This window comes from Xanthomonas prunicola (genome assembly GCF_002846205.1).
GTDB classification, from domain to species: domain Bacteria; phylum Pseudomonadota; class Gammaproteobacteria; order Xanthomonadales; family Xanthomonadaceae; genus Xanthomonas; species Xanthomonas prunicola.
Genome location: NZ_PHKV01000005.1, coordinates 57,672 through 115,342, shown reverse-complemented (window position 1 = coordinate 115,342; position 57,671 = coordinate 57,672). Strand labels below are relative to the sequence as shown.

General features: G+C 64.2%; 27 protein-coding genes and 1 pseudogene (2 of these 28 cut by a window edge). 12 read left to right on the top strand and 16 right to left on the bottom strand.

Annotated elements, in window-relative coordinates:
- Nucleotides 1-3,218: the 3' portion of an autotransporter-associated beta strand repeat-containing protein gene (locus XpruCFBP8353_RS15705; RefSeq protein ID WP_101364061.1), read on the top strand. It extends 6,976 nt beyond the left edge of the window; 3,218 of the gene's 10,194 nt are visible here — the last part of the coding sequence; its start codon lies beyond the left edge, outside the window; it ends in the stop codon at nt 3,216-3,218.
- A 296-nt stretch (nt 3,219-3,514) separates the two neighbouring features.
- On the opposite strand, the gene XpruCFBP8353_RS15700 is transcribed toward XpruCFBP8353_RS15705, so the two are convergent.
- The 7 genes from XpruCFBP8353_RS15700 to XpruCFBP8353_RS15665 form a co-directional block, all read right to left on the bottom strand.
- On the bottom strand, nt 3,515-4,126 hold the full coding sequence (locus XpruCFBP8353_RS15700; RefSeq protein ID WP_101364060.1) for a response regulator transcription factor: 612 nt from the start codon (nt 4,124-4,126) through the stop codon (nt 3,515-3,517).
- Entirely contained in the window at nt 4,123-5,145 is a 1,023-nt protein-coding gene (locus XpruCFBP8353_RS15695) for a sensor histidine kinase (protein ID WP_101364229.1), read from the bottom strand. Before XpruCFBP8353_RS15695 ends, XpruCFBP8353_RS15700 begins: the two co-directional genes overlap by 4 nt.
- A 118-nt stretch (nt 5,146-5,263) precedes the next feature.
- Nucleotides 5,264-6,748 carry an efflux transporter outer membrane subunit gene (locus XpruCFBP8353_RS15690; protein WP_101364059.1) on the bottom strand — a complete coding sequence of 495 codons (1,485 nt, stop codon included), beginning with the start codon at nt 6,746-6,748 and terminating at the stop codon, nt 5,264-5,266.
- A complete protein-coding gene (locus tag XpruCFBP8353_RS15685) occupies nt 6,745-9,837 on the bottom strand; it encodes an efflux RND transporter permease subunit (protein ID WP_101364058.1) in 3,093 nt (1,030 codons plus the stop codon). Before XpruCFBP8353_RS15685 ends, XpruCFBP8353_RS15690 begins: the two co-directional genes overlap by 4 nt.
- Nucleotides 9,830-10,945 (bottom strand): efflux RND transporter periplasmic adaptor subunit, encoded by a 1,116-nt coding sequence (locus tag XpruCFBP8353_RS15680; RefSeq protein WP_101364057.1) that lies wholly within the window; start codon nt 10,943-10,945, stop codon nt 9,830-9,832. Before XpruCFBP8353_RS15680 ends, XpruCFBP8353_RS15685 begins: the two co-directional genes overlap by 8 nt.
- 479 nt (nt 10,946-11,424) lie before the next feature.
- A complete protein-coding gene (locus XpruCFBP8353_RS15670) occupies nt 11,425-14,166 on the bottom strand; it encodes a S8 family serine peptidase (protein ID WP_101364056.1) in 2,742 nt (913 codons plus the stop codon).
- A 1,230-nt stretch (nt 14,167-15,396) separates the two neighbouring features.
- A complete protein-coding gene (locus tag XpruCFBP8353_RS15665; protein ID WP_101364055.1) occupies nt 15,397-16,029 on the bottom strand; it encodes a carboxymuconolactone decarboxylase family protein in 633 nt (210 codons plus the stop codon).
- A gap of 620 nt (nt 16,030-16,649) precedes the next feature.
- Here XpruCFBP8353_RS15665 and XpruCFBP8353_RS15660 point away from each other — a divergent pair.
- Both XpruCFBP8353_RS15660 and XpruCFBP8353_RS15655 read left to right on the top strand, forming a co-directional pair.
- The gene (locus XpruCFBP8353_RS15660) at nt 16,650-17,690 is read left to right on the top strand and encodes a sensor histidine kinase (RefSeq protein ID WP_243391136.1); all 1,041 of its coding nucleotides are present in this window, start codon (nt 16,650-16,652) and stop codon (nt 17,688-17,690) included.
- Entirely contained in the window at nt 17,687-18,391 is a 705-nt protein-coding gene (locus tag XpruCFBP8353_RS15655) for a LytR/AlgR family response regulator transcription factor (protein ID WP_101364053.1), read from the top strand. Before XpruCFBP8353_RS15660 ends, XpruCFBP8353_RS15655 begins: the two co-directional genes overlap by 4 nt.
- Here the strand turns inward: XpruCFBP8353_RS15655 and XpruCFBP8353_RS15650 are convergent.
- On the bottom strand, nt 18,388-19,767 hold the full coding sequence (locus tag XpruCFBP8353_RS15650) for a serine hydrolase domain-containing protein (RefSeq protein ID WP_101364052.1): 1,380 nt from the start codon (nt 19,765-19,767) through the stop codon (nt 18,388-18,390). The genes XpruCFBP8353_RS15655 and XpruCFBP8353_RS15650 overlap by 4 nt on opposite strands.
- Nucleotides 19,768-20,104: 337 nt before the next feature.
- On the opposite strand from XpruCFBP8353_RS15650, the gene XpruCFBP8353_RS15645 reads away from it, so the two are divergent.
- From XpruCFBP8353_RS15645 to XpruCFBP8353_RS15635, 3 genes are all read left to right on the top strand, one after another.
- On the top strand, nt 20,105-20,521 hold the full coding sequence (locus XpruCFBP8353_RS15645; RefSeq protein ID WP_101364051.1) for a hypothetical protein: 417 nt from the start codon (nt 20,105-20,107) through the stop codon (nt 20,519-20,521).
- On the top strand, nt 20,518-21,828 hold the full coding sequence (locus XpruCFBP8353_RS15640; RefSeq protein ID WP_101364050.1) for a PQQ-dependent sugar dehydrogenase: 1,311 nt from the start codon (nt 20,518-20,520) through the stop codon (nt 21,826-21,828). The genes XpruCFBP8353_RS15645 and XpruCFBP8353_RS15640 overlap by 4 nt, the downstream gene beginning before the upstream one ends.
- Nucleotides 21,829-22,070: 242 nt before the next feature.
- The gene (locus XpruCFBP8353_RS15635; protein ID WP_101364049.1) at nt 22,071-23,105 is read left to right on the top strand and encodes a Gfo/Idh/MocA family protein; all 1,035 of its coding nucleotides are present in this window, start codon (nt 22,071-22,073) and stop codon (nt 23,103-23,105) included.
- A gap of 259 nt (nt 23,106-23,364) precedes the next feature.
- Here the strand turns inward: XpruCFBP8353_RS15635 and XpruCFBP8353_RS15630 are convergent, their stop codons facing one another.
- The 3 genes from XpruCFBP8353_RS15630 to XpruCFBP8353_RS15620 form a co-directional block, all read right to left on the bottom strand.
- Nucleotides 23,365-23,640 carry a hypothetical protein gene (locus tag XpruCFBP8353_RS15630; RefSeq protein WP_101364048.1) on the bottom strand — a complete coding sequence of 92 codons (276 nt, stop codon included), beginning with the start codon at nt 23,638-23,640 and terminating at the stop codon, nt 23,365-23,367.
- 134 nt (nt 23,641-23,774) lie between these two features.
- Nucleotides 23,775-24,200: a YqaA family protein gene (locus tag XpruCFBP8353_RS15625; RefSeq protein ID WP_101364047.1), complete on the bottom strand. Its 426-nt coding sequence runs from the start codon at nt 24,198-24,200 to the stop codon at nt 23,775-23,777.
- A 264-nt stretch (nt 24,201-24,464) separates the two neighbouring features.
- On the bottom strand, nt 24,465-25,655 hold the full coding sequence (locus tag XpruCFBP8353_RS15620) for an FAD-dependent monooxygenase (protein WP_101364046.1): 1,191 nt from the start codon (nt 25,653-25,655) through the stop codon (nt 24,465-24,467).
- 895 nt (nt 25,656-26,550) lie between these two features.
- On the opposite strand from XpruCFBP8353_RS15620, the gene XpruCFBP8353_RS15615 reads away from it, so the two are divergent.
- From XpruCFBP8353_RS15615 to XpruCFBP8353_RS15600, 4 genes are read left to right on the top strand one after another with little or no spacing between them, the layout of a single operon-like run.
- Nucleotides 26,551-27,069, top strand: coding sequence for a dehydrogenase (locus XpruCFBP8353_RS15615; protein ID WP_101364228.1), 519 nt, complete (start codon nt 26,551-26,553; stop codon nt 27,067-27,069).
- Nucleotides 27,057-27,815, top strand: coding sequence for a PIG-L deacetylase family protein (locus tag XpruCFBP8353_RS15610; protein WP_101364045.1), 759 nt, complete (start codon nt 27,057-27,059; stop codon nt 27,813-27,815). Before XpruCFBP8353_RS15615 ends, XpruCFBP8353_RS15610 begins: the two co-directional genes overlap by 13 nt.
- Nucleotides 27,812-28,414 carry a class I SAM-dependent DNA methyltransferase gene (locus tag XpruCFBP8353_RS15605; RefSeq protein WP_101364044.1) on the top strand — a complete coding sequence of 201 codons (603 nt, stop codon included), beginning with the start codon at nt 27,812-27,814 and terminating at the stop codon, nt 28,412-28,414. Before XpruCFBP8353_RS15610 ends, XpruCFBP8353_RS15605 begins: the two co-directional genes overlap by 4 nt.
- Nucleotides 28,411-29,079, top strand: coding sequence for a glycosyltransferase (locus XpruCFBP8353_RS15600; protein WP_101364043.1), 669 nt, complete (start codon nt 28,411-28,413; stop codon nt 29,077-29,079). Before XpruCFBP8353_RS15605 ends, XpruCFBP8353_RS15600 begins: the two co-directional genes overlap by 4 nt.
- Nucleotides 29,080-29,100: 21 nt before the next feature.
- Here XpruCFBP8353_RS15600 and XpruCFBP8353_RS15595 read toward each other — a convergent pair.
- Both XpruCFBP8353_RS15595 and XpruCFBP8353_RS15590 read right to left on the bottom strand, forming a co-directional pair.
- Nucleotides 29,101-29,688 (bottom strand): annotated as a pseudogene (locus tag XpruCFBP8353_RS15595) (RDD family protein); the annotation flags it as partial.
- A 168-nt stretch (nt 29,689-29,856) separates the two neighbouring features.
- On the bottom strand, nt 29,857-31,107 hold the full coding sequence (locus tag XpruCFBP8353_RS15590) for a diaminobutyrate--2-oxoglutarate transaminase (RefSeq protein ID WP_101364042.1): 1,251 nt from the start codon (nt 31,105-31,107) through the stop codon (nt 29,857-29,859).
- A 332-nt stretch (nt 31,108-31,439) separates the two neighbouring features.
- Here XpruCFBP8353_RS15590 and XpruCFBP8353_RS15585 point away from each other — a divergent pair, with 332 nt between their 5' ends.
- A complete protein-coding gene (locus tag XpruCFBP8353_RS15585; RefSeq protein WP_101364041.1) occupies nt 31,440-32,576 on the top strand; it encodes an alpha-hydroxy acid oxidase in 1,137 nt (378 codons plus the stop codon).
- A gap of 145 nt (nt 32,577-32,721) precedes the next feature.
- Here the strand turns inward: XpruCFBP8353_RS15585 and XpruCFBP8353_RS15580 are convergent, their stop codons facing one another.
- The gene (locus tag XpruCFBP8353_RS15580; protein ID WP_101364040.1) at nt 32,722-34,041 is read right to left on the bottom strand and encodes an aminotransferase-like domain-containing protein; all 1,320 of its coding nucleotides are present in this window, start codon (nt 34,039-34,041) and stop codon (nt 32,722-32,724) included.
- Between the two features lie 30 nt (nt 34,042-34,071).
- On the bottom strand, nt 34,072-34,578 hold the full coding sequence (locus XpruCFBP8353_RS15575) for a VOC family protein (RefSeq protein WP_101364039.1): 507 nt from the start codon (nt 34,576-34,578) through the stop codon (nt 34,072-34,074).
- Between the two features lie 372 nt (nt 34,579-34,950).
- Between XpruCFBP8353_RS15575 and XpruCFBP8353_RS15570 the strand changes: the two genes are divergently transcribed.
- The gene (locus XpruCFBP8353_RS15570; RefSeq protein ID WP_243391137.1) at nt 34,951-36,087 is read left to right on the top strand and encodes a helix-turn-helix domain-containing protein; all 1,137 of its coding nucleotides are present in this window, start codon (nt 34,951-34,953) and stop codon (nt 36,085-36,087) included.
- Nucleotides 36,088-36,356: 269 nt separating this feature from the next.
- Here the strand turns inward: XpruCFBP8353_RS15570 and XpruCFBP8353_RS15565 are convergent, their stop codons facing one another.
- Nucleotides 36,357-57,671 carry the 3' portion of a non-ribosomal peptide synthetase gene (locus tag XpruCFBP8353_RS15565; protein WP_101364037.1) on the bottom strand. The gene runs 1,365 nt beyond the window's last position, so only the last 21,315 of its 22,680 coding nucleotides appear in the window; its start codon lies off the right edge, out of view; its stop codon occupies nt 36,357-36,359.

Sequence of the window (57,671 nt, the reverse complement as noted above, 5' to 3'; positions counted from 1 at the left end):
TCGTCGGCATGCAATTCATCACCGATGGCTATGTGCTCAGTGATGCAGGTGGTGGCGCATTGAGCGCCAACGCAGCGAACACCATCATCCGCGTCGACCCCGGTGCAACCGCCACCATCGATGTCGCCATCGGCGGCACCGGCACAGTGCAGAAGCTCGATACCGGCACGCTGGTGTTGAGTGGTCCCAACACTTATACCGGCGGGACTGCGCTCGGCGGCGGCAGCCTGGTGCTGGGTAATGCGCAAGCATTGGGCACGGGCACGCTGACCGCCGCAGCGGGCACCGCACTCGACACCAGTCAAGCACTGACTGTCGGCAATGCGGTGGTACTCAATGGTGCGTTGACGCTGCCCGGCAGCAACGATCTGGCATTGACCGGCGCGATCAGCGGTGCCGGCGGCTTGATCAAGAACGGCACGTCCACGCTCACGCTGAGCGGCAACAACAGCTATGTCGGCGGGACGGTACTCAGCGATGGCAATCTGGCAGTGGGCAGCAACACCGCCCTGGGTAGCGGCGTCTTGTCGGTGACCGGCGATTCGGTGCTGAGCAATCCGGTTGCCGCCGCACTGGGTAACGCGGTCACGCTGGGTGCGGCGCTCACTGTCGATAACCCGGCCGACCTCACGCTTGCCGGCAACATCGACGGTAACGGTGCGTTGATCAAGATCAACACCGGCACGCTGACCCTGGACGGCAGCAACACCTATAGCGGTGGCACCACGCTGACTGCGGGCACGTTGGTGGGCGATAGCGCAAGTCTGCAAGGCGCCATCGTGGATAACGCGACGTTGGCGTTCAACCAAGTGGCTGATGGCGTGTTCAATGGCTCGATCACCGGCACCGGCACCGTGGTCAAGGATGGCGCCGGCGCACTGCTGCTCAACGGTGCCAATGGCTACACCGGGGGCACCAGCATTGTGGCCGGCACCCTGATCGGCGACAGTGCCAGCTTGCAGGGCGATATCACCAACAACGCGGCGTTGGTGTTCAACCAGACCACCGGCGGCGTGTATGCCGGTGCAGTCAGCGGGAGTGGCTCGCTGGAAAAGACTGGCAGCGGCGTGCTGCAATTACTTGGCGCCAATACGTATACCGGTGGCACCGTCATCAGCGCCGGCAGCCTGGTCGGCAACACCACCAGCCTGCAGGGCGACGTGGTCGACAATGCGACGTTGATCTTCGATCAGGCCAGCGATGGTGCGTTTGCCGGCGTGGTCAGCGGTACCGGTAGCGTGATCAAGCAGGGTGCCGGCGCGTTGACCTTGGTGGCGCCCAACACCTACAGCGGCGGCACCACCATTGCCAGTGGCAGCCTGATCGGCACCACCGACAGCCTGCAGGGCAACATTGTCGACAACGCAGTGCTGGTGTTCGACCAGGCGACCGACGGGACCTATGCCGGCAACGTGACCGGTAGCGGTGCCTTGATCAAGGAGGGCGCTGGTGCGCTGACGCTGCAAGGTGGCAACAGCTATCTGGGCGGTACCACCATCAATGCGGGTACGTTGATCGGCAATACCGCTAGCCTGCAGGGCGACATCACCAACAACAGCACGCTGACGTTCCTGCAAAACAATGCCGGTCGCTATGCAGGCCGGTTGTTCGGGGTCGGTCGCTTCATCAAGCTGGGGACCGGCACGCTATTGCTCACCGCCAACAGCAGCACCTTCACCGGCCCGACGGAGGTCAATGCCGGCACCTTGAGTGTCGGCAACCTGGCCAACCCCGGCGCTGCGCTGGGCGGGCCGGTCACGGTGGGCCCGGGCGGCACGCTCACAGGCAGCGGCAGTATCGGCAGCCTGGTGTCGTCGGGTACGGTCGCCATCGGTGGTACCGGTGGCACCCTCAGCGTCGGCGGCAATGCCACGTTTGCATCAGGCTCGACGTTGCAGGTCACGCCCGGCGACGGCGGTGTGGTGACGCCGGTGACGGTAGGCGGCGCAGCTACCGTGGCGACCGGCACCACCCTGGAGTTGGTGCGTGCGACCGATATTCCGCTGTTTACGGAGATTCCGGTGATCAGCGCCAGCGGTGGTCTCACCGGACAGTTCACCAACGTCGTCTCCGATTACGCGTTTATCGAGCCGAATGTGAGCACCACCGCCACTGCGTTGTCGATAACGTTCGGGCGCAATACGGTGGGCATGGTGGACGCGGTAACCACCCCGAACCAGCAATCCACTGCAGCGGCCGTGGATGGCTTGCCGAACACCAGCCCGATCTATCAAGCCGTGGTGCGTTTGCCCGACGACCCGGAAGCGGTTCGCACCGCGTTTGCCTCGCTGTCGGGCGAAAGCCATGCCAGCACTGCTACCGCGCTGCTGGATAGCCGCTTCCTCAACAGCGGCATCGGCAACCATCTGCGCGGCGACAGCCAGAACTCGATGGTTGGCGACACCCTGGTGTGGATCACCGGGCGCAGCCTGCCTAACCGTGTCGATGGCGATGCCAATGCGGTGTCGGTGCGCCGCGAGGACAACGGCGTGATGGCCGGTGCGGAACGTCGCTTCGGCGAAGGCAGCGTGGTGGGCATCGCAGTGGGCAACCAGGACATCGAGAGCTGGTCGCGCGAGTGGGGCGACCGTGCCGATGTGGATGGCACCCATGCTGGCGTGTATGGACGTACCGACTGGTCTGCGTTCTCGTTGCAGGGCGCGGTGGATTACGCCAGCTACAGCGTCGACAGCACGCGCCGGGTGATGTTGCCCGACGTGTTCGAAGAACGCCTGAGCAGCAGCTACGATGCCACCGCAGTGACAGTCTCGCTGGAAGCGGCCTGGAATCTACGCACCAAGGATGCGATCTACAGCCCGTTCATTGCGGCCGATTACACCCGTCTGAAGACCGACGGTTTCACCGAGCGCGGCGGTATTGCCGCGCTGTCGGTGGACAGTGCCAGCGATACCTTCAGCACCGCCACGCTGGGTGTGCGTGGGCACTGGGGCCTCGGCCAAAAGGCGGCGTTGTATGCGTCAGCAGGCTGGCGGCATGCCTTCGGCGACCGTTCCGTGCAACGCTCGGCCGGCTTCGTCGGCACCGCCTCGGAGTTCTCGGTGCAAAGCGTCACCCTGGCCAAGAACGCTGCCATTGGCGAGTTCGGCGTGAGCCTCGTCACCTCGCCGAGCAGCCGGTTGGCACTGTCGCTGCAGGGACTCAACGGTGACGGGCAGACGGCATACGGTGGCCAGGTGACCTGGGGGGTGAGTTTCTGAGTCTTGGCTTGCCGCATGCCTGAAACTGAGAAACGCCCCGGCATGCCGGGGCGTTTCCTTTGCGTGTTCTTCTATGTGCGTCGCGCGAGTCGTAAGGCGTTCACCTGAGCATTCGTGTGCATTGCTGCGATCAGATCAGCCCATGGCATGCCTGCATTCATTGGCGCGCTGCCTGCGTGTCGCGTCATTGGAGCTTTGCAGTTACAAACTGCTCAAACCATAGCTGCGAGCGCCATCAACCCATGGCGCATGCGCGCAACCCAGCACGCATACCAATACCGGTAGCGCAACGCGCATCACAGCCCGATGCGTTCCGCCAGACGCACCAGCTCGGCCAGCGAGCCGGCCTGCATCTTGCGCATGGCCTGCCCACGCCGCACTTTTACGGTGATCTCGCTGAGGTGCAAGCGCGCGGCCACCTGTTTGTTCAACAGGCCTTGCACCACCAGTCGCGTCACATCCTGCTCGCCGCTGCTCAGCGACTCCCAACGCGCACGCAGCTCCGCCGCGACCGCATCGCTCTGGCGGCGCACGCAGTCGCGGCGGATACCGTCCTGAATTGCATCCAGCAGGGCTTGATCACGGAACGGTTTGGTCAGGAATTCGATCGCGCCATTCTTCATCGCTTCCACGCTCATCGCGATATCGCCATGGCCAGTGATGAAGATCGTTGGCAGTGCGAAGCCGGATTCGACCATGCGTCGATGAAACTCCATTCCGCTCTGGCCCGGCATACGGATGTCCAGTACCAGACAGGCGGGCGCGTCCTGCAGCCGATGCGCAAGGAATTCATCGGTGGAACCAAACGTGCAGACCTGCAGCCCGACCGAGGCGAACAGATCTTCCAGTGCGGCGCGCATCGAGGCGTCGTCGTCGATGAGATACACCACAGGAGCCATCTCGCTCATTGCCTGCGCTCCGCTGCGACCAAGGGCAAACGCAGGCCGAAGCGCGCACCGCGCATGCCGGCCGGCTCCGCCCAGATCTGCCCGCCGTTGGCTTCCATGATGGTGCGGCTGATGCTCAAGCCAATGCCCATGCCATCGTCCTTGGTGCTCCAGAATGCTTCGAAGACATGCGCCAGTGCATCCTCGGACAGACCCGGGCCGGTATCATCGATGCACAGGCATGCCCACGCACCATCGATATGCGAGCGCACGTGGATGCTGCGCGCCTCATCCGGCAGTGTGGCCAGTGCCTCCACCGCGTTGAGCAACAGATTGCCGATGACCTGCTGAATCTGCACGCCATCGGCCAGCACCGCAGGCAGGGCAGGGTCCAGTTCCAGCGACAACGCGATGCCATGGCGCTCGGTTTCGCCCCGGGTGAGCGCAATCATGTCGAGCACCGTGCGGTTCAAATCCAGCGGCTGGCGTTGACTCGCTTCGCCACGCGCCAGCGCACGCATGCGCGCAATGATTGCGCTGGCGCGGCCAGCGTCGGCGAGCATGCGCTCCAGTGCGGCATCGGCCTTGGCCAGGTTCGGCGGCTGCTGCGCCAACCAGCGTTGGCAGGCGTTGCCGCTGGTCACAATGGCGGCCAACGGTTGATTGACTTCGTGCGCGATCGACGCGGCCAACCCGCCCATGCTGCCGCTGCGGGTCAGCCGCAACAGCCGTGCCTGCGCGGCATGTGCACTGGCTTTGGCCGCTTCCATCTGCACCGCCAGGTAAGTGGTGACCGCAACCACCACCGCGCTGATGCAGGAGTTGATCACCCCCACGCGGTAACTGCCGGCCGGCGTGAGATGGAAGCTGAGCACGATCAGTGCCAGGCAGGTAGCCGCCAGGGCCACGACGCCCGCGCGCGTGAGCAGGCGCACCGACAGCAGCACCACCAGCGTGTAGAACAAGGCCGCAGCCACCGCGTAATCGGTGAAGGTGTCGGCGACGAAGATCGCCGCCATGCCGGCCACCAGGCCGACCATGCCGAGCAGATCGGTACGGGTGGGCGGCGAGCGGAATAGAGAGGTCATGCGCATGGCGGCGATTGTCTCAGCTGGCGGCGCCGCCGTTACACAACCGGCGCTGGATACAGTGCTTGATTCATGGAGCCGCAGGCCCGGGCGTCTGCGCCGGTGGCGACCACCACGGACCGCCACCCAGGGCCTGATACAGCGCCACGGTGTCGGTGTAGCGCGCGGCTTGTGCCTGCACCGTGGCCGCCTGCGCGCTTTGGTAGGCCTGCTGTGCCTGCAACAGATCGGCCATCCCCACCGCGCCCACCGCCCGCTGACGCTGCACGACCGACAGCGTGCGCTCCGCCAGCACCTGCGCATCGGCAGAGGCACGCAGACTCTGTGCGTCGCTCTGCAGCGCAGTGAGCGCATTAGAAACCTCGCCAAACGCGTTCAACACCACGCTGCGGTATTGCGCCATGGCCTGCGCGTAGCCGGCTTCGGCCGCCCGTTGCTGATGCGCAAGCGCACCGCCATGGAACAGCGGCTGCAGCAGGCTGCCTGCCACGGACCATTGCGTATTACCGGCCGCGAACATGTGCCCGAAACTGGCCGCAGAACCGCCGCTGGCCGCACTTAAGGTAATGGATGGCAAGCGCGCTGCGGCCGCCACGCCGATCAGCGCGCTGGCAGCATGTGCTTGCGCTTGGGCGGCGCGGATATCCGGACGGCGGTCGACCAACCGCGAGGGCAGCGATAACGGCAGTTGCGCCGGAAGCTGCAGCGTCTCCAGCGTAAATGCCTCACCTACCGCGTCGCTAGGCAATTGCCCGCCTAGAATCGCGAGCAGGGTGCGTTGTTGTTCCAGCTGTTTTTGCAGCGCCGGGACTGCGGCCTGCGCCTGCGCCAGCGCAGTGCGTTGGGCCAGCACCTGCGCGGTCCCGATGGCGCCAAGGGTCTGCTGGCGTTCGGTGAGCGTGCACAGCTGTGCGGCGACGGCGACCTGCGCGCGCGCAGCATCGAGTTGCGCGCGCACGGCCGCTTCGCCAATGGCCGCGTTGACCACATTGGCGGTGAGGCTCAGATACGCCGCATCGCGCTGATCGCGCTGCGCCTGTGCCTGCGCGCCGGCCGCTTCCACTTGCCGCCGCGTGCCGCCAAACACGTCCAGCGTATAACTCACGGTGAGCTGTGCGGTGCGTAGCGCGTACGGCGTGTCGATGCCGGCATCTGGCGCGGGCACTACCGAGTCGCGTTGCCGGCTGGCATCCACATGCAGATCCGCTTGCGGCAGCCAGGCACCGCGTTGCGCGGCAAGCGTTTGTTGCGCCTGCCGCAGCGCCGCGTCGGCGGCCTGCAGATCCGGGTTGGCACGCAATGCACGCTCCACCACAGTATTCAGTTGCGAAGAGCCGAAGGCGCGCCACCAGGCGGCCGGCACATCCTGTCCCGGCTCGAACTGTTGCGCACCGCCATGCGCCGCGTCGGCGGCTGCGGTCGTTGCCGGTAACGCGTCGGCGGTGTAGCGGTGGGTCGCAGGGGGAGCGGGGCGCTGAAAGTCCGGTCCCACTGCGCAGGCGGCGAGCGACACCGCCACTGCACTCGCGAGCAATGCGTTGCGAAGGTGTGTCATGCGGTTGTCTCCTTGCGGCCCTGACGCGTTGTGACGAAGGCTTCCATCAGGTAGTACAGCGATGGCAACAACACCAGCGTAAGTACCGTAGCGGTGACCAACCCACCAACCACCACCGTGGCCAACGGGCGTTGCACATCGCTGCCCAGGCCGGTGGCGAGCATCGCCGGTGTCAGGCCCAGCGCTGCCACCGTGGCGGTCATCAGTACCGGACGCATGCGGCTAACGGCGCCAGCCACCACCGCCTCGCGCAAAGACATGCCGGCGTCCTGCCGCAATCGGTTGATCTGCGCCAGCATCAGCACCGCGTTCAATACCGCCACGCCGAACAAGGCGATGAAGCCCACCGCGCTGGAGACATTGAGCGTCATCCCGCGCAGGTGCAGTGCGGCCAGCCCGCCGATCATCGCAAGCGGCACGGCGGCCAGCACCAATGTCGGCTGGCGCAGGTTGCCGAACGCGCCGAACAGCAGCACGAACATGATGCACAAGGTGGTCGGCAGCACCACCAGCAAGCGTGCCTGAGCACGCTGCAGGTTTTCGAACTGGCCACCCCACACCAACTGCATATGCTGCGGATCGACCCGCACTTGCCGCGCGAGTGTGGCCTGCGCATCGCTGAGAAAACTGGAAAGATCGCGGCCGCGCACGTTGAGCCGCACGATGATGTTGCGCCGTCCCATCTCGCGCACGATCACGCTCTGGCCGCTGGTGGTCGTGATGCTTGCCACCGCCGATAGCGGTATCTCAGCACCGGTAGCGGTGCGCAAACGCAACGCGCCGATGGCCCGAGGATCGTTGCGATACCGTTGCGGAAAGCGCACGGTGAGGTCGTAACTCTTCTCGCCGATATACATCTGGCCGATCGGGCTGCCGCCGATGCCGGTGGAAATCAGATCCGACACATCGGCCGCATTGATACCGTAGCGCGCCGCCGCCTCGCGGTCGAAGCGCACCTGCAGGTTGGGCAGGGGCGGCTCTACATCCACGGCGATATCCGCAGCGCCAGGCACCTTGTGCAAGACGGCGGCCACCTGTTCGGCAACGCCACGCACCTGCTGCAGATCGTCGCCGAACACCTTGACGGTCAGATCGCTGTGCGCGCCGGAGAGCTTGTCCTGCACGCCGTCGATCATCGGCTGCATCATGCTGACCGTATAGCCGGGCATCTGCGCATAACGCGCGCCAAGCGCAGCGATCAGTCTCTGCTTGTCCATGCCCGATGGCCATTGTTTGTACGCACGCAAGCCGACGCTCGCTTCGATATGCGACGGGGTCCAGTAGTCGGTGCCATCGTCATTGCGCCCGGTCTGGGTCACCACGTACGACACCTCGGGAAATTCCAGCGTGGCCTTGCGCAAGGCGTTGGCCATGGTGGCTGCCTTGTCCAGGGTGATGCCCGGCGGCATCTGCACCTGCAGCCATAGCGAGCCTTCATCGATGTAGGGCAAGAAGTCCCGGCCGATGCTGCCACCCAACACAGCCAGCACGCACAAGGCCAGCGCCGCACAGGCCAGCAACCAACCGCGTCGGCCAACGCTACGCTCCAGCAACGCGCGGTAGCGCTGTCCCAGTGCCTCCAGTACGCGGTTGTGCATCATCTTGCGCGGCTTGCGGAACGCCAGCCACGCCAGGGCGGGAATCAACATCAATGCCACCAGCAGCGCACCGATCAAGGCTGCGCCCACTGCGTAGGCCATCGGCGAAAACAGCTTGTATTCGATGCGTTCGAACGCGAGCAGCGGCAGATACGCACAGCCGATGACTGCCATGCCGAAGAAGATCGGCCGCGCCACATGCAAGGTGGCGTCGATCGCATCGCGCGCAGTCAACGCACGCTCGCTGTTTTCCTCGCGCAGGCGCAGGACATTTTCTACCAGCACCACCGCGCCATCGACCAGGATGCCGAAATCGATCGCGCCCAAGGACAGCAGATTGGCAGGAATCTTGAGGTGGTGCATGAAGATGAAGGCGATCAACAACGACAGCGGGATGGTCAGCGACACGATCGCCGCCGCGCGCGGGCTGCCCAGGAAGATCAATAGCACCACGCACACCAGCAGCATGCCTTCGGTGAGCGTGGCGCTCACCGTGTGCAGCGTGGCGTCGATCAACGCAGTGCGATCCAGGTAGGGCACCACCTTGACGTCCTTGGGCAACACGCTGTTGTTGAGCTCCTCCACGGCGCTGTGGATGCCTTGCAACGCCACCGACGGATTGCTGTCCTTGAGCAGCAACGCGATGCCTTCGATCGTGTCCGGATTGCTGTCCTTGCCCAGAATGCCGCGCCGCTCCACATTGTCGTAGCGCACCTCGCCCAGATCCTTGACCAGGACAGGCACGCCATTGGTGCTGCTCACCACCACATTGCCGATGTCCTGCAACGAGTGCAGCAGGCCGATGCCGCGGATCACGTAACTCTGTTCGCCGCGATCCATCACGCTGCCGCCGCCATCGGCGTTGTTGCTGGTGATGGCGCTCTTGACCTGCTGCAACGACACCCCGTAGCGGGTCAAGCGATCCGGCTCCAGCGCCAACGAGAACTGCGTGGTGAGGCCGCCGAAGTTGGTGACATCGGCCACGCCTTGGACCTTCTGCAGGTGCGGAATCACTGTCCAGAATTGCAGGTCCGATAGCTCGCGCAGGCTGCGTGTCTTCGATTCAAGCGTATAGCGATAAATCTCGCCGGTGGGTGAGGTATACGGGTCCAGCCCGGGAATAGCGCCATAGGGCAGGGTGACCGCCTGTATGCGTTCCAGCACGCGCTGACGCGCGAAATACCCTTCCGTGCCGTCATCGAAGACCAATGTAATCAACGAGAGAGCGAATAGACTGCGCGAGCGCAAGACATGCAGGCCTGGCGTGCCCATCAATGCACGTTCCAGCGGCACAGTGATCTGCTGTTCTACTTCCTCCGCACCCAGGCCCGGTATCTGCGTGACCACCTGCGAGGTGACATCGGCGATATCTGGATAGGCTTCCACCGGCAACTGCGTCCAGCTCCATGAGCCGTATAACGCAATGAGTAAAAAGACCAGCCAGACGATGCCGCGACGCTGAAAGCAGGTGGTGATGATCGACTCAATCATTGAGCAAGGCTCCGTCCTGGATCACCACACGTTCGCCTGCCTTTAAGCCTGACAGGACTTCGGTGTACCCATCCAAAGCGCGGCCTGTCGCCACGATGCGCGAGCGATAGACGAACGGTGCGGTTTCGATAAACACCCGCGTATACAGTCCCATCTGCAGCAGCGCGCTGTCGGGAACCATCAACGCCTGCTGTGGGCGTGCTTGAAACTGGGCGCGCGCAAACATGCCTGGCTTGAGCAGGCCATCGCGGTTATTCAAGGCCACCCTGACTTTCAACGTGCGGGTGGCGGGATCGAGCAAATCGTCCAGGTGTTGCACCTGGCCAGTAAAGCGTTGGCCTGGGTAGGCATCCAAGCTGGCAGTGACCGGCTGCCCTTCGAAGACCTGGCCAATCTCGCGTTCCGGCACGCTGGCGGTCAGCCAGACCTGCGAGATATCGGCCACCGTCATCAGTGGCGCTGACGTGTCATTCCAAAAGCCGCCCAACGCGGCGCTCAGGTCCACCACGCGGCCGGCAATGGGCGCACGCAATACAAAGCGCCGATGCGAGGTTGCTTGTGCGGCCACACCCAGCTGGGCCAGACGATCGCTGGCCGCACGCGCATCGTTCTGCGCGCTGTCAAAGACCTGCTGTGCCGCTTGCAGATCGCGTGCTGCTGCAATGCTGTCTACCGCCAGCGCCTGCTGGCGAGCAAGTTCCAGACGTGCTTGTTGCAGCGTTGCGCGCGCCTTGCCGGCATCGCTATAGGCACTGGCAAGTTCGGCCGAATCGAGCACGCACAGCACATCGCCTGCACGCACGGTGTCGCCCAGGGTCTTGGGCAATGCGACCACGCGCCCGGCCAATGGCGGCACGACACGCACCAGCCGCTCGGGCAACACGTCGATCACCGCTGGCATCTCCACCATCGGGGCGATGCGCTGACTGCGCACTGCCTGCATGCGCAGGCTGGAACGCAACGGTGAGTGCGCCGGCACGCTCACCTGCGTGTTGGTGTGGATGAGCAACGGCGAGGGAGCCGCCGGTGGCGGGGTGGCACCGCAGCCAGCAAGCAGGCTGCCGACGCAGGCAGCTGCCAGCGTAGAACGCAGGAAGAGGGACGACATGCTGTGACTCGAGCGGGGTAGGGGGAAGGCGTTGCACACGCGGGCAGCAACCCGCGAAAGCGGGCAGCGCTTGCATTGGCGATGCAGACACGCTCGCTGCCGGCAGCGGCGTACGACGGCATCGCCTGGTGCCCATGGCGCATCGCCACAGGGATGTAGTTGCGCGCCTGCCATCGGGGTCGGCGCAGTGACGACGCGTGCTGCAGCCACGTCGATGGCGTGCATGGTGCCAGCCGTTAGCGCCTGAAACCAGAGGTTTTCAGGCGTTTTCGGTAGTCCATGGACATCGCATCGATATACCTTCGTATCGTATGCGCGCAGCCGGTACGCAAGACGCCGTGTCAGCCAAGGCGTTCCACAGTTGTGCAGTCGCATGAGGCCATCAACGAGAAGGCCCCGGACATGCCGGGGCCTTTCTTTTATCTGTCACACAACAGCGTGCATGACAGCATCATCCGCGTAGGCTGCAGCGGCTGCGATCAGAACTGCCAGCGCAGACCGACGTTCGCATTGATGCTGTTGGCGTCCGAACGACCGCGTTCGGCGCCCACGTTACCGTAGATGGAGAACGCATCGTTGAGCTGGTAACGCACGCCAGCCGAAGCGCGCAGCGACTGCTTGGACACCGGCTCGCCGGCAACATTGAAACGCGCTTCCGGCAAGCCGGTGAACCAGGCGGAGAAGTCGGAATTCGGATTGCCCAGCAGCGAGCGATATGCCACCAGACCATCGAAGCCCCACTTGCCGTGTTCCAGATGACCGCGTACGCCCACCTCGCCATAACCTGCGCGCATCGTGTCGCTATGCGCGCTCAACCCCAGGCCGGTCACCGACGCTTCGCTGAAGGCATCCTGGGTCTGGCTCACCACGCCGGCGGCCACGAACGGCGACAACCCGGCATGCGGCATCAGGCCGACTTCCGCACGCGCCGACCAGTTGGTGTCGTGGCGACGGTCCTGCAAGCGCTCGCCGATGCTGCCGGCCTGCACATTGCGTTCGGTCTCGACGTTGCTCATGCCGTACGATCCGATCGCCGACAGATACGCCTGGCCAATCGGCTGGTACAGGTAGGCGGTCATCGCATACCGATCCGAGCGCAGACGGCTCGACGAGGCTGCGATGTGCGCACGGTCCTGACCGGAGGTCAGGGCCGCACCGACGATGGTACCGACGTTGCCCATCGGCAGATCCACGCCGAAGGTGGTCGCCTGCTGGGTGTAATCGGCCGAATCAAAACCGCTGCGGCTCAGATCGCCGTCCAGATAGCTGCCCTGCATCCAGGTGGTCAGCGTGGTGGTATCAGCCAGATAGGGCAGGCGGTCGGCAGCCACACGTGCATCGTTGAGCGCGGACTGGAAGCCCAGCGTGCGCTCGATGCCGTGCACCTGGCCGGCCAGGGTCGGCAGCGATGCGGCAACCTGCGCATCGGACGCTGCAATCAGCGAACCGGTGGCGCTGATCAGGCCACCCAGATTGTCGGTGTCGCCCGAAGCAACCCGCGTGTCCAGCACCTTGACCAAGGAGTCGACCTGATTTGCACCATTGACCACCGATTGCGGCGCACCGGCCGCCTGTGCGCTAGCGGCGGAAGCGTTGCGGGTCAGAGTCGCGGTGACGGTGGTCGGATCGTAGGACAGCGTCGCGTTCCAGAAGAAATTATTGGCGTACTGCACGCGGTCGAACGTGCCTTGCCGGACGCCGGCCTTGACGATCTTTTCGGTGCTGCCCACGGTGTAGCCGGCCGCTTCCGGCAGCAACAGCAGAGTGCCCTTCAAGCTGGCCTGGCCAGTGACGGTGAGACCCTTGCCCAGTTCGATGGCGGTGGTGCCGGTCGAATTGACCAGGCTGTAGTTGCCGTTGATGACACCGCCGCGCGCTTCGAAGGTGGCCGAGTTAGCCACTAAAAGATCCGAACGCAGGCTGCCGGTGAGCGACAACACGCCATCGAGAATGGTGGTGCCGCCGGTGTAGGTGTTGGTGCCACTCAGGGTGAGCTTGCCGGGGCCGTTCTTGGTCAGGCTGCCCACACCGGAGATGTCGTTGCTGAAAGTGCTGTCGTAACCAGAGGTGACGTAGGCCGCCCAGTTGCTTGCGAACTGGCCCGGACCCTTGATCGCCTTGGCGGCGTTGACCAGGCCCCAGCCGTACAGCGCGTCAACGCCCGGGTCGCCCAGGTCGGTGGCGGTGGTCAGCAAGGTTTGTTGCAGGTTGGAGGCGCTCATCCATGGATACACGCCCAGCACCTGTGCGGCGACACCGCTGACCGCAGCGGTGGAGAACGAGGTGCCGGCAATCTGACCGCCCAATTCGGTGCCGGCCAGGGCCGGAACGGTGTAGCTGCCCGGCGCGACCAGGCACCACTGCGCAGCGGCACCGCAGTGATTGGAATAGCTGGTCAAGCCGGCAGCATTGCCGGCACTGTCGATATTGATTGCGCCAACGGCCAGCCAGTTGTTGCGCACGCTGGCCTCCTGCACCGGCGTTGCGGCCGGGTAGGAGGCTTCCGCCGCGCCTTCGTTACCGGTGGAGGCCACGATCAACGCGTCGGCCTGCACCAACGGGGTCAGTGCATATTTCCAGGCCAGTGCAGCGTTGGCGCTGGCGGCGGCATCCGGATAGGAGGCACCGATGGAGAGGTTGGCGATGCGCACGCCAGCGGCGGCCAGATCCACCGCGGCGCGGCGGGTCTGCTGCGTGCCGCAGGAGTTTTCTGCGCAGATGCGCGCATAGAACAGGTCTGCATCCGGTGCAACGCCACCGGCAAAGCCGTCCTGCGCGGAGCCCAGCACCAGCGCAGACACAATCGTGCCGTGTCCGCGCAAGGCATTGGCAGACGACTCGGGCGTGCCCGGGCTGGCGGTGTAATCGTTGAAGCTGTCGACCTTGCCGCTGATCGGCGTGTAGCTCGGCACCAGGTTGTCGTCCAGCACTGCCAGCTTCACGCCCATGCCTTTGGCACCGGCCTGCTGGGCCAGATCCGCATTGGTCGGCACCAGCAGATTGCTGCCAACGCCTTGATAGCGGGCAGGCGCAGGTGTCGGAACCGGCGCGGTCTTGGGCAGCGGATCGGACGTGGTGCCCGGGGTGGTCGGCGCAGGTGCCGGCGCAATCACCGTACTCTGCGGGGGATCACTGCGGACGTTGCCGCCACCGCCACCGCCGCCACAGGCGGTCAGGACAAGACAGGAGGCGATGGTGGTTGCAAGTAGCGAGCGATTCATAAGCGTGGTCGATTCCGTTGTAGGCGCGCCGCTACTGCCGATTCTGAAATTTGGCGCAGAAGGTCCCAGCGCTGGTGGTCACCAACGAAGGCGTTTAATTTCACGTGTTATTCACTTCAAACTGCAGCAGTCCGTCCCCTCGGACGTGTGCTGCCGGAGCACTCGGCAAATACGCTGATGCACTCGCCGTGTGCTTGCGGTTTGTTTAACGGCGCTAGCCATTAACTCTAAAGTCTGAATGGACAGTTGCTATTCAGAGAAAAAGATCGTGCGATGGGCAACGCCGATTCGCTCCATGGCGATATCGGATTAAAAAGGCGGTTAGCAGATCAAGACGCAAAAAAATGTCAAACCGAACGCAACAATAATCCGTCACATTTCGCGGAGGGCAAAAATCCTAAATGCGATGAAGAGCGCGAGTAATCAGGGAATCATGTCAAAGATGTGGGTAAATTCCTCACACCGTGTAGCGAATTCAACCGGAAGTTAGGCACTCTAACGGACTCTGCTGTACGCAGCGGAATTTTGAATAACTTGCATGCGACGGTGGTTTAAGCTGTTATAACGAAAATTGTCTTCCGATGTCATTGCAATAAGAACGCCCCTTCGCAACGTCGAGCGACCTCGTCCGATTGTGCGAAATTCGACGTCAAAATGCGTCAATTGCACAATCGGTTGGATCAAAAATGAATGATTTGAATAATTTAGTTTATTTTTGGAGGATCTTTTAAAAGTTACCGTCTTCGGGGGCGCCCATGATGATCTGGGCGTTATTCAATTATCCGATCTTGCGACCCTGGTGGGTTTCTTGGGCCAGTTCGAGGGGGAGGGCGGTGCGGACAAGCTTTTCGCATCGCCAGCGTTCGAAGCCTGCAGAGGTTCAGCCCGCCTGGCGCGGACGCCGGTGACCTCGGCTTCAGGCGTATCGCGCAAGGCGGTGAGTGAAGTCTGTAAAGGTTTGAGCGATCTGCTCAGCCAGGGCCGGCAGTCTTCATGCACGGCACGGCGTGGGACCGGCTCCGTGCCCGCACTACCTGCACGCGCGGGCCTGGGCGTTCACGTCGACAGGCCGGTAGTGCGTCAGCAGGTTTTTTTGCGTCGGCCAATGATTCAGCAGGCAAACACGCATGCCGCAGCAGCGGTTGCACCTGTGACCACGTCGCTCCCAGCCACACTGCAGCACATCGGGCGAGTCGCCCGCCCGGTGGCTGCATCAGCTGGTCAGCATTCTTACTGCGTCTTGGCCAAGGCGGCCTTGGCGCGGGTGCCGGCTGCCGCACCGACCCGTTTGTCCAGCACCTGCGCCAGCGCGTTGAGCTGCGCGCTGCTCACGCCGATGTTCATGCTGACCTTCAGATGCGACTGCAATTGCACATCCACCCCCTCCAGCGCTGCGAGCATGCTCACCGTTGCCATCTCGCGGCTGACCCAATCGAGGTTGTCGCGCGCAAAAATATCGCCGAACAGGTGCGTCTTTAAGTAAGCATCGATGGCCGGCGCGAACTCGAACAACGGCCCAGACACCGCCGCTCCAACAAGCTGCGTCTGATTGGCGGTGCCCAACGCAAGCAGTTCCGGGCCGGTCGGCACCGGGCCCGGCAACTCGCCCTGCGCGTCGGCAAGGCCGCGCTGTTGCCGTGCTTGAACCAGCTGCATCAGCGCCGATAGCGCATTGAGACTGCGCGGAAAACCGGCGTACGCGTAGACCTGTACCAGCACTTCCTTGCATTCGTTGATGGTCAGTCCGGTGTCCAGGCCTGCCTCCAATGCAGTGGTCAAACGGTCGATATCGCCGGTCGCCGCAAACGCGGCAATCGGTGCGATGGCTTGCTGTCGGGCCGACAGACTTTCAGAGATGGGCATACCGATGGACTCCAGGGAACGTGTTGCCGCGGGGGAGGGGGCAACCACACAAACAGCGACCGCGCCGAGGACCCAGGCCTCACGTGTGCGCGCGTGAGGCCGATGCACCACAGTGGTCGGTCTCACAGATCCAGATCTAGGGGGCGCTGCGCTGAAATCCAAGCGTTGTCTCCTTGCGTGATGCGCAAGCCGCAAGCCTGTGCGGCTGCGCGATGGGCCATGCACGCAGCGCGATGCGTCTGGACAGGGGATGGCGCCAGCATGCCGTATCCGCCTCGCCGTTCCAGTCGCGTGTACCGCATGCAGTTATGAGGTGCGCTCATTGCCGCGTGGCGGTAACGCGGTGAGGCGATGAGATCGTCTGATGCGCCGGCGCCATCTGTAGGCGGCTGGACGGCAACCAACGATCAGACAGGCAACGCACCATCCAGCGGCCTCCAGCACGTCAGCGCGTAGCGCTCTGCGTAGTGCAAGACGACTCCGGATAGAGACACCGTTTCCGCAGGAGTGATGCACTGCATCCCTCGCCGTCCTATGCTATGCGCCAGCCTGCAGCAGGGATGGCCTGCCTGAGCGCCAACGGAGCGGACGCGTTTGATCGATGCAGGAAGGCGGCACGCATGCGCGGGGTAAGACGCATGTTCTGGCTGATGCAGACCTTGGGATGGGCGCTGTTCCTGGCCATCGCCTACCTGGCGCGGCCGAGCGAAGAACAGGTGCCCGATGCGCTCCAGCTTGCTGCAGTGATCGGTCTGAGCATGAGCGGGTTGCTGGGTAGCCTCGTGCTGCGCTGGCTGTATCGAAGGCTGCAGGCCGATGGGTATGGCGAGCTGCGCTGGCTGGGGCTGCTGTTCGTCGGCAGCCTGGCGATGGCGGTCGGCGTCGATCTTGCCGTGCACGGCGTGCTGTGGCTGTTGCGCGATCTGTCGCCGGCGACGATGGCATTGCATGACGCGCAGCCCATGATCTCCGGTACACCCTTGCTGTTTCCCGCCTATATCGCCTGGAGTCTGTTGTATCTGTCGATCAGCAGGCAGACGCGCCTGGCCGAGGCCACACGCCATCAGAACGACCTGCGCCTGGCGCTCAAGGAGGCGCAGTTGCAGCGGCTGCTCGGCCATATCAGCCCGCACTTCACCTTCAACACGCTCAACAACATTCGCGCGCTCATCCTGATGGACCCGGAGCTGGCGCGCGAACAGATCACGCGTTTTGCCAGCACGCTGCGCTACCAGTTCAGCGGCGGCGAAGAAGCCCTGGTCACGGTGGACGACGAAATGGCGGTGGTGCGCGATTATCTGGGCCTGGTCGGCATGCAGCTGGGCAAACGCCTGCGCTACACCGAACAGCTGGACCCGCGTGCGTTGCCGCGGCAGGTCCCGCGTTTTTGCGTGCAGCTGCTGGTGGAAAACGCCATCAAACATGGTCTGGGGCCAAGCAGCAGCGGGGGCGAGCTGCATGTGCAGATCGCCTTGCAGGGCGCGCGTCTGCAGATCGATGTGCGCAACAGCGGCCGCTTGCAGCACACCGGCAGCAGCGGCACCGGCCTTGCGAATCTGCGGCAACGTCTGCAACTGTCGTTCGGTGCAGGCGCCGGCCTGGGCCTGCAGGAAGAGGGCGGGTGCGTGGTTGCCCAAGTCTGGATCGGAGGTGGTGCGTGATCGATGCGGTGATCGTGGAGGATTCGGAGCTGGCCCGTTTCGAACTGGAGCATCAGCTCAAGGGCTACCCGCAGATACGCGTGCTGGGGCATGCCGGTGATGTGGATGCCGCGGTGGAGCTGATCGAATCGAGCGCACCGGCGCTGGTCTTTCTGGACATCGATCTGCCCGGCGGCAATGCGTTCGATGTGCTGGAGCGGCTGAGCCAGGTGCCGCGCATCATCTTCACCACCGCATTCGACGCCCACGCACTCAAGGCCTTCGGCTACAACACCGTGGATTACCTGCTCAAACCGATCGCGCCGCAGCGGCTTGCCCAGGCCATCGCCAAGGTGGGCGAGGCTTTGCCCACCGCGCCGGTGCGGCGCTCGATGGACAGCGCCATCTTCATCAAGGATGGCGAACACTGCTTTCTGGTCAAGCCACGCGACATCCGTGCGATCGAGGCAGTGGGCAACTACAGCCGCGTGTACTTCCAGAACCACTCGCCGCTGCTGTATCGCCCACTGGGTGCGATCGAAACACAGCTGGCGCCGGAGAAATTTTTCCGCGCCAGCCGTAAGTACATCGTCAATCTGGATTTCGTGGAGCAGGTGGCGCCGTGGAGCAATGGGGGACTGATGCTCACCCTGCGTGGCGGGCTGGAAGTGGACATCTCACGTCGGCAGAGCGTGCGGTTCCGGGAGCTGCTGAGCCTTTAGCGCGCAGCGCCTGCTGCCACTTCGCCGATGCCGCTGCTGTCGCCCAGCAAACGGTCGTGCAGCGTCATGACAGCGCGTCCGCTGCTGTCGACGGCAAAGCTCAATGCGTCCAGGGTGTCGCCCAGGTAGTCGCGTCCGTCGGCATGCGGCGTGACCACAAGCGCATCCTCGCCTTCGCGTTGCAGCTGCAACGCGCCGTCCACGCTGGCCAGTATCCGTACGTCGTCCTTGGCAAAGCGGTAGCGGCCGAGCCACGCCCGGGCGTCGTTACGCGCCACAAGCGCCGGTGCATAGGGTGTGCCTGCGGCGATGGCCGCCAGGCGCACGCTGAGCGTGGTCGGATCCAGAAACTCCGCATTGGTCAGCACGGTGACGAAGACGTCCGGCTGCTGCAGGCGCACCGCGTAGCTGTTGAAGCCATTGATGAAACCACCGTGCTCGACGTCGGCGATGCCATTGGTTTGGCCGATGATCCAGCCGAATCCGTAAGGCGAGGCGCTGCCATCGGCAAGCACGGTCTTGCGCATCGCCTGCGCCAGTAGCGATGCGGGCACCGGCACGCCGTCGCGTAATGCACGGTGCCAGATGGCCAGGTCGTCCACGGTACTGATCAGGCCACCGGCGCCTTGCGGCTGCGTCATGCTGATGAAGTCCGCGTTCTGCAGTTCGCCCTTGCTGCGGCGGTAGCCGTGGGCCCGCTTGGCGATGATGGCCAGGTGGCTGTCGTAGCGCGTGTGCTGCATGCCCAGGGGCTGGAACAGCGACTGCTGCAGGTAGGCAGCATAGGACTGACCGGAGAGGCGTTCGATCAGATGGGTCAGCACGATGTAGTTGGAGTTGCTGTAACCGAACCGGGTGCCCGCAGCGAACTCCAGCGGCAGGTCCTTGAAGTAGTTCATCAGGCTCGGCGCATCGGTGTCGTCGCGCCGTGCTGCGCGCGAGGCCGCAATGCTGCTGACGTTCTTGATGCCCGAGGTGTGGGTGAGCAGCTGCCGTACGGTCACCTGTGCCAGCGGGCCGCTCAGCGCCGGATCGAGCGACACCACCGTCGCGTCCAGGCTCAGCTTGCCTGCCTGGACCAACTGCAACACGGCCACCGCGGTGAACTGCTTGCTCATCGACGCCAGCCGTAGTGCCGCATCCGGCTGCATCGCCAGCCCGTTTTCGATATCGGCCATGCCGTACGCCCGGCGCAGCAAGACCGTGTCGCCGCGCGTGACCAGCACCACGCCACCGGGTTGATTGCCCTTGAAAAATGCATCCGTCTCGCGTGCCAATTCTGTGGTGGCGGGCGCAGCCACCACAGGTGGTGCAGCACGCGCTACCCCGGCTGCGCTCAATACCGCTGCCAGCATCACTGCTCCGATCGTCTTCATCTGCCTGCTCCCTGAGTGGATGCGGCCAGCCTAAAAGCGCGTTCTCGCTGCACCGAGCACTCCATGACCTGTGGTCGGTGTGCCGGTCCAGTGGTCGTGTGGCGGGATGAGCGGCGAGGTGTCTGGTCGAACTGCGCGAGCGAGCATTGATGGATGCGACACCAGGACGGTGCCGGGTGGCCTCTAAGCATAACCAGGCGCAACCGCGCAACGACCCGGCGCGTGCAACAGTGCATTCATCGCCTGAGCAGAGGCGGTGCCCGCAAAATCGTCCTGCTCATCACACGCCAGCTGGCAGCATCGGGGCACGTTTCGCCATTGCCTCAACGAGTCCACCATGAATGCAGCCGTCGTTTCGCCCCGTCGCTGGGCCATCCATCCGTTCCATGCAGCCGTGCTCGGCGGCGTGTGGCCCTTGTTCCTTGGCGCGCTCTTGAGCGACTACGCCTACTGGAGCAGCTACCAGATCCAATGGAGCAACTTCGCGTCCTGGCTGTTGGTCGGGGCCATGGTGGTGACCACCATCGCGCTTGTGGCCGCCATCGTTGGGCTTGTGCGCGGCAGCCGCAACGTCGTCTATGTGGTCGCCTTGGTGGCAACCTGGATCGTCGGCTTCTTCGATGCGCTGCATCACGCGCGCGATGCCTGGGCCATCATGCCGGCGGCATTGACGCTGTCGGCAATCGCCACGCTGTTCGCATTGGTCGCCACCTGGGCGGGGCTGTCGGGTCTGCGCATCGGAGGTGCACGATGAGCCGCTACACACATGTGCTTGCAGTCTCCGTCCTTGCCGCTGCACTGGCCGCCTGCGGCAAAGCGCCTGAGCTCGATCAGCACGGCGCCACGCCGGAACTGCCGGCCCCGGATCGCGGGGTACTGCCCGACATGACGATTGCCGAGCCCACTGCATGGGGCGACCGCAAGCCGACGGTGCCCGCGGGGTATCGCATCACCGCCATCGCGACCGACCTCGGCATTCCGCGACAGACGCTGGTGCTGCCGAATGGCGACATCCTGGTGGCCGAAGGCCGCGGCGGCTCTGCGCCAAACCTCAAGCCCAAGGACATCATCGCCGGCCCGATCAAGGCCAAGGGCACGTCCAGGGCCAAGAGCGGCAATCGCCTCACCTTGTTGCGCGATGCCGATGGCGATGGCACCTATGAACTGAAGACGGTTTTTGCCGATAAGCTCAATGCGCCCTATGGGCTTGCGCTGATTGGCAATGCGCTTTATGTCGCCAATCAGGACGCGCTGCTGCGCTTCGACTATCGCGAGGGCCAGACCAAGGCCAGCGGCGCACCGAGCAAGGTGACCGATCTGCCATCGGCGATCAATCACCACTGGACCAAGGCGCTCACCGCCAGTGCGGACGGTCGCTACCTGTATGTGGCGATCGGCTCCAACAGCAATATCACCGAGCGCGGCATGGCCGTCGAGCTCGATCGCGCACAGATCTGGCAGGTGGATGCCGCAACCGGGGCGCACAAGCCGTACGCCACCGGCATCCGCAATCCCACTGCGTTGGCCATCCAGCCGGGCAGCGGGACGTTGTGGGCAGTTGTCAACGAACGTGATGAAATTGGCCCCAACCTGGTGCCCGACTATTTGACCTCGGTGCGCGAAGGCGGCTTTTATGGCTGGCCGTATAGCTATTGGGGCAAGAACGTGGATACCCGCGTGATGCCGCAGGACCCGCAAAAGGTGGCCTCGGCGATCGTGCCGGATTACGCGCTGGGTTCGCATGTCGCGGCACTTGGCGTTGCGTTTTCGTCCAGCGCAATGGGCGCCAAGTTCGCCGACGGCGTGTTCGTCGGTGAGCATGGCAGCTGGAACCGCGACCCACCTGTCGGCTACAAGGTGGTGTTCGTGCCGTTCCGCGACGGTCGCCCGGCAGGCGCCCTGATCGACTTCGTGTCCGGCTTCCATGGCGAAGATGGCAAAACCCGTGGACGCCCGGTTGGGGTCACAGTTGACCCGCGCGGTGCATTGATCGTTGCCGACGATTTGGCCAACATCATCTGGCGCGTTACGCCGGAAACTGCGGCCGCGACGCCGCAGTAAGCAGACCCATCCATGCAGTTTCTATCCTGGTGCCGAAAGGGCCAGGATAGAAACTGAAGCCGGCTGCTTCGGCGCTGCTTCCAATTGGTGGCGATACCGATCGGACACGTTGTCATGCGCTGAAGCGTACTGCGCTTAATCTGGCACTGACGCTTTTCACGCGAACCACGCCCGATGCCTCGTCGTGTAGGTAACCCGCGCTTTGCTAGCATCGTGGCATCACCGATGCAGAGCACGTCATCATGCTGCCAACGACATTCCCAACGCCGGATCTGTTCCTGCCAGGCCAAGGCGAACCCTTGTTGCGATGGGGCGTACTGGGTCCGGGAAAGATCGCATCTGCCTTTGTAGGTGCATTGCGTAGCAACACTCGGCAGCGTCCATTTGCGGTGGCCTCACGCAACCGCGCGCGTGCCCAAGCCTTCGCCGATACCTGGGCGATGGAGCACGCCTACGATAACTACGAGGCACTTGTTTGCAACCCAGACGTCGACATCGTCTACGTTGCGACGCCACATAGCGAACATCTGCAACATGGCCTGCTGGCACTGCGCGCGGGCAAGCATGTCCTGATTGAGAAGCCCATCACCACCTGCGCGCAAGATGCCCGCGTGCTGGTGCAAGAAGCACGTGCGCGCGGACTCTTCTTGATGGAAGCCATGTGGAGCCGCTATCTGCCCCACACCTCTGTAGTGCGCAAGCTGCTGTCCGATGGAGCGCTGGGCGATATCCGGCACGTGTTTGCAGATCTAAGCCAGTCGGGCCCACGCGACCCGCTGCATCGGCAACGCAACGCAGCACTGGGCGGCGGCGCGCTGCTCGATCTGGGCGTCTACGCCATGCAGTTTTCCTCGATGATTCTTGGCGCGCCCAGCGCAATCACGGCCGTTGGCGCACTGACCCAAACCGGTGTCGATGCGTATTCAACCGTGGTGCTGTCGCATGGCGGGCACGCGCAGTCCACCCTCATCAGTTCCATCGTGGCCCGTAGCAGCTCGACCGCCTATGTCACCGGTAGCACGGGCCGCATCGATCTGGCTGGCGACTTTCATAACCCGACCACGTTGCGTCTGGCAGGCAATGATGACGCCACCGTACCGATACTCTGGACCGATACCACCGGCATCGACGGCTATCGCGGGCTCTCCTGGCAAGCCACGGCAGCTGCCGGCTATATCGGGCAGGGATTGAAAGAATCACCGCTGCATCCGCTCGAGGAGGTTATGCAGATCATGACAACACTGGACGTGGCGCGGTCGCAGCTTGGTAAGGTGTGAGTCACTAAGCGCTCGCGTCAACGCCCCGGGCAGGACGGTCATCGATGCATGAGCAATCTGCTCCTGACGAAGGCCGCTGATGTCGAGCAGTTCACGGAGACCTGGCGCGGCGCAGTTCAGTACCGGCATTTGAAGCGGGCCGTGCTCGTTTGATGCATATTAAGATCGTAAAAAAAGACGCCCCCAATGCAGGGGCGTCTTGCTAGTCGCGTCTCAGTCGGTCAGCCCAGCGCGTTGGGTTCACATCGAACCGCGCCTGTTACGGCAGATCGCACTTGAGCTTTCCGTCCACGTAGTACGGCTTGGGAACATCCGGATTCTTGCTGGTCTTTTCGAACACCACTTCAAACGAACCAAGATCCGGCGTGCCGTTGCGCGATGTGCAGGCTTCCTGCAATTTCTTCTTCACTGCCGCAATGCCCGCATCGCGATTGGCGCCATCGGCGCTGTTGGTCAGGTTGGCAACCTCGGCGTAGGCCATCGGGCTCAGCGCCACCAGGCAACCCGCCAGTATCATCGTCTGTAGCTGCTTCATACATTCTCCTTTGTCGTATCGCTCATGCGCTGCAGCTACCCTGCAGCGCCGACAGCATAGGTGGGTCGCGTTAAGCCCTCGTGGGCAGTGGAATCCGGTACGTCAGGCCAGGCGGCATCCGCTCGGGCTGGCAGTCACGAGGCAATCGCAAGCGTCGCCCATGCAATGACGGCATAGCGTGCGGTCTTGGCAACCACCAGCAGAGGTAGTACGGCACGCAGCGGCTCGCGCATGACCCCGGCGGCAAGCGTGAGCGGGTCGCCGACGACCGGCATCCAGCTCACTAGCAGCGACCACTTGCCATATTTTCGATACCATACCTGCGCACTGAGCAAGGCATTCGGCTTGATGGGAAACCAGCTGCGCCCCTGGAACCGTATAGCCTCGCGCCCGATCCACCAATTGATCAACGACCCCAACACGTTGCCAAAACTCGCAACCACCACCAGGCCAACAACAGATCCGCCGTCCAGCAGCAATGCAATCAGCACGGCCTCGGACTGCGCAGGCAGCAGCGTGGCAGCAATTAGCGACACGACAAAGAGCGAGAGATAGGTCAATGGCAATCCGGACAGCTGTGGGTGACAGCCGCACGATACACACGCAGCCGATGCTTCAAGGCTCGCGTCTAATCAGCACGCTGGCAGGGCATGTGGACGACGCACTGCGGTAGTGCCGCGACCAGTTTCGGTAACGGCGCCACTGGGTCTCTACGCGCGACCAGAATATGCGTCTAATCCCAGCACTATCACCGACCGCGCACAAACACCTAGCTCGCGTGCCTGCTGCGGTGGAGGTGACTTCATCGCTGTCACCTTAGCGAGTTACTCATAGCGCGGCAGCACAATCGATCTGGAGTCCCGCGCGAAACGATTCGTCATGAATTTCTTGAAGAGCGGTCTGCTAGCGATATGCATGGCACCGCGCAGCACCGCCAGTCCGGGACGCGTGTGCGGCCACAGCAGGCGTGGAAGCAGCTTGGGGACGTTCTGCCCCTCTTCGACGAACGGTCGCATGATGTGCTCGTAGCGCGAAAATGCGGCCGAAGGCGTATCCGCCTTGGCAAGCTCTCCGGCGAGCACATACCCACCCACCATCGCCAGCGTGGTGCCGATACCAGAGAGCGCCGTGGGACACCATGCTGCGTCGCCGGTCAGCACCACCCGCGCATTGGACCAACGCGGCATGCGCACCTGACGCAGCACGTCGAAGTAGATATCGTCGACGTCTTCCATCGCTTCGATAACGCGTGGAAATTCCCAGCCCAGCCCGGAAAACTGCGCATGGATGAAGGCGCGCTGTTGCGCTGCGTTCCAGGTATTTTCGTTGTCTGACCGCTTCTGGATTCCAAGGTGGACGCCCAACATCCCATCCCGTGCCGGCTTCACCACTGCGCCTCGTCCTCCCGGCGCGTTGTATTGCCGCGCGTAGGCACTATCGTGGGCGCGTTGCGGAATGCTGAAATAGGCGATGGTCATGTCCATCCAGCGCGGCCTGTTTTCGCCCGGAAAGATCAGTTCGCGGGTGTGCGAACCAACGCCTTCGGCCACCACGACGCATGTGTAACTTTCCTGACGGCCACTGGCAAAGGTCACCTGCACGCCGCCATCGTGCTGCTCTACGCGGACGATGGTGTCGTCGAAGCGGAAATTTGCCCCCTTTTCTAACGCCGCGTCGTACACAATTTGCGCGATGTCGCCACGGCGGATTTCGAGTTCCGCCGTTGGACCACTATCGTTGCTGGAATCCGCCGCTTCGAAGCGCGCCACCACACGGTCGTCGTCGGTAACCCAGTCTGTCCCGCGCTCGCGAGTGCTGCGCGCGAGTGCCGCCGCTTCCAGGCCCATGCGACGCAATACCTCGCGTGCATTGCCACGCACATCAACGTTCTGACCGCCATTGCGGAACGACGGTGCGCGCTCCACCCCACTCACATCCCATCCCGACCTGGCAAGCCAAAACGCAGTGGTCGTGCCGGCTACGCTTGTACCTGTAATAAGCACGCGACGAGTCATGCAACTCACTCCCGATAAATACATCATACATGATCTAATTTTGTCGGGCGGCCGGCGTCTGCAGTTGGCGGCGCTCAATGCGGCTTTGGCATGCCACGCACCAGGCCGCTGGTAGCCGCCGCTCCCCGCCGCGACGACATCAACACTGGAAAGCGGGCAGGGGGCATCGATGACGGGCCAAGATCACGCCGTGTGAAGTGCTGCCGCGAGCGTGCCTTGCCGTGTCTGCGGGCGAACGTAAGCGGCGCTCGACGCGGCGCCATGCAAACATTCCACAACAAGTTCACGCATGGGCCGCGTTCGCTTTGCGGCTGCGTTGGTGCCGCGGCAGTGAACGCAATGTCACCTTGATGTGTTCAGTGCATGTGCACGGACTCACCCCGGATTGACGATGCAACGCCTAGGTTGGCGAATGTCTCAGTCATCCACCGCCCATGATCACCTGCCGGGCACGCTTCCACGATCGACAGATGGAATGCTTGCGCAACGCGTTCGACATCATGTGCGGACTAATCCGGTGCTTCCCCATCCAGGTTCCGGGCAGACGCGTACACGTTGGCAGGCACTAAGCAGATTTGGCGCCGAGAGCTTGCCAGTGGCCAAGGTGCTGGAAGCGCACTACGATGCCTTGTCCATTTTTTCCGAGGCCGGCACTCCAGCACCGCCAATAGGGACAGTTTGGGCGGTATGGGCTGCCGGTGGCCCAAGCGATACGGTAGTGCACGACACGACGACATGCAGCGTGTCTGGCGTCAAACCTTGGTGTAGTGCAGAGCTTGAAGTGGTGACGCATGCGCTGGTGACCATCAGAAACGGTGATCAGCATCCACTTGCTGCGGTCGCGCTGACGCAAGGCCAGTTCGAGCTCGACGCAAGCCAGTGGCATGGCCCTGGCATGGTCGGCATTCCTACCGGCAACGGCCTGTTCAAGAACGCGCCTGCCGTGTTGCTTGGCGAGCCGGACTTCTATCTGCGGCGGCCGGGCTTCTGGCACGGAGGGGCGGGGATCGCTGCGTGCTGGTACGGCGCCGCAACAGCGATTGCCGAGCATGTACGTTGCTCGCCCCGGGTGATGCACAGCCCATTTTGCGCAGCGCATCTGGGCGCCATCGACGCGCAGCTGTCAGCCGCACGGCTACTGCTGCAAAACTTGGCCGATAGGATCGATAGCGCCCCGACGGAAAGCCATCAGTTCGCAGTCATCCAGCTGCGCAGCCTGATGGATCGCATCTGTCGCGACGTGATCGAGCGTGCCGCACTCGCACTGGGCCCTGTTTCCCTGTGCTGCGACGCCGAACATGCGCAGCGCTGTGCCGACCTTGCTGCCTTCATCCGCCAATCGCATGGCGAAAAAGATGAGCAATGGCTGGGTGAGCAGCTCCACGCACGCGAGGTCGCTCCATGGCTGCTTTGAGAGGCGAGCCTATCGAAGGACAGGGCAATTCCGAAGCGCGTTGGAACGCCTCGCGCCAGTTGAATGCCCTGCCGACCACCACGATTGAGCAGCTGCTTGGTCCCGCGCGCCGGGTCGTGGTGGTGTCCCCGCATCCTGACGACGAGGTACTGGGATGCGGCGGGCTGCTTGCGATGGCGATCGAATCGGGGCGAGAGGTGCTGATCGTCTCCGTCACGGACGGCGAAGCGGCCTATCCGGACGAAGACGCCTGGCCGCCAACGCGGCTTGCCGCAGCGCGCCGCGAAGAACTGCGGCATGCGCTGTCATGTCTGGGTGTCGATCCAGAACACGTCGTCAGACTGGAGATGGGAGATGGTCAAGTGCGCGCAGGTGTGAATGCACTTGGTGCTCGGCTTGTCGATCTGCTCAAACCAAGCGATGCGGTGTTGGTGACCTACGCACACGATGGACATCCCGATCACGAAGCATGCGCAGATGCAGCGACGCGCGCAATCGCATCCTGCGCAGCGCGGCTGATCCAATTTCCGGTCTGGGCGTGGCACTGGGATGATCCAGACGCCAGTCAGGTGCTGGCGTCGGCAACACGTCTTGCACTTCCACCCGCTTCCCATGCCGCAAAGATGCGCGCGATCTATGCGTTCAAAACGCAGACCGGTCACGTCACTCCCGCGCTGCGCAATCCCATCCTTCCCGATTGGGCGCTGGCTAGATTTCGGCGCGACTTTGAGGTCTATTTGCCATGAATGTCCAGGCCAACGCCGACTACTTCGATAGCATCTACCAGCAGCCTGACCCCTTCGGTTATGCAACGCGTTGGTACGAGACGCGCAAGCGCGACATCCTGTTGGCAAGCTTGCCCAGGAAGAGGTTCGCACGTGGATGGGAACTGGGCTGTTCCAATGGCGAGGCGACATGTGGCCTGGCTGCCCGCTGTGAGTACCTGCTGGCAACCGACATGTCCGCAGCCGCGATCGAGCAGGCCAAACAGCGGGTTGGCGAACGCAGCCATGTCGAGATTCTTCAAGCGTGTCATCCGCAGCAATGGCCTGTGGGCCATTTCGACCTGATCGTGCTGAGTGAGATCGGCTACTACCTCGCTGCAGCCGAACTGGAAGACCTGATCGTACGCATCCAGGACGCACTCACGCCAGATGGACTTCTGGTGGCGTGTCACTGGAAACATCCGTTCGAACAGGCGCAACAGGACGGCGTTTCGGTGCATGTGCATAGTGCACGCCTGCTGACGCTTCCTCTGGGGTATCGCTATGAAGACAGCGACTTTCTTCTTGAAGCATGGACGGCACAGCCGCTATCGGTCGCACAGCAAGAAGGACTGCGATGATCGCCGTCATCATTCCGGCGCATAACGAAGCCGAGTACATGGCTGCATGTCTCCGATCGGTTTTCCGCGCTGCCTCACACCCCGACTTGGACGAACCGGTAGAAGTCATCGTCGCCGTTGATCGCTGTACGGACGCCACTGCCGAGCTCGCACGGGCAGTGGGGGCGCGTGTGATTGATGTGCCGCTGCCGGGCGGTGTCGGCATGGCCCGCGCCGCAGCCGCGTCCACAGCGATTGCGCTGGGCGCAGACTGGCTGGCAGTCACCGATGCCGATTCCCGCGTTCCGGCGGATTGGTTAATCGAACAACGCAGCGCAGGCGCCGGCGTGTTTTGTGGCCTGGTGGAAGTGGAGGACTGGCTGGACTACTCCGACGAAGTACGGAGTAAGTTCGAACAGACACAGGCAACCAGAGAAGGGCACGGCCGCATCCACGGTGCCAACCTCGGCGTCCACGCGGATTTGTATCAACAGTGCGGCGGATTTTCCACGTTGACCTGCAGCGAAGACGTTGCGCTTGTCCGCGCATTGCAGGCAATCAAAGCCCCGATCGCCTGGTCGCCACGCGCGGTTGTCTTGACCAGTGCCCGCCGGCATGCGCGTGCACTCGGCGGTTTTTCGAGCTTCCTCAAGCAACTGGAAGCCTTGCCGCTAGCCCCGGCATAAGCTTGCAGTGCGCCACGACGTCGGGAGTATCGCGGCGACGATCAGCAGCACACAGACCACGACCAGATGCACGTGTCTCACCGGCATGGGCCTGGCCGCGGCGACCGGAACCTGCGCCATGACCACTGAACTTCCCACCGCCAGATCGTGCAGCGAACGGCGACCTTGGCGATTGAATACATACAGGTAGATGATCGAGAGAGTCCCGCCGAAAATCAGCAACGACAATACGTAACCCATCGGCGACATTGATGCGGAGCTGTCGATTTGGACGCCGTTGAGGAAGAACGCAATACCCAGCACCGAGTACCGTAACAGCGATTGCGACAGCGTCAGTAGAGCGCCGGTCTTGCCGAACACACGCACGCCGAGCAGGCGCCTGCCCAGTGTTTGGCCGCCGCACATCACACGATTCGTAACGCCGAAGTAGGTCAGTGCAATGACGAATCCGAGTAGCCTTGCGTAGCCGCCAAGTCGCACGAATACCTCTGCCAGCACCAGGCCTGCCAGTCCGCCGATCGCAGCCAGCACCGGACAATCAACAATAAACGCTGCCGAGCGCGGCCAGAAACCTGCTGCGGAAGGCGTGCCGCCCGCCGCTTTACCCATGCTCACTTCCATGTAATCCCCGGTTGCAATTTCCCCTTGCGCGGACGATGCCATGACAGTGGGGTCGAGACTACACGGGCGGCTGACGATGGTCAGGGCAACAGATGGGTTGGACGATGAACAAGCGACACAGGTGTGGTGACGAACTTGTTCTGCTTCTTTCGCATCTCAGCCACATGCCGAGACAACAGCATCTGACAGGATCTCCAGGCCCTCGTGCAGCAATGCATCCGGTGTGGTCAATGGGGCCATGACCTTCAGGACCTCCCCGCGTGCGCCTGCCGTTTCGATGACCAGCCCGTTGCGGAATGCGTGAGCGCTTGCGACGGCGGCGCGTTCGCGCGTGCGCATGTCGAGCCCGATGAACATGCCGCGCCCTTTGATGCGCGCTTCCGGTACGTGCGCAGCCATGCGTGTCAGTGCCTGGGCAAGGATTTGAGCCCGTCTGTCGATCTGCGTGCGGAGCGCATCGTCTGCCCAGAATTTGCGCAACGCCACGGTGGCGGTGAGCATCGCGTGGTTGTTGCCGCGAAAGGTGCCGGTGTGCTCGCCAGGAAGCCAGCTATCGTGCTCCGGTGCGACCAGCAGCAGGGACAACGGCAAGCCGAAGCCAGATAGAGATTTGGATAAGGTGATCAGGTCGGGGACCAGCGCCTGTTCGTCAAAACTGAAGAAGTTTCCACAGCGTCCGCAACCAGCCTGGATATCATCCACGATCGTCAGCGCACCATGACGGCGAGCGGCGGCGAATACCCGATGCAACCAGGGTGTGGACGCGACATTGAGTCCGCCTTCGCCCTGAACCAGCTCCAGCACGATGGCAGCGGGCGGGTCGATCCCGCTGGAAGGATCGTCCAGCAGCGCGTCTAGCAGGGCGGCACTGTCGACTTCGCCGCCAAGGTAGCCGTCGTAGGGTAGCCGGGTAACGCCGCCATGCAGCAGGTCCATGCGATGGTGGCGGCTGCCCGTCGCGGCCAGCGCTCCCATCGATAAGCCGTGATAGGCATTGCTGAAGGCAATGATGTTGTGGCGTCCCGTGCGCTTGCGTGCCAGCTTGAGCGCAGCCTCGATGGCATTGGCACCGGTCGGGCCGGTGAATTGCAGCCGGTGGGGCAAGCCGCGCGGACGCAAGATGTGTGCAACGAAGTGGTCGATAAAGTCGTGCTTGGCCTGCGAGTGTAGGTCCAGCGACATCGCCAGGCCGCCCTCGCGCAGATGCGCCACCAGTGCCTCGGTCATGTCTGGATCGTTGTGACCATAATTGAGCGCGCCACAGCCTGCGAGGAAGTCGATGTAGCGACGTCCCTGTGCATCGAACAGCTCACTGCCCGCGCCACGGACGAAGAGCGCGTCGAACGTGCGGCAATAGCTGCGCACATTGGATTCATGGTGCTGGAACAGTTGGCGCGGGTCGATCATGTCGATTCCAATTCGTGACAGCAGCATGCGGCCCCGGGACTGCGCGGCGGGTCCAGCATGTTTCCGTGGTGCCCAGCAGAACGTCCGCCGCGGACAACCAGTGGCCATGTTGCATCCCGAGCGGCCCTGGACGCGTAGCGCTGCGCCGTGCGTTACGCCGCGCCGGGGTGAGGTGCCGAGCGGTGAATAACCGACCTTTTTTAAGACGATGCTTGATCCGTGTCTTGACTCGCTGTGCCGCGCGGTTGTCTGCGGTGGCGTCGGTCGGTACACGGACAACGGTTGGGCATGGATGCTGTATTTCCGTCATCCACGCGCGTTAGCATCGTGCGATGCGGACACTGACCTGCCTGGATGATGTTCAAGCGTTGGCGCGTCGCCGGGTGCCGCGCATGTTCTATGACTATGCGACCGCCGGCAGTTGGTCGCAATCGACCGTGCAGGCGAATCGTCGCGATTTCGATGCCTGTTCGCTGCGTCAGCGCGTCGGGTGCGATGTTTCGCAGCGCAGTACAGCGACGCGCATGCTTGGGCATGCGGTGACGATGCCGGTCGCGCTGGCGCCGACCGGGTTGGCTGGCCTGATTCATGCCGATGGCGAAATTCTCGGTGCGCGCGCAGCCGAGGCGTTCGGCGTGCCGTTCGTCTTGTCGACGATGAGCATCTGCTCGTTGGAGCAGGTGTGTGCCGGTGTGCGCAAACCGTGCTGGTTCCAGCTCTACCCACTGCGTGACCGAGGTGTCGTTGCAGCGTTGATTGAACGCGCGACCGTCGCCGGTTGCGACGCCTTGATGGTGACGATGGATGTGCCGTTCTTGGGTCAGCGCCATGCCGATCTGCGCAATGGGCTGAGCGTGCCTCCCCGGTTGCGGCCTGAGGTGCTGCTGGATTTTCTGACCCATCCGCGCTGGGCACTGGGACTGTTGCGGACGCGCCGCCGTTGCTTCGGCAATCTCGTCGATTACGTGCCTGCTGGAGGCGATCTGCAGACGCTTGCCGAGTGGACCGCCCACCAGTTCGATGCCAGCCTGGGGTGGGATGATCTGGCATGGATCAGAAGCCGCTGGGATGGGACGTTGGTAGTGAAGGGTGTTCTCGATGTGGAAGACGCGCGGCAGGCGTTGCAGGCCGGCGCCGACGCCTTGGTCGTCAGCAATCACGGCGGGCGGCAACTGGATGGGGCGGTGTCCAGCCTCCGCGCCCTGCCGGCGATCGCCGAGCTCGCGGCGGGCCGCGCCGAGATACACCTGGATAGTGGCATCCGCTGCGGCCAGGACGTGCTCAAGGCGCTGGCGCTTGGGGCATGCGGGACCTATATCGGCCGTGCATGGCTATATGGGCTCGGTGCGTTGGGCGAGCAGGGCGTTGCACGGGTTTTAATGCTGATCCAGCGCGAACTGGAATTGACGATGGCACTGTGCGGACGGACCCATATTGCAGAGATCGATCGTTCAGTCGTGGTGGATTGATCGCATGACGCTGGCCATTGCCAGCTGGCGCGAGCTGCGCAAGTACCGCAGCGTCATGTCGTCAACGCAACCTCCATAGCGAGTCTGCTGACTCCGGGCCTGCGTTGGATCCTGCGCGTTAGCGGATGACGCAGGATTCGGTGATTTATAGCGAAGGGCAGGCGTCCAGCTGGCGCAGGCTGTCGGCCGCATGCAATCGGTGGCGCACGAAGCGTGAGAACCGCGCGATGCCTTCGGCGATTCTCTCAGTTGCCACGTTGCTGTAGGCAAGCCGCACTTGCTGGCGGCAACTGCCGTCGATCGCAAAGAAGGACAACGGCATCACCAACACGCCGCACTCGCGCGCGCAAGACGCCGCTTCTTCGGCGGCGAACACGAACGGCAGCGTGACGATCAGGAAGAAGCCGCCTGCCGGAACATTCCAATGGATCTGCGGCGTTAGCGCACCGAGTTCGTGGGCCAGGCATTCCAGCATGCGGTCGCGATTGCGCTGGTAAAGGGCGCGCGGCGCCTGGATTAATGGCGCCAAGCTGCAGCCGTGTTCGAGCAGCACTCCGCCGACGACGGCTTGCGTGACCTGGCTGGTGTTAAGCGTGCCGAAACTCTTGCGCCGTGTCAGCGCCTGGTGCAGGGTGCGTGCCGCTGCTGCGCTGCCGAACAGCGTCGGTGGCAACACCAAAAAGCCAACGCGCAGGCCTGGGCACAGCGTCTTGGAGTAGGTGCCCAGATAGATGACGCAACCATGGCTGTCCAGTGCGCGCATGGTGGGAACGCGTTCTGTTTCGAAGGCAAACAGCCCATATGGATTGTCTTCCAGGATCAAAACGCCGTGCGCGGCGCACACCGCCGTGATCGCCTCGCGCTGATCGCGGGGTAGCACGGTTCCAGTGGGGTTGTCGAAATCCGGCACCAGATAGAGCAGGCGCGCACGCTGGCCAGCGGCGTGTAGCGCATCCAGCGTCTCGGCCAGCGCCTCTGCGTCGGCGCGACCATCGCGATTGAATGCGGCGATGGTAATGCCGTGACTGTCCGCCACGCCGGTGATGCCGATATAGGTCGGATTGCGGACCAGCACAACCTCGTTCGGCTGGCGGCATAGTTCGGTGACGCACAAGTGCAACGCTTCCTGGCAGCCTGCGGTGATCAGCATGCGATCGATGCTGGCCGGTACGCCTTCGTCCGCGGCAAGTTGGGCCACGACCAGGTCCTCAATGATGCCCTGGGTTGTTCCGTACTGTGCGATCAGATCGAGCGCACCTGCCTGGCTAATGCGGTGACGCTGTGCCAGATGCGTAGCCAAGCGCGGGACGGCGCGCATCCATGCCTGCAGATCGAAGCAACTGTCGGTCGGACGTCCTGAAACGAACGAGATGGCGTTGGGGTGGCGCGAAGACACCTCGTTGAGGAAGGTCATCACGTCCAGACGGTCGTCACCCATCGCTTGGTCGGTCTGTGTGCTTGCCATCGGCTGGCTCCTGGGATGCGAGGTGGTCCCTCAATACGCGCCACTGCGCTCCAGTTGCTCGAACAACTCGTTGACCGATGCGTCCTGGAAACCGACTTCGCCATTGCGTTCGATGAATTCGAAGCTCAGGCCAGTCAGCTTGCTGCGATTGGAAAAGATTTGTCGCAGCCCCTGACCTTCGATCACGTTGGTGTCGAAGGCCAGACCACGTTCACGCAGGTGCTTGGCGGTGGCGTGGGCATCGTCGACGCGCAGGGCGATATGCGCGACGCCCACGCCGTGATGGGCGATCAGTCGCGATACCTGCGATTGCGGTTCGGTGCCTTGGCAAAGCACGAAGATGAGATCGCCATGCTGCATCTCGGCCGAGTGCATGCCGGTCGTCTTGCCGGTGATGTGGCGTCGTCCCGTCAACACAAAGCCGAGTTGATCGCGGAACAGCGTGATTGCAGCTTCTAGGTCATCTACCGCCAGCGCAATGTGGTCGATCTTGTGGTAGCGCGGAGCGCTATCGGGTTGTTGGATGCTATCGGTCATTGAACGCTCCGTATGCCATCGGGTAATGCGCGGCATTGCTGACGAAAATACATCTCGGCAAACGCATGTGTGCTGTTTCCAAAACAGATCCGTCTGCATTCGCGCCGATGTGGAGAGGAATTCAGTACAAGCTGCGCTCAGAACTTAAGGTTTAAACATAATCCGTCAATAAGAATTTTCTGTGACACGCATCCATGCATTTGGCTGGCGTCAGTGTGGGTCTCAATACATTGGTCAAATTAAATAAGGGCATAAGTGTTAATTTCGTTTATAAAAATGCAAGATAGATTTATCTTGAGACATGGATATTTCAGTAATGTTGGTATTAAAATTTAGTTGAAATAGGCGCTCGGGTTTAGCTGCTATTACCTGATGAAATTTACCGAACTTTCGTTTTTCATACTGTCATGGAATGGAAGCAAAGCCTGCCTAGCATTCCGTGCCCACAACCTGATTCCTGAGAGCCGGATGGAGATGAATACGTCATGCCGAGCACGGATGGAACCTTCGTATTGCGCACCGGACGTGCAGCCTGCATCATCGCTGAATATATTCAATTCGTTTTCAACCTCGCAGATTCATCCTGGCGAGCGCGTTCACCGTTGGCTTGAATGGATGGCGCGGTCGGTCGGTGCAGAGATCGATGAGGCGCCCGGGCGGCACAGGTGTTCCTTGAGCGCTTCCGAATCGGCCCTGCAAGGCGCTATCAGCCAACTGCGTTTGGGCGATTTACATATATCCAAGGTGTCGGCTAGCGCACACGCGCTTGAGTTGAAGCTCGGCGGTGCCATCAGGCGTGATCCCCACGTCCTGATTGCGCTGCAGTGCAAGGGCACCAGCACGTTGGTACACGATGGCGTGCCATTGGAGCTGAGGGCGGGCGAGATGCTAGCGCTGTCCATCAAGCAGAATTTGAGCATCGTCAATCCATCAAATGTCGAACAGCATTTCATCTGGTTCGAGAAGCCTCGGCAGGCGACCAGGATGATGGAGGGAGTCGTGTCGCACCGGCGCTGTGGGCCGGCACCGATGCAACGTCTGGCATGCAGCTTCGTCGAACGCTTGTTCAACGAGCCCGACCTGTGCAACCCGGAAAGTGGACAGTTCTTTGCGCAAGCCATGATCAAGCTGCTGGGGCTGGCTCTGAAGGAAACTACCGCAGCCAAGCCTCAGCTGGAACCTAACCGGCCGTCGCGTGAGATGGTGTTGCAGTTCGTCGAGCGCAATCTGCGCGATCCGAAGTTGTCCCCGGACACGATTTCGCGCGCCTTGGGGTGGAGCAAACGCACGATTTACCGCGCATTCAAAGGCGGGAACGGGGAAAGCCTGAATGGCTACCTGTGGCGGCGCCGCATAGAACAGTGTGCGCAGGAATTGCGAGGCCCCGGTAATCTGAGTATTACGGGCATCGCCTATTCGTTCGGGTTCAGCAGCTGCCCGCATTTCAGCCGCCTGTTCAAGCAGCAAATGGGCGCGTCGCCATTGCAGTATCGGCGCGGTGTCTATTGATCGGCGCGCCCACCATGGCCGATAGCGAATAGACCGGCGCGCCCAGCGTGCGCGCCGTTGTCCGGTTGCATGCGGCGACCGTTGCGTCGCCGCATTTCGCGTGAATTGACTGTTCGGACCCGTATTGCACTGGTTCGAGGCGACGCATGCCTGTTGCATCCTCTCCCATGCAGCGGGCGTGCGCGGTAGGCAGAGCGTGCGCGGCACACCTCGTCGTTGCGCTGTGCCGCGACCGTCGGCGGACGAGCGCTTCTGCGGATCATGCCCGTTCATGCGAGGTAATCCTCGCGGTCGCTGGCCGTGATCATGTCGTCGCTATGCACCTCGGTCGCCTCCAGCAGGGCCGCCAGCGCGGCCAGGTTGGAATGGGCGAACAGTTGCGAGACGGCGATGCGTCGCTGCAGCTGCGACTCGATACGTGCGATGAGTTGGACCGCCAGGAGTGAATGACCGCCGACTTCAAAGAAGTCGTCATGGCGGCCGACCCGCTCCACACCGAGCAGATCGCACCACAGACGCGCCAATGCCTGCTCGCAGGCGCCTTGTGGCGCCTGCGTCGCTGTGTCGTTGCCTGCCTGGCCAGAGGCACTGGGCAACGCGTCCCGATCAAGTTTGCCGTTCGCTGTGAGCGGCAGTCGTTGTAGCGGGATGTATGCGGTCGGTTGCATGTAGTCAGGCAATCGCTCGGCCAGCCAGGCGCGCAGACGCCGGCATAGAGCGGCGTCTTCGTCCGGATCCTCGGCGACGATGTACGCCAGCAGGCGCGGTTGATGAGCAGAATCGAACTGCACATGGACGACTGCCTGCGCTACCTGCGGGTGGCTGGCGAGCACCGCCTCGATCTCGCCCGGTTCGATACGGAAACCGCGTAGCTTCACTTGCGCATCGGCGCGCCCGAGGAAATCCAGGCTGCCGTCTTCCCGCCAGCGGGCCAGGTCGCCGGTGCGATACATGCGCGCTCCAGGCTCCATGGCGAACGGATCCGGCACGAAGCGTTCGGCGGTGGCGCCGGGCCGGCCGACATACCCCTGCGCCAGACCGACACCGGCCAGATGCAACTGGCCCGGAATACCGATCGGCACCGGTGTGCCGCGGGCGTCGACCAGATGCGCCTGCATGTGGCGGATCGGCTGCCCGATCGGAATACGCCGATCCGGCGGTGGCGGCTGTCGCAGGGCCAGCGTGGTGGCGAACTGGGTGGCCTCGGTCGGTCCGTAGGTTTGCAGCACCTGTTCCGGCGCATTGGCAGAGCCCAGTAGCAGTGCCAGCGCATGCGGGTCGGCGACATCGCCGCCAGTGATCAGATAGCGCAGCGTTGGCAGGGAGACGGCCAGCTGCGGTGCGTATGCCCGCAATACACCGGCCACCAGGATCAGGACGCTGATTGCATGCGTGCCGATAAAGCCCGCCAATGCGCCGGGATCGAGCACCACCGCCTGCGGCACTACCACCACGCAGGCGCCGCACAGCAACGGCGCCCAGACTTCCAGCGTGGTGGAATCGAACGCCGGGTTCGAGGCGAAGGCGAAGCGATCCTGCGCGTTCCAATCGGCGTAGTCCGGCGCGAGCACGAGATTGAGGATGCCGCAATGGGGAATGGCCACGCCCTTGGGCACACCGGTGGAGCCGGAGGTGTACATCACGTAAGCAGGCGCGTTGCCAGGTACCGTTGCCGCGGCAAAGCGCGTTGCGGTGGCGGTGAGCGCATCCACATCGACGGGCAGACAGTGCAATGCGCCGGCCCAGACTGGGTCCGTCTGTGGCGGATACAGCAACGCGACGGCATGGCAATCTTCTACCAACTGGGCCAATCGCAGCGCCGGCTGTTGCGGGTCAAGCGGCAAGTACGCCGCGCCCAGTTTGAGAATGGCCAATTGCGCGATCACCAGGGCGGCGCTGCGCGGCAGGGCTGTGGCCACGGTCATGCCGACGCCGACGCCCGCAGCACGTAATTGCTGGGCTAGCGCATCCGAGCGCATCTCCAGATCGGCGTAAGTCAGCTGCAGCGTCCCGTCGCAAACCGCCGGTGCCGTGGGTGTGCGTTGCAGCTGGTGCGCAAAGGCTGCATGCACGCTGGTCGGCATCGACTGCAGCGTTTCGCAGGCCGGCACATGCGGCAGATGCTGCTGCGCAGGCGCAGGCAGCGGCAGGTCGTCGGCCACCTGTGCCTCGCTGGCATCGGCGAGGGCGCACAGCAGCGCCTGGTAATAGGCCAGATGCCGCTGCAGCGTGGCGCGCTCGAACAGCGCCGTCGCGTAGATCAGCGATCCGGCGATGCTGTCGCGGCCGACGCGCATTTCCAGGGCCAGATCGGCCAATGCGACCGCTGTTCCGCCTTGCAGTGGTTGCAGCTGCAGGCCGGGCATCTCCAGCTCGCCCGAGGGCGTGGTGTCGGACGAAAACAGGACCTGGCACAGCGGTGCGTGCGCGAGCGTGCGGCTGGGCTGGACCGCTTCGATGACGCGGTCGAATGGCAGGTCCTGGTGCGCCTGCGCACCCAGCACGGCGCAGCAGACGCGTTCCAGCAACTGCGCCACGGTGGGCCGCCCGGACAGATCGATGCGCAGCGCCACGGTGTTGACGAAAAAGCCGATCAAGGGTTCGAGCTCGCTGCGATCGCGGCCGGCAAGCGGGCTACCGATCACCACCTCGTCCTGGCCACTGTAGCGGTGCAGCAGTAGCGCCCAGGCGGCGAGCAACGTCATGAACGGCGTGACGCCATGGTGCAGGCTCAGCGTGTGCAGGCCGGCGCTCACCGCCGCAGGCAGCGAGAAGGCGATGGTGTCGCCGTGGAAGTCCTGCCGTGCCGGACGCGTGTGGTCGGTCGGCAATGCCAGCAGCCGCGGCGCGTCGTGCAGGCGCTCGCGCCAATAGTCGAGCTGACGTTGCAGAACGTCGCCCTCCAGCCAGCGGCGCTGCCATACCGCGACATCGGCGTATTGCAGCGCCAACGGCGGCAGTGGATCGTGTTCTTGCCGGGCGTAAGCGCTATAGAGCGTGCCGAGTTCTTCGATCAGCACCCCCATCGACCAGCCATCGCACACCAGGTGATGCAGGGTGATCAACAGCACGTGCCGCTGTGGCGCCAGACGCAATAGATGACCACGCACGAGCGCAGTGCCCGGCGCGAAGGTGGTCTGCCGTTCGTCTGCACACAATTGCCGTACGCGCGAGGCCGGATCGTCCAGCGCGGACAGGTCGCTGTGGCGCAGAGCAAACCCGGTGTCGGCCGGCAACACCTCTTGCTGCGGTTGACCCGCACTGGCGACGATGCGCGTGCGCAGCGTTTCATGGCGCGCGACGATGCGGTCCAGCGCCTTGCGCAGCGCCGGCAGGTCCAGCGCACCGTCCAGATGTACGCCGGTACTGACCAGATAGGCAAGGTCGGTGTGCGGGTCCAACTGCGACAGAAACCATAACCGCTGTTGAGCAAAGGACAACGGCAGCGGCCTATCCCTTGGAACCGGCAGGATCGGCGGCAACGTGTTCGCTGCAGCGGCCGCGACGCAGCCGGCGAAGTCGGCCAGACGTGGATGGGCGAAGATGTCGGCCAGGCCCACATCGACCCCGAAATGGCTGCGCAGCCGTGATGCCAGGCGTACCGCAAGCAACGAGTGCCCGCCCAGCGCAAAGAAGCTGTCCTGACGGCCGACGCGATCGCAATCGAGCAGTTCGGCCCACACCATGGCCAGGGTCTGCTCAAACGGCCCGTGCGGCGGCACATGGGCTTGGGTGTCCAATTGCGTTCCGGCGTCGGGCACCGGCAACGCATTGCGATCCAGCTTGCGATTGGGCGTGAGTGGCAGTGCGTCCAGGCGCACATAGGCGCTGGGCAGCATGTAGTCGGGCAGGCGCTGGGCCAGGCACGTATGCAGCCGGTCCGGTTCGATCGCGTCGGCGACGACATAGGCCAGCAAACGCGTCGTTGCAGTCGCGTCCTGGCGCGCGCAGACCGCCGCTTCGCGCACGCCGGGATAGTCCAGCAGCACGTTCTCGATTTCGCCCAGTTCGACGCGGAATCCACGCAGCTTGAGCTGCTGGTCGTTGCGGCCGAGGAACTCCAGGCTGCCGTCGGCGTTCCAGCGCGCCAGGTCGCCCGTGCGATACATGCGCTGCCCGGCGCCAAGCGCGAACGGGTCGGGCAGGAAACATTGCGCGCTCAGTGCCGGCCGTGCGTGGTAGCCGCGACCGACCTGTGCGCCTGCCACATACAGCTCTCCGGCCACGCCGATTGGCAGCGTGCGGAGACGAGCGTCGAGCACGTACAGACGCGCATGGCGCAGCGCGGTGCCGATGCTGATGCGGGTGGCGTTGGCGTCTTCGGTGCACAGACGGGCTGCGGTGCAGGAAATCGCGGTTTCGGTGGGGCCGTAGGTGTTGATCAGCGTGATCGCCTGCAGCCCGAGCCCATACCACTGCTGCAGTTGGTAGGGCGACAGAACGTCGCCGGTGATGTTGATCAGGCGCACCTGCTGTAGCTGCTGGCGCGCTTGTTCGGGCGCTTGCGTCCATACGCTCACCAGCGCATGCCAATGCGCGCTGGTCAGATGCAGCACACTGGCGGGCGTTGGTGTGGCAACGGCATCCAGCGGCAATGGCGCCAGCCGCAGGCAGGCGCCGGCGATCAGCGCAGGCAGCAGTTCTTCCAACGACAGATCGAAGTTGATCGAATTCTGCTGCAGGACGTCGTCTTCGCCGCTCAGGCCAAACAGCTCGGCGGCGGCGACGCAGTAGGCGGCCAACGCGCCGTGCTCGACCATGACTCCCTTGGGACGTCCGCTGGAACCGGAGGTGTAGATCAGATAGGCCAACTGCGCGGCATGCGGCGCGGCAATTTCGGTCGGTACGGCAATCACCGCGTCGCCAGGGGCGTCGTACCACAGCAGCGGCACGTCGACCTGTGGCGGCAGCGCGTATGCGCATGCCGAGGTTGCTACCAGAATCTGCGGCTGGCAGTCGCGCAGGATGTCGGTACGGCGTTGCGCGGGATACTCCGGGTCCAGCGGTACGTAGGCCGCGCCCGCCTGGAATACGCCCAGCAGCGTTGCCACCAGATCGATGCCGCGCGGCATGCATACCGCGACCCGCGCTTCCGGCCCGATGCCCAAGGCACGCAGACGGCAGGCCAGGCGCTCGGCGCGTTGGGCGAGTTCAGCATAGGTGAGGGTGCTGCCGTGGGCATCGATCAACGCCGGTGCCTGCGGCGTGCGCGCCGCCTGTGCAGCGAACAAGTGCGCGATGCCGACTGCGGGGGCGTCGCTGGGCGCCGGGTTGAAGCCAACGACGATGTCAGTGCGCATGAGCTCCGGCAGGATATGCAGATCATGCAAGGCGGTGTGCGGTGCATCGGCAAGCGCTTGCGAAACTTGCCGCAGGGCTTCGAGCATGAGCTGACCGACCGACTCGGGTGTGGCAGCGGGCCCGGTCTGCACATCCAACCAGAAACCGCGGTCGTCATCGTTCACCGACAAGGACAGCGGATAGTTGGTGCGCTCGCTGGCGCCCAGCGATTGCATGCCGGCCCAGTCCGGCAGCGTATCCGACGCCTGGCTGCTGGCGACGTGGCGATAGTTGAGCAGGGCGGTGAACAACGGCGCCGGCGCAGCGACGCCGCTGCAGCGCTGAGCCAGACTCAACGGTGCGTGCTCGTGCTGCATGAGCATCGCCAACAGTCCCTGCACCGTGCTTACCGCATCGGCCACGCTGGTGGTGTCGATGCGCAGGCGCAGCGGCAGGGTATTGAGGAACATGCCCAGCACGCGGTGGATGCCGCTGCCGCCCTGCATGCGACCGAACAGCGTGGTGCCGAACACCACGTCGTCGCGTCCGCTGGTAGTGGCCACCACCAGTGCGTAGGCGAGATGGAACAGGCTGGCCATGCTCACATTCAGCGCACGCGCGTGCGCGCGCAGCGCCTGGGTCAGCGCATCGGGAACCTGCAGGTGCGCTTCGCGCACCGTGCTGCCATCGCCGTGCACATCCAGCATGCCGTAGGGCGCGGTGGTCTGCGTGACGTCGCCCAGCAGTTTGCTGAAGAACGCTTCCTGCGTCTGCGCCGCGCCGCGCAGCCGGGCGCGAGCGACGAATTCGCGGAACGGCAGTGGCGCCGGCAGGGCGTCTGCGGTGCCGGCCAGGAACGCGCCAACTTCCTCGATCGCCAGATCCATCGAGGTGTGGTCCATCACCAGGTGGTGGTAGAGCATGCCGAGCAACCAACGCTGGTTGACCGCGTCGTGGATCAGGTGCGCATGCAGTAGCGGCGCCTGTTGCGGATCGATCCGCGCCTGCGGGGATGTCAGACAGCGCTGCAGTTGCTCCAGTGCATCGTCGCTCTCCAGAACATGGGAATGCAGTCGCAGTGGCGCCTGTCGCCAGACCACTTGCACCGCTTCACGCACGCCATGCCAGACAAAGGCGGTACGCAGGATGTCGTGACGCGCGATCACGCTGTTCAATGCGGCCAGGAAGCGGTCGAGCTCTGCACGGCTGGCGAATGCGTGCAGACCGGGCATGACATAGGGGTCGCTGTCGGTATGTTGCAGGTGGTGAAACAGCAAGCCTTCCTGCAGCGAGGCCAGCGGATAGATGTCCTGCACGTTGGCAGCGCCGCCGGCGACGGTCGCCACCACCGCGTCGATCTCGGTCTGGGTCAGCGCGACCAGCGGCAACAGGTCGGGTGTGATCCGCGTGCAATCGCGCACGATCCGGTTGGCCGGCACCGGCGCGATTGCCGCCGGACGTAGCGCGTCTGCCAGCGTGCCCAGCACCGGTGTATTGAACAGGGCGCCGATGTCCAACTGCCAACCGGATTGCTGCAGGCGTTCGATCAACACGATCGCCAGTAGCGAATCGCCGCCGAGGGCGAAAAAGCTGTCGTTGCGGCCAATCCGCTCGATCTCGAGCAGTTCGCTCCACAGGGTGGCCAGTAGGATTTCCTGCTCGCCTTCCGGGGCCAGATACGCCTGTGCGGCGAGGGCGTCCGCGCCCGGTGCCGGCAGTGCGCGGCGATCGAGCTTGCCGTTGGCGGTGAGCGGCAGAGCATCGAGTCGCACATAGGCGCTTGGCAGCATGACCTCGGGCAGGCGTGCAGCCAAGGCTTCGCGCAGTGCCAACGGAGCGCTCTGGTTGCCGGCGTCGTCTACCAGATACGCCACCAGGCGTTGCTCGCCGGGTGTGTCTTCGCGCAGCAGCACGGCGGCGTCCCGCACGCCAGCGCAGGCACGCAGCGCGGCGACGATTTCGCCCAGTTCGATGCGGAAGCCGCGCAGCTTGACTTGGTCGTCGTTGCGGCCGAGGACGTCGAGTGTGCCGTCGGCATGCCAACTGGCCAGGTCGCCGCTGCGGTACATGCGTTGACCGGGCTGTGCTGCAAACGGATCGGGCACGAAGCGTTCGGCGGTCAAATCGGGGCGACCGAGGTAGCCGCGTGCCAGTTGCGGTCCGGCGATATGCAGGTGCCCGGCGACGCCGATCGGCGTCAGCTGACCGTGGCGATCGAGCACATGGATGCGTAGATGGTCGATCGGACGGCCGATCGGCACCCGACCATTCGGGGCTGGGGCATCGTGCGTTGCGTCGTGTACCACGCAGCCGACCACGGTCTCGGTCGGGCCGTATTCGTTGATCAAGCGGGTGTTGGGGGCGAGTGCTTGCCAACGTGCGAGTGTGGCTGGAGATAAAGCTTCGCCCCCGATCACCATCACCGCCGGGCTGAGCGGTTCGGCATGGTCGGCGAATTGCTGGCCCAGCACTTCCAGATGGGCTGGCGTGAGTTTGACCAAGCCCAACGGGGTGGGATCGCATAGACGCTGGCGCAAGGCGCCCAGCGTGTTGTGCTCAGGCAGCAGTTCGACCCTGGCTCCACACAACAACGGTGCCAGCAGGCTGGTCAGCGTGGCGTCGAAGGCCAGCGAGGACGACACCACCGCGCTGGGGAATGGGCGATAGGTCTCGCTCGCCCACTGCAGGTAATGCGTGGCGCCTGCGTGGGTAAGCAGCGTGCCTTTGGGTTGTCCGGTGGAGCCGGAGGTGTAGATGACGTAGGCCAGGTTGTCCGGGCACAGGCCGGGGATGGTCGGTGCGCCTGGATCGTGCAGATCCACATCTGCATCCTGATCCAATGTCAGCACGCTGGCGCCTTGCATGGCACGGCCGAGAGACTGCAGCCGCGCGTGCAGGGCGTCACACGTCAGCACCGCACGCGGGCGGCTATCGTCGAGCAGGAAGGCCAGGCGTGCGTCGGGCAGCTCCGGGTCCAGCGGCAGATAGGCGGCGCCGGCCTTGAGCGTCGCCAGTAGCGCGACGATCTGCTCGATACCGCGCGGCAAGTACAGCGCGACGCGGTGTTCCGGTGTCACACCTAGAGCACATAAGCGATGCGCCAGCCGGTTGGCGCGCGCATCGAGCGCCGCGTAGCTGAGTTCGCGGTTATCGGCGTACAGCGCGATGGCGTTGGGTGTGCGACGGACCTGCGCTTCGAACAGATGATGGATGCATTGTGCGTGCGCGAGCGGAGTCGTTTCGGTGACGGTGAAGTCTTGCAGCTGAGCGCGTTCATCGGCGGGCAGCAGGTGTAGCGCGTGCAGGGCCGTCTCCGGCGCGTCTTCCAGCGCCTTCACTAATGCCTGTACAGCTTGCAGCATCAGCGCAATGACACGCGCGGCACCGATGCGCTGGTCCACCTGGACTTGCAGTGCAAAACTCGCATTCGCACGGATGTCATCGACCGAAAGCGTCAGCGGGTAACTGGTACGATCCTGCGACTCCAGCATCTGTATGCCATGCCAGGCCTGCGATGTTCCGCTCGGCGCTTGCACTGCGCTGCCGCCGGCATGCCGGTAGTTGAGCAATGCAATGAACAGCGGTGCGGGTGCGACGATGCCGCTGCATCGCTGTGCCAGGGCCAGCGGGGCATGTTCGTGATGGATCAACTGGGCGAGCCGCTGCTGGGTGTCGCGCACCGCGTCGTGTACGCCGCGATGATCGCGGCGCAGTCGGATAGGCAGGGTGTTGATGAACATGCCCAGCACCCGGTGTGCACCGCTGCCGGCATGCATGCGCCCGAACAGCGTGGTACCGAACACGACATCGTCGCGGCCGCTGGCCTGGGCCAGCATCAGCGCATAGGCCAGGTGAAACACGCTGGCGGGGCTGACGTCGAGACGTCGCGCCTGCAAGCGCAATGCGGCGCATAACGGCTGTGGCAGTAACTGCTGGTGCTCCTCGATCTCGGCGCCACTGCCGCGCACTTCCCACAAATCAAACGGTGCGGTGGGTGTCTCCAGATCGCCAAGCTGTTGCGTGAAGAAAGCACGGTGCTCTGCCTCGCTCACGCCCAGGCGTGCCTGCGCGACCAGATTGCGAAATGGCAGCGGCTCGGGGAGTTGCTGCTGGCGCTGATCCAGATGCGCTTGCACTTCTTCGATCAACAATTCCAGCGTGGTGTGATCGATCATCAGGTGGTGGGTCTGCAGGCCCAGCAACCAGCGTGCGTGGTGCCGATCCTCGACAAGATGGCCACGCAGCAGCGGTGCCTGGGTGATATCCATGCGAGCGCTGCGTGGGTCCATGCGCTGCTTCAACGCTGCCAGCACATCGGAGGCATCGATGCAGTGTTCCTGACGCGGGAGGGTGGCGTGACGCCAGACGATCTGCACGGGCGCGCTCAGGCCCTGCCAGGCGAAACCGGTGCGCAGGATGTCGTGGCGGGCAATGACCGCTTCCAGCGCGGCAATGAACGCGTCCAGCTGCGCGCGGGTGTCGAAGGCCAGCACACTGAAGCTCAGGTAGGCATCGCTCAGAGAGCTGGCACGGTGATGGAACAACAGGCCTTCCTGCAGTGCGGTCAGCGGGTAGATGTCCTGCACGTTGGCCGCACCGCCATCGACGGTGGCCACGGCTGCGTCGATCTCGTCCTGGGTCAGTTGCACCAGCGGCAAGAGCGCGGGCGTGATGCGGGTGCAATCGACGGTGATGCGGTTGGGGGGCACCTCGACCGCGCCGCTGGGACGCAGCGCGGCGGCCAGGTCGGCCAGGGTGGTGGCGCCGAACAGCGCACGCACCTGCAGCGCCCAGCCATGCTGGCGCAGACGCTCGATCAGCTTGATGGCCAGCAACGAGTGACCGCCCAGGGCGAAGAAGCTGGCGTGACGGCTGACCTGCTCGACGCCGAGCAGCTCGCTCCATAGCGCGGCCAGCAGTCCTTCCAGTTCGCCCTCGGGCGCCACGTAGGTGTGCGTGGCGAGTGCATCGGTATCCGGTGCTGGCAGCGCACGGCGATCGAGCTTGCCGTTGGGCGTTAGCGGGAGTGCGTCCAGCTGCACATAGGCGGCTGGCAGCATGACTTCGGGAAGGCGGCTAGCAAGTTCGGTGCGCAAGTTGCCTGCATCAAGTGCGAGGCCATTGCCGACCAGATAGGCGACCAGCCGTTTGCCGCCGCCGCTATCTTCAGCAGCGATGACAACCGCATCGCGTACGCCAGCGCAACTGCGCAGCGCGCTTTCGATTTCGGCCAGTTCGATGCGCACGCCACGCAACTTGATCTGGTCGTCGTTGCGACCGAGAAACTCCAGGTTGCCGTCGGCAGTCCAACGCGCCAGGTCGCCGGTCTTATACATGCGTTGGCCGGGCTGTTGGGCGAACGGATCGGGGACGAAGCGTTCGGCGGTCAGGTCCGGACGCCGCAGATAGCCACGCGCCAGGCCATGGCCGGCGATATGCAGTTCGCCGGCCACGCCGATCGGCGCGGGTCGGCCGTGCGGATCGAGCACGTACAGGCGGACATTGGCCATCGGCCGGCCGATCGGCAGGCGCTCGCCGTGCTGGACACCGTCCAGATGCAGGCTGGCGCAGACGCTGGCCTCGGTGGGGCCATAGGCGTTGATGACGCGGGTGTGCGCTTGCCAGCGGCGGGCCAGGTCGGTGTCGGCCGCCTCGCCGGCCAGCACCAGGGTCTGCAGGCTGGGGCAACTGACCTGTTCGGGCAGCGAGGCCAGCACGGTCGGGGTCACGGTCAGATGGGTGATGCGCTGTTGCTGCAATACCTCGAGCAAGGCCGATCCGGCTAACGCCTCGGCCCGCGGGACGTGCAGGCAGGCGCCGGCCAGCCAGGCCATCAGCAGCTCGGACACGCAGGCGTCGAAGCCGATGCTGGCAAGTTGCAGCACGCGGCTGTGCGGCTGCACGCCGAAGGCGGCGATCTGGGCCACGGCCAGATTGACCAGGCCGCGATGGCTGACCATGACGCCCTTGGGCTGACCGGTGGAGCCGGAGGTGTAGACGACGTAGGCCAGGTGATCTGGATGCAAGCCATCGATGACCGGCGCGTGGTCGTGGGCCGTGTCCGCGGCCGAGGTCGGTACATCGAGCAGCAGGACGCGGGTCTGCTGCAGGGCGCGACTGGCGGGCAATTGCTGCTGCAGCTGCGTGTCGGTGAGCACGACGCGCACGCGGGCATCGTCGAGCATGAAGGCGACCCGCTCGGTGGGCTGATCGGGGTCGAGCGGGACATAGGCGCCGCCGGCCTTGAATACGGCCAACAGAGCGACCAGGCGCTCGGCGCCGCGCGACAGATACAGCGCCACGCGCGTGTCCGGGCGCACGCCAGCGGCGATCAGGCGGTGGGCCAGGCGGTTGGCGCGTGCATCCAGCTGCGCGTAGGACAGCTGCAGCTGCGCATCGGACAGCGCCGGTGCGTCGGGAGTGCGCCGGCACTGCGCAGCGAACAGTGGCTGCAACAGCGGTGCGTCCGGCCACGGCGCAGCGCTGTGGTTGAACTGCTGCAGCAGCTGTGTGCGTTGGTCTTCGGGTAGCAGTGGTAGCGCGCTCACCGCGCAGGCCGGTTGTGCGGTCATGGCCCGCAACACCGTGATCCACATCTGCATCCAGCGTTGCACGGTGGCGCGCTCGAACAACGTGCTGGCGTAAATCACCGAGCCGTGCAAGCCCGCATCGGTTTCGCTGATCGACCACCACAGGTCCACCTGGGCGGAGACCTGTCCAGTCGGCAGCGTGGTGATGTGCAGCCCCGGCAGCGTCAGGTCCTCTTGCGGCGTGTTCTGCATCGCCAGGACCACTTGGTAAAGCGGTGCATGCGCCATGCTGCGGCTGGGGTTGAGCGCTTCGATGACCTGTTCGAACGGTAGATCCTGATGGTCCTGTGCGGCCAAAGCAATCGCGCGCACCTGCGCCAGCAGCGCGGCGACCGACGGATCGGCCGACAGGTCGATACGCAATGCCTGGGTGTTGAGGAACAGGCCGATCAGCGGTTCGAGTTCGCTGCGGTTGCGGTTGGCCACAGGAGAACCGATGACAACCTCCTGCTGACCCGACAAGCGTGCCAGCAGGATCGCCCAACCGGCTAACAAGGTCATGTACAAGGTGGCGCCGTGGCGCTCAGACAGCGCCTTCAGCGCGATGCTGGTGGGCTGATCTACCTGGAAGGTCAGCGCGTCGCCGCGATAGTCCTGCAGCGCCGGACGCGGCCGGTCGGTGGGCAGTTCCAGCAGCTCGGGGGCACCGGCCAGATGATCCTGCCAGAAGCGACGCTGGCGTTGCAGGGCGTGTTCGCCGAGCGTGTGCTGCTGCCAGACCGCCACATCGGCGTATTGCAGTGGCAGCGGCGGCAGCGGATCGGGCTGGCCGTCGATCATTGCGGTGTACAGCGCAACGAACTCGCGCACCAGCACGCCGATGGACCAGCCGTCGGCGACCAGGTGATGCAGGGTCAGGAACAACACATGCGTGTCGTTGCCGAGCCGCAACAAGCGTCCGCGCGCCAGCGGGCCATTGCTCAGATCGAAGACCTCATTGGCTTCGTGTTGCGCATGTGCCCGGATCTCGGTGTCGGCATCGGGATGCTGGGAGAGATCGAAACGGCGCAAGGCAAAGCCGCTGTCGGCCGGGGCAATCTCCTGTCTCGCTCCGCCATCAACCGCGACGAAGCGCGTGCGCAACGCTTCATGCCGGGCCACGATCCGATCCAGCGCCCGCTGCAAGACATCGGCCGCGAGCGCGCCGTGCAGGCGCAGGCCGATCGGGATATGCGAGGCCAGATTGGCGCGCGTGTCTAATTGGGCGAGGAACCACAGGCGCTTCTGGGCGAAGGACAGAGGAAGCGGCTGGCGACGATCGGCCGGCACGATGGCCGGCAGGGCGATGGCAGCGGCGCCTTCCAGCACATGGGCCAAGTCGGCCAGGCGTGGCTGGGCGAACAGCGTGGCCAGCGGCAGTTCCCGGCCCAGCGTGCCGCGCAGACGCGAGATCAGCCGCATCGCCAGCAGCGAATGTCCGCCCAGGGCGAAGAAACTGTCGTGGCGGCCGACTCCTTCGATGCCGAGCAATTCGCTCCACAGTGCGGCCACTTGTGTTTCCATCTCGCCTTCCGGTGCAACGTAGGCCTGTGCTGCGAGCGCATCGGCATCCGCTGCCGGCAGTGCGCGGCGATCGAGCTTGCCGTTGGTCGTCAACGGCAAGGTATCGAGCCACACATAGGCGCTGGGGAGCATGACCTCGGGCAGGCATGCGGCCAGTTGCGTGCGCAGTGCGTCGGCAGTGGGCACATCAGTGCCGTCCAGCGGCGTTGCATCGCCGACCAGATAGGCGATCAATCGTTTTTCGCCTGCGTTCTCGCGGGCAATGACGACAGCCTCGCGCACACCATTGCAGGCACGTAGCGCGGCAGCGATTTCGCCGAGTTCGATGCGTACCCCGCGCAGCTTGATCTGCTCGTCGTTGCGGCCGAGATACTCCAGCGCGCCATCGACGCGCCAGCGCGCCAGATCGCCCGTGCGATACATGCGCTGGCCGGGCTGTTCTGCGAACGGATCGGGGACGAAGCGCTCGGCGGTCAGATCAGGCCTGCCCAGGTAGCCGCGGGCGAGCTGTACGCCGGCGATCTGCAGTTCGCCGGTCACACCGACCGGTGCGAGTGCGCGATGCGCATCGAGCACGTGCAGGCGGGTGTTGGCAATCGGTCGGCCGATCGGCACATTGGTTACATCCGCATCGCTGCATTCCCAGACGCTGACATCCACCGCCGCTTCGGTTGGGCCGTAGAGGTTGTACAACCGCGTTTGCGGCAAGCGAGCAAGTGCGTCAGCCGCCAAATCCGCTGGCAAGGCTTCGCCGCTGCAGACGATGCGTTGCAGACTCGCGCATGCGCCTTGCGGCAAAGCGTCCAGGAACACGCGCAACATCGAGGGCACGAAGTGCACGGTGTCGATACCGGTCTGCTCGATCAGTGCGATCAGATAAGCAGGATCCTTGTGGCCACCGGGTTCGGCCAGCACCAGACAGGCACCGACGCGCAACGGCCAGAACAGTTCCCAGACCGACACATCGAAGCCGACCGGGGTTTTCTGCAACACACGCTGCGAGGAGTGCAGTTGCAGCGCCTGCTGCATCCACTGCAGGCGGTTGTCGATACCGGCATGGGTGTTGACCACGCCCTTGGGCTGGCCGGTCGAGCCGGAGGTGTAGAGGACGTAGGCCGGATGCTGCGGGTGCAAGGCCGGCACGACGGGGGCGTGCGTGGGCGCCTTCTTCCACGCAGCCTGGTCGGTATCCAGAAGCACCGTGTTTTGCTGTTCGCGTCGCTCAAGCCGCGCGGCAGTCTCGCGATAGGCGAGCAGAACAGCAGGCTGCGCATCGGCGAGCATGCCGTCCAAGCGCGCGGGCGGTACATCTGTTTCCAGCGGTAGATAAGCCGCGCCGGCCTTCAGCACGGCGAGCAGCGCGACGACCAGATCGAGACTGCGTGGCAGACACACGGCTACGCGGTCTTCGGGTACCACACCAAGGGCGATCAGATGATGCGCAAGCTGGTTGGCGCGGGCATCGAGCGCGGCGTAGCTGAGTTCGACCTCACCTTCCACCAGCGCGACAGCCTGCGGCGTGCGCCGCGCCTGCGCTTGGATTGCACGATGCAGATAGCCGCTGCCATCGAGCTCGGCGGTCGTGTCATTGAAATGGTGCAGCGCTTGACGCTCGTTCTCCGGTAGCAGATCCAAGGCATGCAGTGCGGTCTGCGGTGCGTGCTCCAATGCCTGGATCAGTACCTGCAGGGTCTGCAGGAGCATCGCCGCGATACGTTCGGTACCGATCTTTTGGACGCATTGCACGTCCAGTGAAAATCCACCGCTGGGCTGTTGGTCGTTGACCGATACCAGCAATGGGTAGTGCGTGCGCTCCTGACCGGCGATCTCCTGTACCCCGTCCAGAGCGGCGAGGTCTTCGCCCTCTGGCTCCACGCCCAGGACCGCGCTGCCGCCGACGTAGCGGTAGTTGAGTAAGGCATTGAGCAAAGGGGTGGACGGATCCAGCGTGCTGCAGCGCTGGGCCAATGCCAGTGGGGCATGTTCGTGGTGCAGCAGCTGGGCCAGGCAGAGTTGCGTCTGGCGTACCGCATCCAGCACGCTGCCGTGGGACGCGTCGAGGCGGATGGGCAAGGTGTTGAGGAACATGCCCAGCACGCGGTCGACGCCGGCGCTGGCATGCATGCGCCCAAAGAGCAGCGTGGCGAATACAGCTTCAGTCGTGCCGCTGGTGCGGGCCAGCAGCAGGGCATAGGCCAGATGGAACAGGGTGGCGGCACTGATGCCATGTTGGCGCGCCTGAGTGCGCACGGCGGTGGCCAGTGTTGCAGGCACCGACAGGCGCAGAAAGTGCAGCGCGGCCGGGTCGCGCACCGGTGCAAGTACGCCGAATGGCGCGGTGGGTGCATCGATATCGGCGAGCATCGTGGTGAAAAACGCCTTGTGCTCCTGCTCGGACACACCGGCGTGCGCATGAGCGACGAAGTTGCGGAACGGCAAGGGCGTCGGCAATTGCTGGTGTCGCCCGTCCAGATGCGCGCGGACTTCCTCGATCACGAGTTCCAGCGTGGTGTGGTCCATGACCAGGTGATGCTGTTGCAGGCCGAGCAGCCAGCGTCCGGTGGTGGTGTCGTGGGCCAGATGGGCGTGGATCAACGGTGCGTGCTGCAGGCTCGGGGCTGCTTCGGGCGCGTGCAGCCAGGCCAGTAGCCCGGTCGCAGGGTCTGGTCCCTCGAAGCAATGCATCCGACGTGGCACGACCGCCTGGCGCCAGACCACCTGCACCGGTGCAGACAGTCCTTGCCAGACGACGCCGGTGCGCAGGATGTCGTGGCGGGCAATGACCTGATCCAGTGCGTCGAGGAAGCGGTCGAGTTGCTCTTTGGCAGGGAAGCCGAGCACGGACGAATGCAGATACGGGTCGGCGAGCGGATCGGCCAGGTGATGGAAGAGCAGGCCTTCCTGCAATGGCGCCAGCGGATAGATGTCCTGCACGTTGACCACGCCACCGTCGACGGTGGCCACGATCGCGTCGATCTCCGCTTGCGTCAGCGCGACCAGCGGCAGTAGGTCCGGAGTGATGCATGTGCACTCGGGCCCGATCCGATTGGGTGGCACCTCGATGGCGGAGGCGGTTTGCAGATTGACCGCCAGGCCCGCGGGCGTGGGCTGTGCGAACAATGCCCGCACATCGATTTGCCAGCCGAGCCGGCGTAGACGTTCGATCAGTTTGATCGCCAGCAGCGAGTGGCCGCCGAGGGCGAAGAAATCATCGTTGCGCCCGACTTGCTCGACGCCGAGCAGCTCGCTCCATAGCGTCACCAGCACCTGTTCCAATTCGCCTTGCGGGGCGACATAGGCGTGCAGATCGAGCGCCTGATCGTCGGGTACCGGCAGGGCGGCGCGATCGAGTTTGCCGTTGGGCGTCAGCGGCAGCGCATCGAGCTGCACGTAGGCCGCTGGCAGCATGTGGTCGGGTAAGCGCGTAGCGAGTTGGCTGCGCAGCGTTGCCGGCTCCAGTATCGAAGCATCGCCGACCAGATAGGCGACCAGGCGTTTCTCGCCAGTGTCGTCGCGCGCGATGACCACGGCTTCCTGCACGCCAGCGCAGCTGCGCAGTGCCGCTTGGATCTCTCCCGGCTCGATGCGAAAGCCACGGATCGTGACCTGCGCGTCGTTGCGGCCGAGGAAATCGAGTGTGCCATCGTCGCGCCAACAAGCCAGGTCGCCGGTCTTGTACATGCGCTCGCCGGCTTGTTCGGCGAACGGATCGGGCACGAAGCGCTCGGCGGTCAGGTCGGGGCGATGCAGATAGCCTTGCGCCAACTGCGCACCGGCGAGATGCAGTTCGCCGGCGACGCCGATCGGCGTCGGTTGGCCATGACGGTCGAGCACGTAAACACGGCTGCCTGGCAAGGGACGGCCGAGCGGAATCCGCGCTGCGTCGTCGGCAAGTGGGGCGACCGGGTGAACCACGCTGAACGTGGTCGCCTCGGTCGGGCCATAGCAATGCAGCAGCCGTTGCGGTGGCGCGTGGGCCAGGATGGCGGCGACGGTGCCGGCATCGACGCTGTCGCCGCCGGTGAGCAGACAACGCAGCCTCGGCAGGAGGTCGCGCAGGGCATGCCAGTAGCCAGGCAACAGCCCGGCGGTCAGATGCAGGATGCTGACCTGGTTGACGGTGAGGTGCTGGGCCAGTGCGCTTGGGTCAAGCAGGGTCGGTTGGTCGACGACGACGATGGCCGCGCCATGCAGCAGCGTGGCCCACACTTCGAAGGTGCTGGCATCGAACGCGGGATTGGCCAGGAACGCGACGCGGTCCTGCGACTGCAACGGCGCATGCTGCGGGTTGAGCGCAAACGCCAGCACGGCCGCATGCGACACGGCCACGCCTTTGGGGGTGCCGCTGGAGCCGGAGGTGTAGACGACATAGGCGATGCTTGCGGACGTCACCTGGACGTGCGGTACCACTGCCTCGCCAGTGAGCACTGCCCATTCCACTTGCAGACGTGGAAGGCCGACGGCATCGAGCGGGCAGTCGGCGTCGCATAACAGAGCGGCAGCGGCGCAGTCCTCCAGCAGAGCGTGCAAGCGTGCTGGCGGCTGCGCCGGATCCAGGGCGACATAGGCAGCGCCGCACATCAGCACCGCCAGTTCGGCCACGATCAACAGCGCCGAGCGCGGCAGCAGCAGCGCTACACAGCCGCCCGGCGTCACCCCCGAGGCGAGCAGCCGTTGTGCCAGGACGGCGGCCCGCTCCTGCAGCTCGGCGTAACTCACGACCAGGTCGCCGTCGATCAGTGCCGGTGCCGTCGGAAACTGACGCACCTGCGCCTGGAAGCGGGTGAGCAGCGTGTCGCCTGCCGCGCGCGGTGCGGTAGGGGTGGCATTGACGTCGTGCAGCAGCCATGCGCGTTCGCCTGCCGGAAGAATCTGCAGGGCGCACAGCGGTGTATCCGGTGCGCGACTCAGCGCTAGGTTCAGCTGCTGAAGCGCGTGCAGCATAAAGCCGGCAACGCGCTCCGCGCACAGGCATGGATCGATCTGCAGATCGAGCGAGAAGCCATCGCCGTCGTCGTTGACTGACAGCGACAAGGGATACGTGGTGCGTTCGCGCGCTTGCAACACGCGCACGCCTTGCCATGCCTCATCGTGTGCCACGTGCTCTGCTGCGCTTGGGGTGTGGCCGGCGTATCGGTAGTTGAGGAGTGCCGAGAACAGCGGCAGCGGCGCGCGGATGGCGCTGCAGTTGCGCACGTCTGTCAGCGCGACGTGTTCGTGGCACAGTAGTTCAGCCATCTGCTCCTGCATTCGGCGCACAGCATCGGTCACGCTGGTGGCGTCGATGCGCACGCGCAGAGGCAGTGTGTTGAGGAACATACCCAGTGCGCGGTCGGCGCCGTCACTACCACTCAGGCGACCGAACAGGACAGTGCCGAACACCACGTCGTTGCGTGCGCTGATGCGTGCGAGCAACACGGCATAGGCCAGGTGGAACAGGCTGGATGCATTCACGCCGAGGCGGCGGGCATGCGCGCGCAGCGAGTGGGCAATGTCTCGTGCAACCGGTACCCGCTGTTGTGCAGGCGCGCTGTTGATGTCGTTGCGAAGCAGGCCGAACGGCGTGGTCGGATGGTCGACATCGCGCAGCATACGGCTGAAGAAAGGCACATGTTCGGTGCTGATGGCACGCTGCGCCTGAGCGACGAAATTACGGAACGGCAGCGGCGCTGGCAATTGCTGCTGGCGACCGGACAGGTGCGCGCCGATCTCGGCAATGATCAGGTCCAACGTGGTGTGGTCCATCACCAAGTGGTGTGCCAACACACCGACAATCCACCGTTGCTGCGCCATATCTTCGCCCAGATGCGCCTGCAGCAGTGGCGCCTTGGCGAGGTCAAGGCGGGCGTGGTCGGGACCCATTCTGGTCAGCAACTCTGCTTGCGCGTCCTGCCCTTGCAGGGTGTACCGGTGGACCTGGAGGGCGGCGTGGCGCCAGACCACCTGCATCGGTGCCGGCAGGTCCTGCCAGACGATGCTGGTGCGCAGGATGTCGTGGCGCTGCACCACCTGGTCGAAGGCGCTCAGGAACGCTGCCGCCTGCTGTTGCGTTTCGAAGGCCAGCAGCGTGGTGTTTACGTACGGATCGGCTCCCGGGTCGGCGAGGTGATGGAACAGCAGGCCTTCCTGCAACGGTGCCAGCGGATAGATGTCCTGGATATTGGCCGTGCCGCCGTCGACCGTGCAGACGATGGCATCGATTTCGACTTGAGTGAGCTGCACCAGCGGCAACAGCGCGGGCGTGATGCGGCTGCAATCGGGCGCGATCCGGTTCTGCGGAATCGCGGCAGTTTTCTCCGGTCTCAGTGTCTCGGCGACGGCGGCCAGGGTCGCGTGGGTGAACAGTGCGCGTACGTCTAGCTGCCAGCCGTGTTGGCGCAGGCGCTCGATCAGTGTGATTGCCAACAGCGAATGGCCGCCGAGGGCGAAGAAGCTGTCGTGGCGACCGACGCGTTCGACGCCGAGCAGCTCGCTCCACACTGCGGCCAGCATCATTTCCAGCTCGCCTTCCGGTGCAACGTAGGCCTGTGTGGCGAGCGCATCGGCATCCGGCGCCGGTAGGGCGCGGCGATCGAGCTTGCCGTTGGCAGTCAGCGGCAGTGCGGGCAGCTGCACATAAGCCGCCGGCAGCATGTAGTCGGGCAGGCGGGCGCCGAGTCGGGTGCGTAAAGCGTCAGGGTCAAGCGCGACATCCGCATCGCCGACTACGTACGCGATCAAGCGCTTGTCGCCGGTGCTGTCCTCGCTGGCGATGACGGCGGCCTGACGCACGCCGTCACAGCCGCGCAAGGCTGCGACGATCTCACCGAGCTCGATCCGGAAGCCGCGGATCTTGACCTGCTCGTCGTTGCGGCCGAGATAGGCCAGGCTGCCATCGGCCTGCCAGCGCGCCAGATCGCCGGTCTTGTACATGCGTTCGCCGGGTTGCTCGGCGAACGGATCGGGGACGAAGCGTTCGGCGGTCAGGTCGGGACGGCCGAGATAGCCGCGCGCCAGCTGCACGCCGGCGATCTGCAGTTCGCCGGCCACGCCGATGGGTGCCAACTGGCCGTGCGTATCGAGCACGTGCAATTGCGTATTGGCGATCGGTCGGCCGATCGGCACGCCGTTGGCGTCGGCATCGGTGCATTCCCAGGCGCTGACATCCACCGCTGCTTCGGTCGGGCCGTAGAGGTTGTACAGGCGTGCCTGCGGCAGGCGGGCGCGTGCTGCTTGCGCCAGGTCCGCCGCTAGCGCTTCGCCGCTGCAGACGATGCGCCGTAGGCTGGCGCATGCGCCTTGCGGCAAGACATCCAGGAACACCCGTAGCATCGACGGCACGAAGTGCACGGTATCGATGCCGGCCTGCTCGATCAGGTCGATCAGATAGGCCGGATCCTTGTGCCCTCCCGGTTCCGCCAGCACCAGACGCGCGCCAACGCGCAGCGGCCAGAACAGCTCCCACACCGACACGTCGAAGCCGACCGGGGTTTTCTGCAACACGCGCTGCTCCGGTTGCAGCTGCAGCGCCTGCTGCATCCACAGCAGGCGGTTGTCGATGGCGGCGTGGGTGTTGACCACGCCTTTGGGCGTGCCGGTGGAGCCGGAGGTGTAGATGACGTAGGCCGGATGCTGCGGGAGCAGTGCCACCGTGGGCGCTTGTGTGGAAGCGCAGGCCCACAACGCGGCGTCGGCGTCCAGCAACACGGTGTGCCGATCGTCGCGTGGCGTCAACAGCGCCGCGGTGTGGCGATGGGCCAGCAGCACGCGGGGCCGCGCATCGGCGAGCATGCCGTCCAGGCGCGCGGGCGGTACGTCGGCGTCCAGCGGCAGGTAGGCGGCGCCGGCCTTGAGGATCGCCAGCAGGGCGATGACCAGGTCGATGCTGCGTGGCAGGCACACGGCGACACTGCTTTCCGGGACAACGCCCAACCCGATCAGGTGATGGGCAAGTCGATTGGCGCGGGCATCGAGGTCGGCATAGCTGAGCGTGCCGTGGTCGTCGGTCACGGCGATGGCGTCGGGCGTGCGCTGCGCCTGCGCTTCGATGGCGCGGTGCAGGTAGCCCGTGCCGCCCAGGTCGGTGGCGGTGGCGTTGAAGCCTCGTAACTGCGCGTGTTCGTCGTCCGCCAGCAGCGGCAGGTGCGCAACGCATGCGCGGTCGTCGGCGACCATGCCGCGCAGCAACGTCACGAACTGGGCCAGGTGGCGTTCGATCGTGCTGCGCTCGAA

What these genes read in the sequence shown, in the direction of transcription:
- XpruCFBP8353_RS15700 (WP_101364060.1), bottom strand. Translation starts at nt 4,126, where the DNA reads ATGAGCGAGATGGCTCCTGTGGTGTATCTCATCGACGACGACGCCTCG.
- XpruCFBP8353_RS15695 (WP_101364229.1), bottom strand. Translation starts at nt 5,145, where the DNA reads ATGGTCGGCCTGGTGGCCGGCATGGCGGCGATCTTCGTCGCCGACACC.
- XpruCFBP8353_RS15690 (WP_101364059.1), bottom strand. Translation starts at nt 6,748, where the DNA reads ATGACACACCTTCGCAACGCATTGCTCGCGAGTGCAGTGGCGGTGTCG.
- XpruCFBP8353_RS15685 (WP_101364058.1), bottom strand. Translation starts at nt 9,837, where the DNA reads ATGATTGAGTCGATCATCACCACCTGCTTTCAGCGTCGCGGCATCGTC.
- XpruCFBP8353_RS15680 (WP_101364057.1), bottom strand. Translation starts at nt 10,945, where the DNA reads ATGTCGTCCCTCTTCCTGCGTTCTACGCTGGCAGCTGCCTGCGTCGGC.
- XpruCFBP8353_RS15670 (WP_101364056.1), bottom strand. Translation starts at nt 14,166, where the DNA reads ATGAATCGCTCGCTACTTGCAACCACCATCGCCTCCTGTCTTGTCCTG.
- XpruCFBP8353_RS15665 (WP_101364055.1), bottom strand. Translation starts at nt 16,029, where the DNA reads ATGCCCATCTCTGAAAGTCTGTCGGCCCGACAGCAAGCCATCGCACCG.
- XpruCFBP8353_RS15660 (WP_243391136.1), top strand. Translation starts at nt 16,650, where the DNA reads ATGCGCGGGGTAAGACGCATGTTCTGGCTGATGCAGACCTTGGGATGG.
- XpruCFBP8353_RS15650 (WP_101364052.1), bottom strand. Translation starts at nt 19,767, where the DNA reads ATGAAGACGATCGGAGCAGTGATGCTGGCAGCGGTATTGAGCGCAGCC.
- XpruCFBP8353_RS15645 (WP_101364051.1), top strand. Translation starts at nt 20,105, where the DNA reads ATGAATGCAGCCGTCGTTTCGCCCCGTCGCTGGGCCATCCATCCGTTC.
- XpruCFBP8353_RS15640 (WP_101364050.1), top strand. Translation starts at nt 20,518, where the DNA reads ATGAGCCGCTACACACATGTGCTTGCAGTCTCCGTCCTTGCCGCTGCA.
- XpruCFBP8353_RS15635 (WP_101364049.1), top strand. Translation starts at nt 22,071, where the DNA reads ATGCTGCCAACGACATTCCCAACGCCGGATCTGTTCCTGCCAGGCCAA.
- XpruCFBP8353_RS15630 (WP_101364048.1), bottom strand. Translation starts at nt 23,640, where the DNA reads ATGAAGCAGCTACAGACGATGATACTGGCGGGTTGCCTGGTGGCGCTG.
- XpruCFBP8353_RS15620 (WP_101364046.1), bottom strand. Translation starts at nt 25,655, where the DNA reads ATGACTCGTCGCGTGCTTATTACAGGTACAAGCGTAGCCGGCACGACC.
- XpruCFBP8353_RS15615 (WP_101364228.1), top strand. Translation starts at nt 26,551, where the DNA reads ATGGTCGGCATTCCTACCGGCAACGGCCTGTTCAAGAACGCGCCTGCC.
- XpruCFBP8353_RS15610 (WP_101364045.1), top strand. Translation starts at nt 27,057, where the DNA reads ATGGCTGCTTTGAGAGGCGAGCCTATCGAAGGACAGGGCAATTCCGAA.
- XpruCFBP8353_RS15605 (WP_101364044.1), top strand. Translation starts at nt 27,812, where the DNA reads ATGAATGTCCAGGCCAACGCCGACTACTTCGATAGCATCTACCAGCAG.
- XpruCFBP8353_RS15600 (WP_101364043.1), top strand. Translation starts at nt 28,411, where the DNA reads ATGATCGCCGTCATCATTCCGGCGCATAACGAAGCCGAGTACATGGCT.
- XpruCFBP8353_RS15590 (WP_101364042.1), bottom strand. Translation starts at nt 31,107, where the DNA reads ATGATCGACCCGCGCCAACTGTTCCAGCACCATGAATCCAATGTGCGC.
- XpruCFBP8353_RS15585 (WP_101364041.1), top strand. Translation starts at nt 31,440, where the DNA reads ATGCGGACACTGACCTGCCTGGATGATGTTCAAGCGTTGGCGCGTCGC.
- XpruCFBP8353_RS15580 (WP_101364040.1), bottom strand. Translation starts at nt 34,041, where the DNA reads ATGGCAAGCACACAGACCGACCAAGCGATGGGTGACGACCGTCTGGAC.
- XpruCFBP8353_RS15575 (WP_101364039.1), bottom strand. Translation starts at nt 34,578, where the DNA reads ATGACCGATAGCATCCAACAACCCGATAGCGCTCCGCGCTACCACAAG.
- XpruCFBP8353_RS15570 (WP_243391137.1), top strand. Translation starts at nt 34,951, where the DNA reads ATGAAATTTACCGAACTTTCGTTTTTCATACTGTCATGGAATGGAAGC.